This window comes from Pseudarthrobacter sp. RHLT3-21 (genome assembly GCF_059383495.1).
This window is the reverse complement of sequence record NZ_JBWZCI010000014.1, coordinates 56,455-102,085: the sequence shown is the minus strand read 5'-3', so window position 1 is coordinate 102,085 and position 45,631 is coordinate 56,455. Positions and strand designations below refer to the sequence as shown.

The 45,631-nt window shown below is 65.6% G+C and carries 43 protein-coding genes (1 of these 43 cut by a window edge); 12 read left to right on the top strand and 31 right to left on the bottom strand.

Features of this window, described 5'->3' with window-relative positions; all coding sequences use genetic code 11:
* Window positions 1-243 precede the first annotated feature (243 nt).
* The 3 genes from AC50YA_RS15270 (at window position 244) to AC50YA_RS15260 (ending at window position 6,695) form a co-directional block, all read left to right on the top strand.
* Complete coding sequence (locus AC50YA_RS15270; protein ID WP_494983098.1) at window positions 244-1,206, top strand: quinone oxidoreductase family protein; 963 nt, start codon at window positions 244-246, stop codon at window positions 1,204-1,206.
* 182 nt (window positions 1,207-1,388) lie between these two features.
* Complete coding sequence (locus tag AC50YA_RS15265; RefSeq protein WP_494983106.1) at window positions 1,389-5,264, top strand: Pls/PosA family non-ribosomal peptide synthetase; 3,876 nt, start codon at window positions 1,389-1,391, stop codon at window positions 5,262-5,264.
* 51 nt (window positions 5,265-5,315) lie between these two features.
* Entirely contained in the window at window positions 5,316-6,695 is a 1,380-nt protein-coding gene (locus AC50YA_RS15260; protein WP_494983097.1) for a M1 family metallopeptidase, read from the top strand.
* Window positions 6,696-6,743: 48 nt separating this feature from the next.
* Here the strand turns inward: AC50YA_RS15260 and AC50YA_RS15255 are convergent, their stop codons facing one another.
* The 3 genes from AC50YA_RS15255 to pheS form a co-directional block, all read right to left on the bottom strand.
* Window positions 6,744-7,358 carry a 4'-phosphopantetheinyl transferase family protein gene (locus AC50YA_RS15255; RefSeq protein WP_494983096.1) on the bottom strand — a complete coding sequence of 205 codons (615 nt, stop codon included), beginning with the start codon at window positions 7,356-7,358 and terminating at the stop codon, window positions 6,744-6,746.
* A 105-nt stretch (window positions 7,359-7,463) separates the two neighbouring features.
* A complete protein-coding gene (gene pheT, locus AC50YA_RS15250; RefSeq protein ID WP_494983095.1) occupies window positions 7,464-10,007 on the bottom strand; it encodes a phenylalanine--tRNA ligase subunit beta in 2,544 nt (847 codons plus the stop codon).
* Window positions 10,008-10,009: 2 nt separating this feature from the next.
* The gene (pheS, locus tag AC50YA_RS15245; RefSeq protein ID WP_494983094.1) at window positions 10,010-11,071 is read right to left on the bottom strand and encodes a phenylalanine--tRNA ligase subunit alpha; all 1,062 of its coding nucleotides are present in this window, start codon (window positions 11,069-11,071) and stop codon (window positions 10,010-10,012) included.
* 266 nt (window positions 11,072-11,337) lie between these two features.
* On the opposite strand from pheS, the gene AC50YA_RS15240 reads away from it, so the two are divergent.
* The 3 genes from AC50YA_RS15240 to AC50YA_RS15230 all read left to right on the top strand — a co-directional run bounded on the left by AC50YA_RS15240 (window position 11,338) and on the right by AC50YA_RS15230 (window position 13,663).
* Complete coding sequence (locus AC50YA_RS15240; RefSeq protein WP_494983093.1) at window positions 11,338-11,784, top strand: hypothetical protein; 447 nt, start codon at window positions 11,338-11,340, stop codon at window positions 11,782-11,784.
* Between the two features lie 2 nt (window positions 11,785-11,786).
* Window positions 11,787-12,443, top strand: a complete 657-nt coding sequence (locus AC50YA_RS15235; protein ID WP_494983092.1) for an SIMPL domain-containing protein — start codon at window positions 11,787-11,789, stop codon at window positions 12,441-12,443.
* A 92-nt stretch (window positions 12,444-12,535) separates the two neighbouring features.
* Window positions 12,536-13,663 carry an Rv2578c family radical SAM protein gene (locus AC50YA_RS15230; protein ID WP_494983091.1) on the top strand — a complete coding sequence of 376 codons (1,128 nt, stop codon included), beginning with the start codon at window positions 12,536-12,538 and terminating at the stop codon, window positions 13,661-13,663.
* Between the two features lie 10 nt (window positions 13,664-13,673).
* Here AC50YA_RS15230 and AC50YA_RS15225 read toward each other — a convergent pair whose 3' ends face one another.
* The 3 genes from AC50YA_RS15225 to AC50YA_RS15215 form a co-directional block, all read right to left on the bottom strand.
* The gene (locus tag AC50YA_RS15225) at window positions 13,674-14,477 is read right to left on the bottom strand and encodes a MetQ/NlpA family ABC transporter substrate-binding protein (RefSeq protein WP_494983090.1); all 804 of its coding nucleotides are present in this window, start codon (window positions 14,475-14,477) and stop codon (window positions 13,674-13,676) included.
* A gap of 86 nt (window positions 14,478-14,563) precedes the next feature.
* Complete coding sequence (locus AC50YA_RS15220; protein ID WP_494983089.1) at window positions 14,564-16,189, bottom strand: ATP-binding cassette domain-containing protein; 1,626 nt, start codon at window positions 16,187-16,189, stop codon at window positions 14,564-14,566.
* Between the two features lie 211 nt (window positions 16,190-16,400).
* Window positions 16,401-16,853 carry a (deoxy)nucleoside triphosphate pyrophosphohydrolase gene (locus AC50YA_RS15215; RefSeq protein WP_494983088.1) on the bottom strand — a complete coding sequence of 151 codons (453 nt, stop codon included), beginning with the start codon at window positions 16,851-16,853 and terminating at the stop codon, window positions 16,401-16,403.
* Window positions 16,854-16,920: 67 nt separating this feature from the next.
* Here AC50YA_RS15215 and AC50YA_RS15210 point away from each other — a divergent pair, with 67 nt between their 5' ends.
* Entirely contained in the window at window positions 16,921-18,129 is a 1,209-nt protein-coding gene (locus AC50YA_RS15210) for an MFS transporter (protein ID WP_494983087.1), read from the top strand.
* A gap of 60 nt (window positions 18,130-18,189) precedes the next feature.
* Here AC50YA_RS15210 and AC50YA_RS15205 read toward each other — a convergent pair whose 3' ends face one another.
* On the bottom strand, window positions 18,190-19,194 hold the full coding sequence (locus AC50YA_RS15205) for a cation diffusion facilitator family transporter (protein WP_494983086.1): 1,005 nt from the start codon (window positions 19,192-19,194) through the stop codon (window positions 18,190-18,192).
* Window positions 19,195-19,397: 203 nt separating this feature from the next.
* Between AC50YA_RS15205 and AC50YA_RS15200 the strand changes: the two genes are divergently transcribed.
* Window positions 19,398-19,673, top strand: coding sequence for a GlsB/YeaQ/YmgE family stress response membrane protein (locus tag AC50YA_RS15200; protein ID WP_494983085.1), 276 nt, complete (start codon window positions 19,398-19,400; stop codon window positions 19,671-19,673).
* A 135-nt stretch (window positions 19,674-19,808) separates the two neighbouring features.
* On the opposite strand, the gene AC50YA_RS15195 is transcribed toward AC50YA_RS15200, so the two are convergent.
* From AC50YA_RS15195 to infC, 4 genes are all read right to left on the bottom strand, one after another.
* Window positions 19,809-20,702, bottom strand: coding sequence for a TrmH family RNA methyltransferase (locus AC50YA_RS15195; RefSeq protein ID WP_494983084.1), 894 nt, complete (start codon window positions 20,700-20,702; stop codon window positions 19,809-19,811).
* Between the two features lie 49 nt (window positions 20,703-20,751).
* Window positions 20,752-21,207, bottom strand: coding sequence for a 50S ribosomal protein L20 (gene rplT, locus AC50YA_RS15190; protein ID WP_494983083.1), 456 nt, complete (start codon window positions 21,205-21,207; stop codon window positions 20,752-20,754).
* 119 nt (window positions 21,208-21,326) lie between these two features.
* Entirely contained in the window at window positions 21,327-21,521 is a 195-nt protein-coding gene (rpmI, locus tag AC50YA_RS15185) for a 50S ribosomal protein L35 (protein WP_009358635.1), read from the bottom strand.
* 116 nt (window positions 21,522-21,637) lie between these two features.
* Window positions 21,638-22,714 carry a translation initiation factor IF-3 gene (gene infC, locus AC50YA_RS15180; protein ID WP_494983082.1) on the bottom strand — a complete coding sequence of 359 codons (1,077 nt, stop codon included), beginning with the start codon at window positions 22,712-22,714 and terminating at the stop codon, window positions 21,638-21,640.
* A 388-nt stretch (window positions 22,715-23,102) separates the two neighbouring features.
* On the opposite strand from infC, the gene AC50YA_RS15175 reads away from it, so the two are divergent.
* Entirely contained in the window at window positions 23,103-23,489 is a 387-nt protein-coding gene (locus tag AC50YA_RS15175) for a DUF1844 domain-containing protein (RefSeq protein WP_131685122.1), read from the top strand.
* A 155-nt stretch (window positions 23,490-23,644) separates the two neighbouring features.
* Here AC50YA_RS15175 and AC50YA_RS15170 read toward each other — a convergent pair whose 3' ends face one another.
* The 8 genes from AC50YA_RS15170 to AC50YA_RS15135 form a co-directional block, all read right to left on the bottom strand.
* The gene (locus tag AC50YA_RS15170) at window positions 23,645-24,949 is read right to left on the bottom strand and encodes an MFS transporter (protein WP_494983081.1); all 1,305 of its coding nucleotides are present in this window, start codon (window positions 24,947-24,949) and stop codon (window positions 23,645-23,647) included.
* A 55-nt stretch (window positions 24,950-25,004) separates the two neighbouring features.
* Window positions 25,005-25,901 carry an SseB family protein gene (locus AC50YA_RS15165; RefSeq protein WP_494983080.1) on the bottom strand — a complete coding sequence of 299 codons (897 nt, stop codon included), beginning with the start codon at window positions 25,899-25,901 and terminating at the stop codon, window positions 25,005-25,007.
* A 9-nt stretch (window positions 25,902-25,910) separates the two neighbouring features.
* Window positions 25,911-26,657, bottom strand: coding sequence for a bifunctional 1-(5-phosphoribosyl)-5-((5-phosphoribosylamino)methylideneamino)imidazole-4-carboxamide isomerase/phosphoribosylanthranilate isomerase PriA (gene priA, locus AC50YA_RS15160; protein WP_494983079.1), 747 nt, complete (start codon window positions 26,655-26,657; stop codon window positions 25,911-25,913).
* Between the two features lie 58 nt (window positions 26,658-26,715).
* Window positions 26,716-26,874 (bottom strand): CG2302 family histidine operon protein, encoded by a 159-nt coding sequence (locus AC50YA_RS15155; RefSeq protein ID WP_201762377.1) that lies wholly within the window; start codon window positions 26,872-26,874, stop codon window positions 26,716-26,718.
* Complete coding sequence (hisH, locus tag AC50YA_RS15150; RefSeq protein WP_494983078.1) at window positions 26,875-27,606, bottom strand: imidazole glycerol phosphate synthase subunit HisH; 732 nt, start codon at window positions 27,604-27,606, stop codon at window positions 26,875-26,877.
* On the bottom strand, window positions 27,603-28,229 hold the full coding sequence (gene hisB / locus AC50YA_RS15145) for an imidazoleglycerol-phosphate dehydratase HisB (protein WP_463917492.1): 627 nt from the start codon (window positions 28,227-28,229) through the stop codon (window positions 27,603-27,605). Before hisB ends, hisH begins: the two co-directional genes overlap by 4 nt.
* A gap of 81 nt (window positions 28,230-28,310) precedes the next feature.
* Window positions 28,311-29,429: a histidinol-phosphate transaminase gene (locus AC50YA_RS15140; protein ID WP_494983077.1), complete on the bottom strand. Its 1,119-nt coding sequence runs from the start codon at window positions 29,427-29,429 to the stop codon at window positions 28,311-28,313.
* Window positions 29,430-29,506: 77 nt separating this feature from the next.
* Complete coding sequence (locus AC50YA_RS15135; protein ID WP_494983076.1) at window positions 29,507-29,947, bottom strand: LysM peptidoglycan-binding domain-containing protein; 441 nt, start codon at window positions 29,945-29,947, stop codon at window positions 29,507-29,509.
* Window positions 29,948-30,296: 349 nt separating this feature from the next.
* On the opposite strand from AC50YA_RS15135, the gene lexA reads away from it, so the two are divergent.
* On the top strand, window positions 30,297-31,043 hold the full coding sequence (lexA, locus tag AC50YA_RS15130) for a transcriptional repressor LexA (RefSeq protein ID WP_494983075.1): 747 nt from the start codon (window positions 30,297-30,299) through the stop codon (window positions 31,041-31,043).
* Window positions 31,044-31,137: 94 nt separating this feature from the next.
* On the opposite strand, the gene AC50YA_RS15125 is transcribed toward lexA, so the two are convergent.
* Together AC50YA_RS15125 and hflX are read right to left on the bottom strand one after the other, a co-directional pair.
* Complete coding sequence (locus tag AC50YA_RS15125; protein WP_494983074.1) at window positions 31,138-33,195, bottom strand: ATP-dependent DNA helicase; 2,058 nt, start codon at window positions 33,193-33,195, stop codon at window positions 31,138-31,140.
* Window positions 33,188-34,753: a GTPase HflX gene (hflX, locus tag AC50YA_RS15120; RefSeq protein ID WP_494983073.1), complete on the bottom strand. Its 1,566-nt coding sequence runs from the start codon at window positions 34,751-34,753 to the stop codon at window positions 33,188-33,190. The genes AC50YA_RS15125 and hflX overlap by 8 nt, the downstream gene beginning before the upstream one ends.
* 444 nt (window positions 34,754-35,197) lie before the next feature.
* Between hflX and AC50YA_RS15115 the strand changes: the two genes are divergently transcribed.
* Window positions 35,198-35,812 carry a class I SAM-dependent methyltransferase gene (locus AC50YA_RS15115; protein WP_494983072.1) on the top strand — a complete coding sequence of 205 codons (615 nt, stop codon included), beginning with the start codon at window positions 35,198-35,200 and terminating at the stop codon, window positions 35,810-35,812.
* On the opposite strand, the gene dapF is transcribed toward AC50YA_RS15115, so the two are convergent.
* The 6 genes from dapF to AC50YA_RS15085 form a co-directional block, all read right to left on the bottom strand.
* Window positions 35,793-36,737 carry a diaminopimelate epimerase gene (gene dapF, locus AC50YA_RS15110; RefSeq protein ID WP_494983071.1) on the bottom strand — a complete coding sequence of 315 codons (945 nt, stop codon included), beginning with the start codon at window positions 36,735-36,737 and terminating at the stop codon, window positions 35,793-35,795. The two genes, AC50YA_RS15115 and dapF, sit on opposite strands and share 20 nt — an antisense overlap.
* A 9-nt stretch (window positions 36,738-36,746) precedes the next feature.
* Window positions 36,747-37,643 (bottom strand): tRNA (adenosine(37)-N6)-dimethylallyltransferase MiaA, encoded by an 897-nt coding sequence (gene miaA, locus AC50YA_RS15105; RefSeq protein ID WP_494983070.1) that lies wholly within the window; start codon window positions 37,641-37,643, stop codon window positions 36,747-36,749.
* A gap of 3 nt (window positions 37,644-37,646) precedes the next feature.
* Window positions 37,647-39,197, bottom strand: a complete 1,551-nt coding sequence (miaB, locus tag AC50YA_RS15100; protein WP_494983069.1) for a tRNA (N6-isopentenyl adenosine(37)-C2)-methylthiotransferase MiaB — start codon at window positions 39,195-39,197, stop codon at window positions 37,647-37,649.
* A gap of 77 nt (window positions 39,198-39,274) precedes the next feature.
* Window positions 39,275-39,778, bottom strand: coding sequence for a regulatory protein RecX (locus AC50YA_RS15095; RefSeq protein WP_494983105.1), 504 nt, complete (start codon window positions 39,776-39,778; stop codon window positions 39,275-39,277).
* 172 nt (window positions 39,779-39,950) lie between these two features.
* Window positions 39,951-41,009 (bottom strand): recombinase RecA, encoded by a 1,059-nt coding sequence (gene recA / locus AC50YA_RS15090; RefSeq protein WP_494983068.1) that lies wholly within the window; start codon window positions 41,007-41,009, stop codon window positions 39,951-39,953.
* A 234-nt stretch (window positions 41,010-41,243) separates the two neighbouring features.
* A complete protein-coding gene (locus AC50YA_RS15085) occupies window positions 41,244-41,468 on the bottom strand; it encodes a DUF3046 domain-containing protein (RefSeq protein ID WP_494983067.1) in 225 nt (74 codons plus the stop codon).
* Window positions 41,469-41,509: 41 nt separating this feature from the next.
* On the opposite strand from AC50YA_RS15085, the gene AC50YA_RS15080 reads away from it, so the two are divergent.
* Window positions 41,510-42,079 (top strand): MarR family winged helix-turn-helix transcriptional regulator, encoded by a 570-nt coding sequence (locus AC50YA_RS15080; RefSeq protein WP_494983066.1) that lies wholly within the window; start codon window positions 41,510-41,512, stop codon window positions 42,077-42,079.
* Window positions 42,080-42,154: 75 nt separating this feature from the next.
* On the opposite strand, the gene AC50YA_RS15075 is transcribed toward AC50YA_RS15080, so the two are convergent.
* The 4 genes from AC50YA_RS15075 to AC50YA_RS15060 all read right to left on the bottom strand — a co-directional run.
* Complete coding sequence (locus AC50YA_RS15075) at window positions 42,155-42,607, bottom strand: helix-turn-helix domain-containing protein (protein ID WP_494983065.1); 453 nt, start codon at window positions 42,605-42,607, stop codon at window positions 42,155-42,157.
* A 152-nt stretch (window positions 42,608-42,759) separates the two neighbouring features.
* Complete coding sequence (locus AC50YA_RS15070; protein WP_494983064.1) at window positions 42,760-43,239, bottom strand: CinA family protein; 480 nt, start codon at window positions 43,237-43,239, stop codon at window positions 42,760-42,762.
* 9 nt (window positions 43,240-43,248) lie between these two features.
* On the bottom strand, window positions 43,249-43,884 hold the full coding sequence (pgsA, locus tag AC50YA_RS15065) for a CDP-diacylglycerol--glycerol-3-phosphate 3-phosphatidyltransferase (protein ID WP_494983063.1): 636 nt from the start codon (window positions 43,882-43,884) through the stop codon (window positions 43,249-43,251).
* 9 nt (window positions 43,885-43,893) lie between these two features.
* Window positions 43,894-45,631: the 3' portion of an FtsK/SpoIIIE family DNA translocase gene (locus AC50YA_RS15060; protein WP_494983062.1), read on the bottom strand. The gene runs 1,181 nt beyond the window's last position; the window shows 1,738 of its 2,919 coding nt (coding positions 1,182-2,919); the start codon falls outside the window, past its right edge; its stop codon occupies window positions 43,894-43,896.

Genomic DNA, 45,631 nt, shown 5'->3' with positions numbered 1-45,631 from the left:
GCTGGCGGACACGCACGGTCAGCCGCTGGTTCCTGCCCGAAATCGGGCCTCCACTAATTCGAGAGAAAAATCGCCCCACCGCTTGACGAAGAACATAGGGACACCCCCCCGCATGGCTCTTCCCCCCGTATGACCCGAAGCGACGGCCGGCTACCGGCCGTCGCTTCGTCGTCGGTGGCGGTATCCCTAGGATGGTCAGAGACACCGGTCGCGGGAATTCCCCGCCCGGAGAGGAGACCCTTTATGCATGCCATCGTTGCCCGCCAGTCCGGAGGCCCGGAAGTCCTCGAGCTCGCCGAGGTGGACCGACCGACGCCGGGCCCTGGCCAGTTGCTCATCAAAGTGGCGGCCACGGGCGTGAATTTCATTGACACCTACCAGCGCGGCGGCATGTACAAGGTTGCCTATCCCTTCACACCGGGTGCGGAAGCAGCGGGCGTTGTCGAGGAAATCGGCGAGGGCGTGGACGGCTTTTCCGTGGGCAGCCGGGTTGCAACTGCCGAAGGCACCCGCTGTTATGCGGGCTACATCGTGCTTGACGCGGCTAAGGCGCTCCCTGTACCGGACGGCGTAGACCTTCTGACGGCGGCAGCGCTGCCCCTCCAGGGTATGACCGCCCACTACCTGATCAACACATCCTTCAAGGTGGAGCCCGGCCAAACCGTCCTGGTCCACGCCGGTGCCGGCGGTGTGGGTCTGCTGATTACGCAGCTCCTGAAGGCCCGCGGAGCCCGGGTTATCACCACGGTGTCCACGGACGAGAAGGAAACGCTGGCCAAGGGAGCCGGCGCGGACGTTGTGCTCCGCTATGAGGGATTCGCCGAGGCAGTCCGGGACCTCACCGACGGCGCCGGCGTCCAGGTGGTGTACGACGGCGTGGGGAAGGATACGTTCGACGGCTCGCTTGCCAGCCTGCGCACCCGCGGCTTCCTCGTCCTGTTCGGGGCCGCCTCCGGGGCGGTGCCGCCGGTGGATCCGCAGCGGCTCAACGCGGGCGGTTCGCTGTCGCTGACGCGACCGACACTGGCGCATTTCCTGCTCAATGAACAGGAGCGGCGCTGGCGCTCTGGCGAGATCTTCGCCGCCGTAGCCAACGGAAGCCTGAAGGTCAGGATCGGTGCCACGTACCCCTTGGCCGAGGCGCGACGTGCCCATGAGGACCTCGAGGGCCGGCGCACCACGGGCAAGGTCCTGCTGGTTCCCTAATGGCGCTCGCTTACGGATGAACGGAATATGAACCTTCAACCAATCAAGGACACCTTCCGTTCACTTTCCTCAGGCAGAATCCGTCCGTGAGTGAGCATGAGTCAAACGTCGTGGCCCTGCCGGAAGATCAATACCGCCCCCAGCTGGCCGGTTTGCCCCTGGCCCCGCCCGAGCGGACGCTCATGGCCATCCTGGAGGAATCGGCCACCCGCTTCCCGGAGGCATCGGCGCTCGACGACGGCCGGCGGTCCCTGAGCTACGCCGACCTGATAACCGCGGTCCGGGCCAAAGGGCGGGAACTCCAGGCCGCCGGACTGGGCGCCGGCGACAGGATCGGCGTGCGGATTCCGTCCGGGACCAATGAGCTCTACATCTCGATTCTCGCGATCCTGCACATCGGCGCCGCCTACGTGCCTGTGGACGCCGACGACCCCGAGGAACGTGCACGGCTCGTCTTCGGCGAGGCACGCGTGGCCACAGTCCTCACCGGTGGGGCCGCGGTCTCCGTACCTGGCCCCGGGGAACCCACAGAACGCCGTGGTGTTGAGCACCCTTCTGCCGAGCACCATTCAGCCAGGCCCGGCGATGACGCCTGGGTGATCTTCACCTCCGGGTCCACCGGCACGCCCAAGGGCGTCGCCGTCCAGCACCGCTCCGCCGCTGCCTTTGTTGACGCCGAAGCCCGGATCTTCCTGCAGGAGGAACACCTCGGCCCGCAGGACAGGGTGCTGGCAGGGCTTTCTGTCGCCTTTGATGCCTCGTGTGAGGAAATGTGGCTTGCCTGGCGTCATGGCGCCTGCCTGGTGCCCGCGCCCCGTGCCCTGGTCAGGACAGGAACAGACCTCGGTCCGTGGCTCATCAGCCACGGCATCACCGCCGTCTCCACGGTCCCTACCTTGGCTGCACTCTGGCCGTCCGAGTCCCTGGAGAGCGTCCGCCTGCTGATTTTCGGCGGCGAAGCCTGCCCGCCCGAGCTCGCGGAGCGGCTTGCCGTCCCGGGCCGTGAAGTCTGGAACACCTACGGCCCCACGGAAGCCACGGTAGTGGCCTGCGCTGCTCCCCTGGGTGGTCCCGGTCCGGTCCGGATCGGGCTGCCGCTGGACGGATGGGACCTGGCCGTAGTGGACGCTGAAGGACTGCCTGTCAGCGAAGGGGAAATCGGCGAACTGATCATCGGCGGCGTCGGACTGGCCCGTTACCTTGACCCGGACAAGGACCGGGAGAAGTACGCGCCCATGCCGTCCTTCGGCTGGGACCGCGCTTACCGTTCCGGCGACCTGGTCCGCTACGAAGCCGCCGGACTGATCTTTATGGGCCGCGCCGACGAACAGGTCAAGCTCGGTGGACGCCGGATCGAACTGGGCGAAATTGACGCCGCACTGCAGGCCCTCCCCCACGTCGCCGGAGCGGCGGCGGCCGTCCAGACAACCGCTGCGGGCAACCAGATCCTGGTGGGATACCTGGCTGCTGCTGATGCGGACCTGGATCTGGTGGCAGCCCGCGGCCTCCTGGCGGCGAGCCTCCCCGCACCGCTCATTCCGCTGCTGACCGTCGTCGACTCCCTGCCTACGAAAACCAGCGGCAAAGTGGACCGTCATGCCCTGCCCTGGCCACTGGCCGGGACGGGTGCGGCGGAGGCTGACGCTGCCCCGTTGAACCTGCCGGAAGATGCCGCCTGGGTGGCCGAACAGTGGACTGCCGTCCTTGGCAGCCCCGTATCAAGCCTCGACGCCGACTTCTTCGCCTACGGCGGCGGCTCGCTGTCGGCTGCCCAGCTGGTCTCCGCCCTCAGGGGCCGGTACCCGACCATCACGGTCGCCGACATCTATGCCACGCCCAGGATCGGGGCCCTGATTGATGCGGCCCGCCAGACACTTCCCGACGGAGTGCCCGCCGGACCGGCGCCGTCCAGGACTGTGCGCCCCACCGCGTTCAAGTCCCAGGTCTTCCAGACGCTGATGGGCATTCCCTTGCACATCCTGGTGGGGATGCGCTGGCTGACCTACCTGATGGCGGCAAACAACGTGCTGGCCGCCTTGGCAGGGTTCAGCGCCGCCCCCACAGTTTCCTGGTGGTGGGTAGCCGCGTCCTGGCTCGTCTTCGTCTCCCCGGCCGGCCGGATGCTGATTTCCGTGGCCGCGGCCCGGATCCTGCTCCGGAAGGTGGGGCCGGGGACGTACCCGCGCTCCGGGCGGGTACACCTGCGCCTCTGGCTGGCCGAACAGATCCAGGACCTCGCCGGCGCCATCAGCCTCGCCAGCGCACCGTGGGTGCCGTACTACGCCCGGGCGCTGGGCGCCAAGATCGGCAACAACGTCCAGCTGCACTCGCTTCCCCCGGTTACCGGGCTGCTTTCCCTCGGCAGTGGCTCCAACGTTGAGCCTGAGGTGGATCTTTCCGGTTGGTGGATCGACGGGGACATCGTCCACATCGGGGCGGTCCACATCGGGGCAGGAGCCAGCGTCGGGGCGCGCAGCACGCTGATGCCCGGCGCTTCCATCGGCGCCGGCGCCCAGGTGGAGCCGGGCTCGGCGGTCCTCGGCAAGGTGAAGGCCGGCCACCACGTTGCCGGGTCCCCGGCCGAGCGTCGGGGCAAGGCCAAGCACTCGCTGCCGGACACTCCCGCAGAACATCGGCTGATTGGCCGGCTCTGGTTCGCCGGATTCGCCGTGGCGTCAGCCGTGCTGGCCCTGATCCCCTACGTCTCCGCCGCCGCCGCGGCACTGGTGGGCTTTAGCTTCATCCAGGGCAGTGAATCGCTCTCCGCCGCCGTCCCGCAGCTCCTGCTCGCCCTTGCACCCGCGGCCCTCGTGTGGTTCGTCGTCAACCTGCTGCTCATTTTGATCACTACCCGGTTGCTCGGCATCGGCTTGGCGGAGGGCTACTACCGCGTCCGCAGCCGGATCGGCTGGCAGGTCTGGGCCACGGAACGTGTGCTGGACCTGGCCCGCGACCTGCTCTTCCCGATTTACGCGAGCCTCTTCACACCGGTCTGGCTGCGCCTCCTCGGTGCCAAGATCGGCAAAAATGTCGAGGCCTCCACTGTGCTGCTCATACCCAAGATGACCACCGTGGGAGAGGGCGCCTTCCTGGCCGACGACACCATGGTGGCCTCCTACGAGCTCGACGGCGGGTGGCTGCGGATTGCGCCCGCGAAGATCGGCAAGCGCTCCTTCCTCGGCAACTCCGGCATGACGGCTGCCGGCCGGAACGTCCCCAAGAACTCACTCGTCGCCGTCCTGTCGGCCACACCGGCCAAGGCCAAGTCCGGGACGTCGTGGCTGGGCAGTCCGCCCGTGCGGCTCCGGCGCACCGCCATCGCCTCGGATGACACGCGTACCTTCCAGCCGCCGCTGCGGCTCAAGTTTGCCCGCTGCCTCTGGGAACTGGGCCGTTTCATCCCCGTCATGACTACGGTCTCAATCGCGGCCGCCGTGATGCTTGCTTTTGACTGGCTGGCCGCCGCCTACAACTACGGGATTGCCGCAGCCCTGGGCGGCGTCGTTATGCTGCTGGCGGGCGCGGTGGCCGCGGGCAGCGCCGTCGTCGCCAAATGGGTCCTGGTGGGACGGATCCGTGCCGGTGAGCACCCGCTGTGGAGTTCATTCATCTGGCGCAACGAGGTGGTGGATACGTTTATCGAAATGGTCAGCGCCCCCTGGTTCGCGCGGGCAGCCACCGGGACACCGGCCCTGGTCTGGTGGCTCCGGTCGCTTGGCGCGCGGATCGGCCGCGGCACGTGGTGCGAAAGCTATTGGCTTCCGGAGGCGGACTTGGTCACCCTCGGGCGGAACTCCACCGTCAACCGTGGTTGTGTGGTCCAGACGCACCTGTTCCACGACCGTGTCATGAGCCTGGACACTGTTACCCTCGAAGACGGAGCGACCATGGGGCCACATGGTGTCATCCTGCCGCAGGCGAGCATCGGAGCCGGTGGAACCGTTGGACCGGCGTCGCTGGTGATGCGGGGCGAATCGGTTCCAGCCGCGACCTATTGGATGGGTAACCCGGTGAGCCCCTGGAGCGGTCCCGCAGGGTCCGCTCCAAAACCACGGTAGCCCGCAGTACCAGCTGTCCCGCCGCCCTACGCTGATCGGAAAGACCGTCTTATGAGTTCCCCCGCACCGAGCCCGACGGCCGCGAGTACCGGCCCTGCCCGCACGTCGGAGCAGGATGCTTCAGCACCTGATCCCTACATGCCGGGCCATGGCACGAACGCGTACAAAGTCAGCCGCTACGAACTGGACCTTGACTACAAGCTCAGCAGCAACCGCCTGAGCGGGCGCGCGGTCCTGAATGCCGTCACCCAGTATGCGACGGCGGCCGTGGTGCTGGACCTGATCGGGCTCCGGGCCACGAAGATCCAGCTCAGCGGGCGCCGGGTAAGAAAGTTCAGCCAGCGCGCCGGGCAGTTGGTTATTGTGCCCGAGGCCGCACTGCCGGCGGGCGAGGAATTTACCCTGGACATCCGCTACGAAGGCAACCCTGGTCCCCGGCGCGGGTTCTGGGGCGAGGTGGGCTGGGAGGAACTCACCGACGGCGTCCTCGTGGCTGGCCAGCCGAACGGCGCCGCCTCCTGGTTCCCCTGCAACGACCACCCCGGCGACAAGGCCAGCTACAAAATCAGCGTGACCACCGACGCCAATTACCGGGCCGTGTGCAACGGCACGCTGATCTCTCACACCAGCAGGTCCAGCCGCGAGACCTGGGTCTACGAGCAGGCCGAACCCATGGCCACGTACCTTGCCACGGTCCAGATCGGCCGGTATGAGTTCCTCACGCTGACTCCCTTCCCCGTGGACGGCCAGGTTCCGCAGTTCGCCGCCGTCCCGGCGATGTTGGTCGACGCGGCCCGTGACGGCCTGGCGAGGCAGCCGGAAATGATGCGCACCTTTGCCAGCTGCTTCGGGCCCTACCCGTTCCCGGAATATTCCGTGGTGGTGACCGAAGACGAGCTGGAAATACCGCTTGAGGCGCAGACGCTTTCCATTCTGGGCCGGAACCACCTGACGCAGGAGTGGGAGTCCCAGCGGCTTATCGCCCACGAGCTCGCGCACCAGTGGTTCGGGAACTCCCTCACTGCCGCATCCTGGGCGGACATCTGGCTCCACGAGGGCTTTGCCTGCTACGCGGAGTGGATCTGGTCCGAGGAAGCGGGCGTCCTGCCTGTCGCGGACCGGGCCGCCGCGGCCTGGCGGAAGCTGGCCGCCGGCAGCCAGGACATCATCGTGGGCGATCCCGGGCCGGAGCTGATGTTTGATGACCGCGTCTACAAGCGCGGAGCCCTGGCCCTGCATGCCCTGCGGATCCGCTGCGGCGACCTGGCATTTTTTGCGCTGTTGCACGACTGGACGGATGCCCACCGCCACGGTTCGGTGTCCACGGCGACCTTTATCCTCGCCGCGGACCGGGCCACCGGCCTGGACACTGAGGCATTGCTGCACCCGTGGCTGCTCGAGGCGGCCCTTCCGCCCCTGCCTGTGCGCTGACAGGCACGGAGCGCTGACAGGCAGCAGCTCTCCTACCCGGCCGGCGCGCTACCTGACGGTTCGTGAAACCGCGACGGCGGCGCGGAAGTTGAGCGGGAGGCCCGCCTCGCCGGCGGCCAGGTCCCGGATTTCCGGGCGGGACAGAACGTCGAGGGTGTCCGGGGCGGTAACGAGGCCGTCGCCCGTCATCTTGAGCCAGGCTTCCTTGCGCGCCCAGAGCCGTGCCCGCTCCTGCAGCAGCTGAGGCCCGGCCAGCCCGGCGAGGGCCGCGCGCTCGGCGGCGGTGAGGGCCACGCCGTCGAACCCTTCAAAGGCCATGCCGGACGGGTCCGCCAGGTCCACGCCCATGGTGACTCCGGCCGGTGGCTCCATCACGGCGCCCAGCAGGATCCAGCCGGAACTCCGGGACAGGCTCAGCGCGAGTGGCACCGGCTCGCCCTTGAGCGTGTAACTGGGCCTGCCGTGCGATAGCTCGGGGCCGGCGCCGCACCGGGGGCAGCTGAAGTGCGTGGTGAGGTCCGACGCCGGGACGTCCAGCAGTTCTGCTGCGAACGTTCGCAGGGCACGCCGGCCAGCCACAAAAACGGCCCGTGGGCCTGGCGCCAAGGCGGCGGCGCGGGCCAGTTCGGCAGGCCCCAGCACTACTGGCTGGCCACCCGCCATCGGGTCCTGCCCTCCCGGTAATCCGGGAGGGCAGGAACGCAGGACTGGCGCTGGCACCACCGGCCCCAGCATCTCTGGTGCCGGCCCTGCCATCCGGATCTGCGCTTACCGCTGGACAGCGCCGAAGCGCTCTGCAGCCAGGGCAACCGCGCTTTCGCGCGCAGCCGAAGCCTCATCAGCCGTCAGAGTCCGGTCCGTTGCCCGGAAACGCAAGCCGAAGGCCAACGATTTCTTGCCTTCTTCAATACCCTTGCCGGCGTAGACGTCGAACAGCGCTACGTCTTCCAATAGCTCGCCGGCGCCTTCGCGGAGCGCCTCGAGGACCTGGTCCGCGGGAATGTCCTGCGGTACAACCAGGGCAACGTCCTGGGTGGCCACCGGGAACGTGGAGATGTGGCGGGCCACAATCACATCCGCGGCTGCCTCGAACAGGGCATCGGCGTTGAACTCCAGCGCCACCGAGCGGGCGGGCATGTCGTGCGCGGCCAGGAGCTTCGGGTGCAGCTCGCCGGCGTAACCCACCACTTCACCGGTCCGCAGCGAGAGCTGGGCGGCACGGCCCGGGTGGAACGCCTGGTGCGCACCCTGGCTGACCACTACCTCCACGCCCAGGACGTCCCCGGCGAGCCGGGCGATGTCCAGCGCGTCAGACCAGTCCCACAAGCGCGGCGTGTGGCTGGCGGCCGCCGGTGAATCGTGGCCCGTAAGGACAGCGGCGACGTACAGCGGCTGGTCCGGGACGCCGTCGTACAGTGCATCCAGCACCTCGTCGGAAGGCTTGACGCCCAGCGGCGGGATGGACGGTGTTCCCACGGTCCCGCCGGGCAGGAAAACGAGGCCCGACTCGAAGAGCGCCAGGTCGCGGAACCCGCGGGAGTAGTTCCGCTTGGCCACCTCGATGAGCCCGGGGAGGATGGACGTGCGCAGGAAGCCGTGTTCCTCGCTGATCGGGTTCGCCAGCTTGACCGCGCTCCGGGCAGCACCCTGCTCGGCGACGCCGAACGTCGCGTTGGCGGCCTTGGAGACGAACGGGTAGGCCAGGACTTCGGTCAGCCCGGCGTCAGCCAGGGCCTGGATGAGCCGACGGCGCTGCTGCTGCACGCGGGTCAGGCCACGTCCCGGAGGTGCCACCGGAAGGGTGGCGGGGATGTTGTCGTAGCCCACCAGCCGCGCGATTTCCTCGGAGAGGTCTTCCTTGGTTTCCAGGTCGTTGCGCCAGCTGGGGGCGGTAACGGTCCAGCCGCCGTCGGCCTTTTCCACTACGGCACCGAGGTCCACCAGCGAGGTGGTGATCTGTTCTTCCGTGAAGTCGATGCCGATCCGCTGGGCGGCGAAGGCTGCCGGCAGCGCGATGGTTACGGCGTCCGGCGCGGTCCCGACGTCGGTCCCCGCCTGGTCAGCAACCCCACCGGCGAGCTCCACCAGGAGGTCAACAACACGCTGGGCAGCGATGTCCGCCACGTGCCAGTCAACGCCGCGTTCGAAGCGCTTGGACGCCTCGGACGGCAGCTTGTGCCGGCGTCGGGAACGGCCAATGGACACCTCATCGAAGTGCGCCGCCTCAACCAGGACGTTCGACGTCGAATCACTCACCTCCGTGGCTGCACCGCCCATCACGCCGGCAATGCCAATCGCGCCGGAACCGTCGGTGATGAGGAGGTCCTCGACGTCGAGCGTGCGCTCCTTGTCGTCCAGGGTGGTGATCTTCTCCCCCGCGACGGCGCGCCGGACCACGATGTCGCCGGACAGTTTGTCCAGGTCATAGCAGTGCGTGGGCTGGCCAAGCTCGAGCATCACGTAGTTGGAGATGTCCACCGGCAGGGAGATGGAACGGATCCCGGCAAGCCGCAGCCGCGAGGTCATCCACGGGGGCGTCGGCTTGGTGGCGTCGACGCCGCGGACGGTGCGGGCCACAAAACGGTCGCAGCCGGGCTTGCCGTAGACGGGCGCGTCGTCGTTGAGCTTCACGCCATAGCCGCCGGAAAGGTCTGCCGGGGCCTGGACCTTGGTGGCGGGGTCCGTGAAGGAGGTGCCGGTGGCGTGGGCGTATTCACGGGCCACACCACGGATGGAGAAGGCATAACCGCGGTCCGGGGTCACGTTGATCTCGGCTGCCTGGTCATAGAGGCCCAGCAGTTCCATGGCGTCCGTGCCGATTTCCGGATCCAGCCCGATGCGGGACAGGACCAGGATGCCGTCGTGGTCCTCGCCGATGCCAAGCTCGCGCACGGAGGCGATCATGCCGGCGGAAAGGTGGCCGTACGTCTTCCGGGCGGAGATCCGGAAGTCGCCGGGCAGGACCGCTCCGGGCAGGGTGACCACCACTTTGTCGCCCGCAACGAAGTTGTGGGCGCCGCAGATGATCCCCTGCACGCCGGACGGGTCGATGCCGTCGCCGGTGAGGGTCTGTTCCTGGCCTTCAGGGACAACCCGGACCTGGCACCAGTTGATGGTCTTGCCGTTGGTCTGGGGTTCCTTGACGATGCTCAGGACCTGGCCCACCACTATCGGACCCTGCAGAGTGTCCGTGGGGCGGTGGACGTCCTCTTCTTCAAAACCGACCTTAACCAGTTCGGCCATCAGGTCTTCGGCCGTTGCTCCGGCCGGTACTGCTGCGAATTCACGCAGCCAGGAAAGTGGGATACGCACTGTTAGATCTCCATCCCGAAGTGCTCGCTGAAACGTACGTCGCCTTCAATCATGTCGCGCATGTCGCCCACCTCGTTGCGGAACATAAGGGTGCGCTCGATGCCCATGCCAAAAGCAAAGCCTGAATAGATGTCCGGGTCGATGCCCGCGGCCCGGAGGACATTGGGGTTGACCATGCCGCAGCCGCCCCACTCGATCCAGCGCGGGCCGCCCTTGGCGCCCGGGTGCCAGATGTCCAGCTCGGCGGACGGCTCGGTGAACGGGAAGTAGTTCGGGCGCAGCCGGATCTGGGCTTCGTCGCCGAACATCTGCCGGGCGAAGCGCTCCAGCGTTCCGCGGAGGTCCGCCATGCTCAGGTGCTTGTCGATGGCCAGGCCCTCGAACTGGTGGAACACCGGGGTGTGGGTGGCGTCCAGCTCATCAGTGCGGAACACCTTGCCGGGGCACAGCACATAGATGGGTACTTCGCGTTCCAGCATGGAGCGGACCTGCACCGGGGAGGTATGCGTGCGCATCAGCAGGTGCGCCTCGGGCGGCTCGATAAAGAACGTGTCCTGCATTTCGCGGGCCGGGTGGTCCGGCTTGAAGTTCAAAGCGTCGAAGTTGAACCACTCCGATTCCACTTCGGGGCCCTCGGCGATTTCCCAGCCCATACCAACAAAGATGTCCGCCACGCGGTCCTGCAGCGTGGAGAGCGGGTGACGGGCTCCTGCCCGACGACGGCGGGGCGCGGCAGTGACGTCCACTGTCTCTTCCAGCAGGATCCGGGCGTCGTTTTGGGCTTCCAGCTCGGCGGTACGGTCCGCGAGCGCCTTGTTGACCCGGCCCCGGGAGGAACCCATGAGCTTGCCGGCTACGGCCTTCTGGTCTTTCGGCAGTCCGCCGATTTCCCGGTTGGCCAGGCTGAGCGGCGATTTCTCGCCGGTATGGGCCAGCCTCACCGCCTTGAGTTCGTCAAGGGAGCCGGCGCCGGCAATGGCGGCGATGGACTGGTCTACAGCGGCAGTGATGGCGGCTTCATCCGTAGGGTTCGGGATGGCGGCGCCCGGCAAAGTTTCAGTCATCTACTGTTCTTAGCTACGAGTCGGGGCTGCCGGTGAGGGGTGCAGCCGCACACGGTTTCCCGGCAGCGCATCCGTCACTGGCAGGTCATTCCGTGAATCCATGCTTGATGAATGCACTCGATGACCAGGTCAGGGCACACCGATCGAGACTGGCGGCCACTATCCTCCAGTCTAAGTGAAGGCTCCGGCTACCATGGCCTCATGACACAAGGGCAGGGCCGGGCAGCCGCGCAGCTGTTGACGCCTGGGCAGTTGAGGGCTGGCAGTTGACGGCAGGGCAGCGGGTACGGCAGCTGGCCAACCTGGCCAACGGCACCACCCTGCTGGGTCTGGCCGTTGCTGCGGCTGCGGGAACCGCCGTCAGTCAGGGCCCCCGAGGACTGGTCATAGCGTCCGGCTACCGGTGGCGCATTCCGTATGCGGGGGCCTTCACCATAGGCAACGTGGTTATCTGCCGGATCCGGACTGAAGGCCTGACCTCCAATCCGGCGCTCCTGGGGCATGAGGAAAAGCACTGCAGCCAATACGCCTGCTGCCTGGGACTGCCCTTCCTTCCGCTGTATTTCCTGGCTGCAGGCTGGTCGCTGCTCCGGACGGGCGATCCGGCGGCGGCAAATTTCTTCGAGCGGCACGCCGGCCTGGCAGCCGGGGGTTATGTTGACATCAGCGCATCAAGGCGGGCTCCCCGGGGCGCCGGCAGAATCGAGGTCTGACAATGACGGGCGAACCCAACACGAGGGCCAATTACAGGACCATCACCGTGACCGGAACGGGGACGGCCGAGGCGCCACCTGACCTGCTGACCATTTCCGTGGGCATCGAATGCAGGCGGGACAGCGTGGGCACCGCGTATGCGGATGCGGGATCATCGTCCGGCGCTGTATCCGGTGCGCTCCGCCAGCATGGCGTGGCCGACGCGGACATCCGGACGTCCGGTCTGAACGTCCGGCCGGAGTTCGTCTGGCGTGACGGCGGGGGCCAGCAGGTGACCGGGTATGTGGCCTCCAGTGTGCTTACCGTACGCCTGCGCCAAGTGACTGCGGCGTCCGGCGTTATTGCCGCCGTCGTGGATGCCGCCGGCGATGACGTGCGCCTGAACGGACTGGAGCTTGGTTTCTCGGATGAGTCAGCCGTTGCCGCCCTTGCCCGGGAAGCTGCGTGGCAGGATGCCGTTGCCCGGGCCGAACAGTTTGCATCCCTGGCGCCCGCGCGGCTTGGCGCGGTGATCTCCATTGCCGAGCACCCCGATGCGCCCGGGCCGGTTCCGGTGGCCCGGGTCCAGCGCGCGGCCGCCAGCGAAGCCATCAGTGTGGAAGCGGGCCACGCGGGCATTAACGCCTGCGTCACCGTGGTGTGGGAGCTGCAGGCCTGACGGTTCCCGCCGGGCGGGGGTGAGCCCGGCGCGCGGACTTCCGCAGTGTCCGGTCCTTGACTTAAGTTCGAACATATATTCGAATAGAGGACATGAGATGGGATGCACAAGCACTGATGCCCCGGCCCGCCGATGACCTCGGAAGTGGCCCATCACCAGCCATGCTCCCCCTTGCCGGGTTGGTCCGTTCGGTCACCACCCCCGAATTCGCCGGCATCACCTTCCATGAGGTCACCGCCAAATCGGTGCTCAACAAGGTGGTGGCCGGGTCGCGGATGCCGTTTGAGTGGACCGTCAACCCGTACCGCGGCTGCAGCCACGCCTGTGTTTATTGTTTTGCGCGCAAGAGCCACACGTACCTGGACTTTGACGCCGGGCTGGACTTCGACAGCCAGGTGGTGGTCAAGGTCAATGCCGCCGAGGTCCTCCGGAAGGAGCTGGCCAAGCCCTCCTGGGGCCGCCACCAGGTGGCCCTTGGCACCAACACGGATCCCTATCAGCGGGCCGAGGGCCGCTACCAGCTGATGCCGGGAATCATCACGGCGTTGGCTGACTCAGGAACGCCGTTGTCCATCCTCACCAAAGGGACGTTGCTGGCCCGGGACATTCCGCTCCTGAAGCGGGCTGCCGCCCAGGTGCCGGTAGGAGTTGGCATTTCCCTGGCCATGACGGACGAGGCACTCTCCGAAGCCGTAGAACCAGGCACGCCAGGGCCGCGTGCACGGCTGAAGCTGGTCTCCCGCTTACGCGATGCCGGGCTCCCCTGCGGCGTTATGGCAATGCCCATCCTGCCGTGGCTCTCTGACAGCGACGAAGCGCTCGATGCACTCTTCGGCTCCCTGGCCGCCGCAGGAGCCACCGGTGTGACGGCCGGCGCCCTATACCTGAAGCCGGGTACCCGGGAATGGTTTATGCAGTGGATTGCCGGGAACCACCCGGAACTGGCAGGCCGCTACCGGAGGCTCTACGGCACAGGCTCCTATGCCTCCAAGGAATACCGCACGTGGCTGGCCGCGAAAGTCCGCTACTTCAAGCAGCGGCACGGGTTCACCAGCGGCCACGGTTTCAGCCACCGTGACCTCGAGGACGATCCCCGCGGCGAGGAAGCCCAGTATCCAGCCGGGAGTATCCCGTCCATCCCCGGCGGCACACAGGAACGGCCGGCTGGGGAATCCCAACCGGCCGCCGCCGGGCCGCGTCAGCAGCCCACCCTGTTCTAGGGGCAGTTTCCTAGCTGGCCGGAATGACCAGGCCCTTGTACTTCTCCTGCAGGAAGTCCTTCATGTCCTGGGAGGTCAGGATCTTGTAGAGCTTCTGGACACGCGGATCGTCCTTCATCTCGGCCTTGACAGCCAGCACGTTGTAATAGGCGCTGTCCTTGCCTTCCACCAGCAGCTGCTTGTCTGCGCTCAGGCCGGCCGGCAGCGCGAACGCCAGTGTCACAATGGCGGCGTCCTTGTCGTTGAGGGCCTGCGGGAGGCTGGCGTTCTCAATCTCCGTGAACTGGATGTTCTTCGGGTTGGCCGTGATGTCCTTGAGCGTGATGGGGTTCTCGGTCACCTCGATCAGGCCCTTGGACGCCAGCAGCTTCAGGGCGCGGGATTCGTTGGTGGGATCGTTGGGGATGGCCACGCTGGCGCCGTCGGGCAGGTCCTGCAGTTCCGCGATTTCATTCGAGTAGAGCGCCATCGGCGGCAGGTAGACCTTGCCGACGCTGACCAGGTTCTTACCGGACGCCTTGTTGTACGTCTCCAGGAAGGTGGTGTTCTGGAAGAGATTGGCATCAATGTCACCGTCGCTGACGGCGGGGTTCGGCGTGTTGTAGTCGCTAAACTCCTTGTACTCGACCGTCAGGCCCTCGGCCTCAGCAAGCTCGCGCTGGACGTGTTTGATCATGTCCCCGGCGGGGACGGCCAGGGCCCCCACTTTGATGGTGCTGGACGCATCGGAAGAGGTGCCGGAACCGCAGGCGGACAGGGCCAGGACGGCTGCGATACCGGCGGCTGCGGCTTTGAGGACATGTGTTCGGATCATGGGGATCTCTTTCAGGATGGTGCGGGGTGATTTGGGGATGCGTGCGCCCTGGGGATGCCGGCGCCTTGGACTGCGGGGCGCTGTGGTCAGTGGTGGGAAAGCCTGCGGGCGGCGAAGTTCCCCAGCGACTGGAAGATCTGGACGAGCAGGATGAGCAGGATCACGACGCCGAACATGTATTCGGGGCTGTAGCGCTGGTAGCCGTAACGGAAGGCAACGTCTCCCAGGCCGCCGCCGCCCACCGCACCGACCATTGCGGAGTAACCGATCAGTCCGACCACCGTAGTGGAGAGCCCGAGCGCCAAGGCAGGCACTGCCTCGGCAATCATGACCTTGGTCAGGATGGTCCAGCGGGTGGCGCCCAGTGACTGGCGGCCTCCACGAGTCCAACAGGAACCTCGCGGATGCCTATTTCCACCAGTCTGGCAAAGAACGGGATGCCGGCAATCGTCAAGGGGACGATCGCTGCTGTGGGGCCAATGAAGGAGCCGGCGATGAGCCGCGTGAACGGAATCAGCAGGATCATCAGGATGATGAAAGGAATGGAGCGTCCAATGTTCACAGCAGGTCCAGGACCCGATTGACCACGAGGCCCAGCGCCCGGCTGCCGAGCGGCCGCGAGAGGAGTCCGCGGATTCCGTGGTCACCAGCAACACACCGGCGGCGAGCCCGAACAGGACGGTGAACAGCAGGCTGACGCCCACCGTGTAGAAAGTTTCCCCGCTGCCCTTGAGGATCGTCTCGAACCAGTCTGCCCAGAAGTACGGATCATTGCGGTCAATCACTTGATTACCTCCACAAAAAGTCCCTGCGACCGAAGGTCGGCTATGGCGGCGTCCACGGCGTGCCTCTCCCCCGGAAGTTCCAGCCTGGTCCGCCCGGTCTGGTGCCCGTGGATGGTTTCGAGTGCGGCGCCGAGGATCCCGACGTCGATGCCGTGTGTGCGCGCCAACTGGGCGATGACAGGGCGGTCCGCGGTCACGCCTGTAAAAGGTGATCTCCACGATGGTGTTCGCGGTCTCAGGAATCTCACCGAGGGGAAAAAGCACATGGCCAAGAAGGGACTTTCCCGTGGTCAACAACTCTTCGACCGATCCCTGCTCCAGGATTCTTCCCTGGCTCATCACGGCGGCGGAGTCACAGATCCGTTTCACGACGTCCATTTCGTGGGTGATCGGGAGCACGGTCAATCCCAGGTCGTTGCTGAGCTGCCGGATCAGGTCCAGGATCTGCTGCGTTGTTTCAGGGTCCAGCACCGAGGTTGCCTCATCGCTGAGGAGGACGGACGGACTGGACGCCAGGGCGCGGGCGATGCCCACCCGCTGCTTCTGGCCGCCGGACAGCTGGGCGGGATATGCCGAGGCCTTTCCATGAAGGCCGACAAGCTCCAGGATTTCCAGGGCGCGCGTACGGCGCTGCCCGCGGCTGGCCCCGGTGATTTCCAGTGACAGCTCCACGTTCGCCTGGACAGTGCGGCTGCTGAGCAGGTTGAAGTGCTGGAAGATCATGCCGATGTTGTGCCGTGCCGCGCGCAGTTCCGCCCCTTCCAGGGTGGTCATGTCACGGCCGTCAACGGTGGCGCTGCCGGAATCGGGACGCTCCAGTGAATTGATGGCCCGGATCAGGGTGCTCTTGCCGGCACCGCCCTGACCCACCACGCCGAAGATCTCACCTTGGCGGACGGTCAGGGAGACATCGTCCAACGCCCGCACCCGGGCTGTCCCCGAGCCGTAGTTCTTGGTGACCGGCTTACCGAAATCATGGCGCTCCTCAGAAGTTCTGTGCTGTGGTGAATCCGGAATGGCCTCCGGGGGAAACGGCGCGCGTCCGGCGCGGCCATCCTAAAGATTCTGCCAAGTCACAAAACCGGGATCCAAATCCGAAACATACGCCGCGTTTAGGGGCGTATGGCCGCCCTAAAATTCAGTGGGGAGCAGTTGAAGCAACAGGCGTGCCCAAAGATTCAAGAAGTGCCCGGACAATCGGGAAGTCGGCCGGGATCCACGGAAGACTGAGAGCTTCATCACGGTTCGTGGTGCTGATCCATTTCAGCTGGTCGTGGTCTTCGAGCGGCTGGGGATCACCGTTGGAAATCTCCGCCAACCACACCCGCATGCTGGCCCGCTCGTTCAGCCGCCAGCCAGCCGCCGTCCCGGCGAGGAGTTCCGGCCCCAGGCGGACCTCTACGCCCAGTTCCTCCCTGAGTTCCCGGTGCAGCGCAGCCTCGCATTGCTCCCCCGCCTCCACCTTGCCGCCGGGGAATTCCCAGAGTCCGGCGAACTGTTCAGGAGCAGTCCGCCTGGCTACCAGCATGCGCGTCGGCTCCATCAACGAGTCCACCAGTGCTCCGCCAACTACCTGTATCAGTCCACTCACCGCACCAGTCTATGAGGGAGAATGGTCTTCGGGCGTTCCCCCACCATCCCCTTTGAAAAGCAGGCACATGAGCAGCGTCGTCGAGACACCCACCGAGTCCAAGGCGAAGACTCCGCACGTTGGCGCAGCGATTTTCGCGCTGGCCATGGGCGGCGTCGGAATAGGCGTCACGGAGTTCACCATGATGGGCCTGCTCAAAGAGGTGGAACAAGGACTGAGCATCAGCACCCCGGAGGCGGGGCACCTCATCTCCGCCTATGCCCTCGGAGTGGTAGTGGGCGCGCCGCTGCTCGCCGCAGTCGGAGCCAAACTTCCGCGTAAACATCTCGCGCTCGGCCTTATGCTGTTCTTCACCCTGGCCAACCTGACGTCCTATCTTGCTCCCGATTACGGCAGCATGCTGGTTTCCCGGTTTGCGGCCGGACTGCCGCACGGCGCATTCTTCGGAGTCGCGGCCGTGATCGCCGCCTCACTGGTTTCCCCCACCCGCCGCGGTTGGGCCATCTCCATGGTGATGGCAGGCCTGTCCGTTGCAAACGTGATCGGCGTCCCCGCGGCTACCTGGGTGGGCCAGACCTTCGGCTGGCGGCTGCTGTTCCTCCTCGTGGGAGGTATTGGCCTGCTGACGCTGGTACTGCTGTGGCGCTATGTCCCGTACCAGGCACCTCATCCTGACGCGAGCATCCGCCGCGAACTCGGTGCGCTCAAGCGGCTTCAGGTGTGGCTGGCCATCCTGATCGGCATCGTGGGCTTTGGTGGCTTTTTCGCCACCTACACCTATATCGCCCACACCATGACCCTGGTGGCCGGGATTCCGGCGTCGCTGCTGCCCATTGTGGTCGCCCTCTACGGACTGGGCATGGTGGCGGGAACTGTCGTCGGCGGCAGGTTTGCCGACAAGTCAGTGATGGGCACGCTGTACTGGGTCCTGCCCGGCATCGCCGTCGCCCTGGTGGTTTACGCAGTCGCTGTGCACTGGCCCTGGTCAGCCCTCGTGATGGTCTTTGTGGTGGGGGCGTCCGGCTCCATGCTGATCCCGGCCCTGCAGACCCGCTTGTTGGATGCCTCGCCGGACGCCCCCTCCCTCGCTTCTTCGCTCAACCACGCTGCGCTCAACGTTGCCAATGCCTTGGGCGCCTTCCTGGGCGGCGTAGTGATCGCCTGGGGCTGGGGCTTCGTGGCGCCCGCGCTCGTGGGGGCCGTGTTGGCCGTCCTGGGCTTTGGCATCGCCGTGATGAGCGGCCTCCTGGAACGCAAGAAGCCGCTGGCCGCCTGATCCTGGGGAACGGGCGGGCAACGGCTTCACCGACGGATTCGGTGCGCTGAGAAAGGAAGGTCAGGCCTGCGGGTCCTGAGCCCCGGCCTCGGCGGAAACGTGGCCCGCGCCTGAAATCTGTCCTGCACCTGAGATCTCGTCCGTGCGACCGGCTTCGCGGTGCAGATCCGGTTCGAGGTAGATCACCCGGGCAATCGGAACGGCCGTGCGGATTCGGGACTCGGCACCATCAATCGCGGCGGCGATGTCCCGGCCGGTTTCGGCGGCACCCACGGAGATCTTGGCGGCCACCAGCAGCTCCTCCGGTCCGAGGTGAAGGGTCTTGAGGTGGATGATGCGGTTGTGTCCCCCGGCCTCGATGGCATTGCTGATGCGGGCCACGTCATCCCGGGTGGCAGACTCGCCCAGCAGCAGGGACTTGGTTTCGATAGCCAGGACCACCGCGATGGCCACGAGCAGCAGGCCGATCATGCCGGTGCCCGCGGCGTCCCAGATACCGTTGCCGGTGACGAGGGTCATGCTCACACCGACGAGCGCGAACACAAGGCCGAGAAGCGCCCCGAGGTCTTCCAGCAGGATGACCGGCAGCTCCGGCTGTTTGGCCGTGCGCACAAAACTTACCCAGCCCTGTTTGCCGCGGACGTGGTTGGACTCGATGATGGCCGTCCGGAACGAGAAGGACTCAGCCACGATGGCGCCGATCAGCACAGCCAGGGGAACCCACCAGAAGTCCCCTTCGATGGCGTGCGGGTGTTGCAGTTTCTCCAACGCTTCGAAAAGTGCAAAGAGCCCGCCCACGCTGAAGAGCACAATCGAGACGATGAAGGCGTAAATGTAGCGCTCACGGCCATACCCGAACGGGTGCTCCGGGCTGGCTGCCTTCCTGGCGCGCTTGCCGCCGATCAGCAGCAGAAGTTGATTGCCCGAGTCGGCCACCGAGTGGATGGCTTCGGCCAGCATTGACGAGGATGCCGTCAGGAAAAAGGCCACGAATTTCAGGACGGCGATGGTCAGGTTTGCGGCTAGGGCCGCGACGATCGCCTTGGTACCGCCATTTGCAGCCACTGAGGCTTCTCCTCTTCACAGGTTTCTAAAACAAGCAGGGATATTCGCGGCGCCGCAGTCGGCGCCGCCCACGAACACCGTACCTTTTCGGGCGCAGAAGACGCACCTCTGACATGCACTAAGCCTGCTGACATTCGAGGGGCCATATGTTAGCTTGAACACTAATCGGGACGTTTAATCCCGACGAATATGAAGGAGGAGACATGGGTTTTCTTGCTTGGATTATTCTCGGCCTCATCGTTGGGGCCATCGTTAAAGCCGTTATGCCGGGAAGAGTCGGCGGCGGCTGGGTCACCAGCCTTGTGCTGGGAGTCGTCGGCGCAGTAGTCGGCGGGTGGATCGGCAACCTTTTGTTCGCCAAGGGCGACATGGGGTTCTTCGATATCGGTACCTGGATCCTGGCTATCGTAGGCGGCCTCGTCGTTGCCGGTGTCTACGGCGCCATCACGGGACGCAGCAAGAGCACACGGGCGCCCTGATTACCCCTACCTCATCTGATTCATACAGCAAGGGCCCCGGAGAACTTCCGGGGCCCTGCCTTGTAAGTCAAGTGTCCAGTTAAGTCAGGTGTCCAGGGTGAGTCCGGCTTTCCGTGACCCGCGCCTCGAGGTCAGTCAGGCCTTCTGGGACCGGGCACTGGCGTAGAGACACACCGTTGCCGCCGTGCCCAGGTTCAGGCTTTCCGCGGCGCCGTATACGGGCACGGCCACCCGATGATCGGCCAAGGCCAGTTCGTCTTCGGAGAGCCCCTGCGCTTCGTTTCCGAACAGCCATGCTGTGGGACCCTCCAGGGCGAACAGCGATTCGACGCCAGGGCCCGCGATCCGGCGGGCGGCGTTTTCGTCCTGGAGCGTATCCAGGTTAACGTCACCGTCGCCGTCTGCGGCCAGCACCCCAATCCCCCGCGCGCGGCAGGCGGCTGCCACTTCCGCAATATCGGCGCCCAGGACCACGGGCAGATGGAACAGTGAACCGGCGGTGGACCGGACCGCCTTGGGATTATAGATGTCAACGCTGGACGCGGTCAGGATGACGGCGTCCGCCCCGGCCGCGTCGGCTGCCCGGAGCACGGTGCCTGCGTTGCCGGGGTCCCGGACCTGACACAGCACGGCAAGCAGCCGCGGGCCGTCGTCGAGGACCTGCTCAAGGCTCACGTCCAGGAATCCACAGACCGCGAGAATGCCCTGCGGGGTTACCGTGTCCGCCATCGCAGCCAGCACTTCATCGGTAGTGAGGTATGCGTCGATGCCCTCCGCGAGCGTCTCCAGGTCCGGGTGCCGGTCGAGGCATGCCTCGCTCGCGTAGACCTCGTAGACGACGCCCGGCTCCCCCGCAGCAACCCTTTTCTGGTGCAGGGTCAGGGCCTCGCGGACAGCCTGCGGACCTTCCGCCAGGAACTCACTGCGCTTTAAACGGGCCGGGCGCCCGGCAAGTTGTGCCACCTTCCTCACCCGATCAGCTCGGGGATTGGAGAGTGGAAAGTCTTGCGGGCGCCCGGTTTCGTTCATATAAGAACCTTAGTGGCTTCGGCCACCAGTCCTCGAACTGGCGTGGGTGCTACTTGGCAGCCACGTCAGCGGCAGGCTTTGCAGCCTTGGCCTTGGGTGCCTTGGCCGCCTTGGGGGCTGCAGCCTCGCCGGCCGGAGCGGACGTGTCAGCAGGCAGGGAATCCTTGGCGATCTTCACCAGCGCGGCGAATGCGTTCGCATCCGAAACGGCCAGCTCAGCAAGCATACGGCGGTCAACCTCGACCTCAGCGGCCTTCAGGCCCTGGATCAGACGGTTGTAGGTCAGGCCGTTGGCGCGGGATGCAGCATTGATGCGCTGGATCCACAGGCGGCGGAAGTCGCCCTTCTTCTTCTTGCGGTCGCCGTAGCTGTACACAAACGAGTGCAGCAGCTGCTCTTTGGCCTTGCGGTACAGGCGTGAACGCTGTCCACGGTAGCCCTTTGCGCGCTCAAGGATAACCCGGCGCTTCTTGTGGGCGTTGACCGCCCTCTTCACACGTGCCACGTGCGTACTCCTTCGAAAATTCTGATCCCAAGCATCTACTGCCGGAACAACCGGCTGGCCTGAGAAGCCTTTTTGGTAGTTGACTGCTGCCAGGTGGCATCAGTCAGAGAACTTGGAACTTAGATGCCGAGCATCTTCCGGATGACCTTTGCGTCACCCTTGAAGACAATCTTGTCGCCGGCGAGGCGACGAGTCAGCCTGGAGGACTTGTGCTCAAGGTAGTGGCGGCGGTTGGCCTGCTGGCGGCGCAGCTTGCCGCTGCCGGTCAGCTTGAAGCGCTTCTTAGCACCACTGTGGGTCTTCATCTTCGGCATGGGAACCGATCTCCTTACGTGTCCACAGACATTGTCTGCAGTTCTTTCGAGCAGCCACCCCTGCAGGCGGCATGCTGGTTGCGTACTGCAGGAGGATAACCTCCAGCAGATTTGAACTAGGTAGTCTTCTTGCCAGCCGGCTTCGGAGCTGCCTTGGGGGCAGGTCTTGCAGCAGGCTTGGGCGCAGCCGGCCGGGCAATCGGCTTGGGCATCGGCACCGGCGGCCGAGGAGCAGCCGGGGCGGCCGGAGCCGGAGCAGCTGCTTCGGCGGGCTTGGCAGCGGCAGGAGCCTTGACCGGCGCCGGAGCTAGCTTGGGAGCCTCACGCTTGGGAGCAGCGGCCTTCGGGGCAGCCTGCTTGGGCGCCTCCTGGGCGGCGGCTTCCTTGCCGGGAGCTGCCTTCGCTGCGGTTTCCTTTGCAGGAGCTTCCTTCGCGGCAGCTTCCCTTACGGGAGCCTCCTTTGCAGGAGCTTCCTTCGCGGCAGCTTCGGTTTCCGGAGCGGCTTCAACAGGCGCCTCAGGTGCTTCAGGCTGTGCCGGAGCTTCAGTTTCCGGCTCCGTGGTGATGGCGAATCCTTCCGGAAGAAGGTCAGCCAGCGACTGCGTCAGCGGTGCCTGGTCGTCGCCCGAGACGTCGATGCGGCCGCCGCCCGTAGCTTTCGCTTCGTTCTGCGCCTTTGCCTCTGCACGCTGCGATGCGCGGCGTGCCTCAGCCTTGGCTTCGGCCTTGTTCTTCAGCGGGCCCACAACCATCACCATGTTGCGGCCATCGATACGCGGGCTGGACTCAACAACGCCCACTTCGGCGACATCGTCAGCAAAGCGCTGAAGCAGGCGGATGCCCATTTCCGGACGCTGCTGCTCACGGCCGCGGAACTGGATCATGGCCTTGACCTTGTCACCGGCGCCGAGGAAACGCAGTGCATGGCCGCGCTTGGTCTCGTAGTCATGGGTGTCAATCTTCAGGCGGAAGCGGATTTCCTTCAGAACAGTGTTGGTCTGGTTCTTCCGTGCTTCACGTGCCTTGACGGCGGCCTCGTACTTGTACTTGCCGAAGTCCATCAGCTTGCACACCGGAGGCTTGGCCTGAGGTGCAACTTCAACGAGATCAAGATCGGACTCGGCAGCCAAACGCAGGGCATCGTCAATACGGACGATTCCTACTTGTTCACCTGCAGGGCCGACCAGCCGCACCTCGGGGACGCGGATACGCTCATTGATTCTTGGCTCGCTAATGTTAAAGCTCCTGTGATTGATGTGGTATTCCACCGGTAAATAGAGAAGGCCCCCAATTGCCGGAGCAATCGAAGGCCTCGATGATCGGATGCACGGTTCTCCGTAGAGGCTGTGCGCACTTCCCTTGGCTCAACGCCTCAAGGAACTGTCCGACCGATACCCGGCAACCTTGGTTCCTGGCGGAATTGCTTCCGGCGGGAAAACGGCTGACGCGGGTGGGAGAGAACTCCGCTTGCAAACTGCATGTCATTCTACAGAAGAAATCCCGCACAACCCAGCTAGGCGTTGGTGGGACCTTCCACACCGAAATAACGACATCCAGTTGGTCTGTGACAAGCTTACCAGTATGAGCACCCCAGACAGTAATTCACACGTTTTCGAGGCCACGGACGCCAAGGCTGACGTGACCCAGCAAATCCGCGACATTTCGGAGGTGCCGGCCATCGAGGTCATCACCACGGCCGCAGTGCACCTGATGAGCGCAGCCGCGGTCAAGCTGGGCCTCGCCGCCGAGGACAATGCCGAGGAACTCAAGGACCTGGACGAGGCCCGTAAGCTCATCACCGCCCTTGCCGGACTGGTGACCTCAGCGGCCCCGGAAATTGGATCCCAGCACGCCGGCCCGTTGCGTGATGGCCTGCGTTCCCTGCAGCTCGCGTTCCGCGAGGAGTCCATCATTCCGGATGCTCCGGGCAAGGGCCCCGGCGAGAAGTACACCGGCGCCGTTAACTAAACACCCAGCAACTACCGCCTTAGCTAATGCAAGGCAGCCAGCTACCACGTTCATGAAGTACGACGACGGCGGCGGGCCGCGCGTGTCATCGATTGCTCCGTAGCCGCCGTTTTGGGGGCCCAAAAGGGCCGTGTCGGAGCAATCGAGGGGCCCTGTCAGGTGGCCGCACGTCGGCGTCGGAAGGCCTGAAGCAGGAGTCCCACAACGCAGAGCAGAACGCCGGCCACGCCCACGGAGACAAACCCGCCGGATGGCCCCATCCCGTCGATGAAAATCCCGGCAAGTGGTGCCCCGAGCGCGACGCCGGCAGTCAGCGCAGAGCCGTACCAGCCCATTGCCTCGCCGCGGCGGTCCTCCGCCACCAGGTCTGCCACCTGTTCGGAGGCGGCAGACAGGACGGGTGCGCACAAAAGGCCCGGAAGGATGGAGACAAAGGCCAACGTCCAGGTGTCCTGGGCGAAGCCCATCGGGATGGTCAGGGCCGCCATGCCCAGCAGCAGGAGGATCGGCGAAACGGGACGGTGCATGGCCCCGTACACCAGCCCGCCGACCACCGATGCGGCGCACCAAAAGAGGAACACAATGCCGATTTCGGCTTGATGGCCGCCAGTTTCCAAAGCAGCAACAATGCCCACGTCGGTGCCGCTGAGCACCATGCCGGTTCCAGCCGCCACGGCGAAGACAGCCGCGACAGTGGCCGTGAACCAGGCGAAGTTATGGGCCACCTTGCCGCGCAACCCCGCCGGCCGGCTTCCGACGCGTTCCGCCCCGGCCGGGACGAGGTCTGCCGCCGCTTCCTGGAGGTGGGCCGGTGCGGCGGAAACCACAGCCACTTCCGCCGCATGGCGCTGGTCCGCCTCGCTTTCCTCAGTCTGCGTGGCACTTCGAGTGGGCGGGTTAAACCAGATGAGGAACAACCCGGCCAGTGACGTTGAAACTCCCACCACCGTGAGTCCCAGAACGGTGAAGCCGCTGGTTGCCACAACGGCTCCGGCGGCAGGCCCGATCATAAACACCATCTCCGTGGCGATCGAGTCCAGCGCAAAGGCGGTCCGCCGCTGGTCGCCGTCCGCGAGGACGCCCAGGGACTGCCGCACGACGCTGAAGACGGGCAGCGTCAGCAGGCCGCCGACGAACACCAGCGGAAGCAGCCACTGGTAGGAGACGTGCGGCACCACGGACCAGATGAGGGCCTCGGACACCACAGAGGGAATCAGAGCCCGGCGCAGGCCAACGGTGTCCACGCGCCGGCCGCGCCATGGTGCGCCAACTGCAATGCCGATGGTCATAACAGCCGCCGCGGCACCGGCGGCGGCGTAGCCCTGGTCCAGGGTCAGGACGATGTGCAGGGTCAGCAGCATGCCTGCCGCCGAGTGGGGGATGCGGGCAATCATGCCGACCAGCAGCAACCGCCGGATGGGCCGGACGGCCAGCAGCTCCCGGTATAGAGCGAAGTTCACGGAAAATCCTTTGGGTCTGCCCACGGCAGCCCGGGATCTCCGCGCCGACCGTCAGCTAATGTGCTGCGCGCCGCAACTTGATTTCGATCGAGTCAACACGCTCTCCAAACAATACATTCCGGGACCATGCCTGTTGGAGGCCAGACACCAGGTCCTGGACTGCCGGGGCGTCCAGGCCATCCTCAAGGTGGAGCAGCACCTGCAGTTCCGGTCCGGCACCGCCCCCTGGGAGCGTGGCACCCGTGCCGGTGCGGGCGGTGACGCCGGAACCCGGGAGGAGGGCAAACTGGCGTACCGCCGGGAATGCGGCCGTTGCCTCAGCCATCTCGGCTGCCAACGCTGCATCAGTGTAGGAAGGGATCCAGTCCTGTTGCTGGGCCAGTGCCCAGACGGCGGGCCGCCGGACCACAAACGTGACCTCCGAGCCCGGATCGAGCACCAGCAGTTCGGCCCCCTCGGCCACGGCTGAGAGGGCAGCCCGGGCGGCGTAAACCGCCACCGGCCGGGCTTCGGGGTGCCAGGCGGCCAAGGCATCCGCCGAGGTGAAGGCCGGCATGGCCGTCCGGCCGTCGGCGGCCTTCAGCGTGACCAGCGCCATGTCCGCCTGTTTGTCCGCCGTCAGGCCATCGACGCCTGCCGCTTCCTCGCCAAGCTGCGCGATGATCGGGATAAAGACGCGGACAGTGGCCAGCGAGGCGACCACAGCCGCTTCGTCGCCGGTGCCTTCGGCCAGGGCCGCGACGGCGGCGAGGTAGCCGGCGTCGGCCGTGCCGTCGTCGTCCTCGAAGTTGTGGATCCTGCCGTCGTCCCCGGCGAGGCTCCGGCCTTCCCACGGCCGGCCCGCGGAGTCAGTACGGCCACCCGCGCCCGCCAGTGCCGCGGCAATGTGTCCGGGCAGCTGGCGCCGCGGCGGGGATTCCGCCGCCGTGTCGGCGTTGTGCGTGCTGTCCACGGAAACTGCTTAGCGGCGTCCGGCGACGTCGAGGGCTTCGGGGAGCGTGAAGGCACCGGCGTACAGCGCCTTGCCCACGATCGCGCCTTCCACGCCCAGCGGCACCAGGGAGCGCAGCACTTTCAGGTCGTCCAGGCTGGAGATGCCACCGGAGGCGACCACCGGCTTGCCGGTCTTCTCCACCATCTGGCGCAGGAGTTCAACGTTGGGACCCTGCAGCGTGCCGTCTTTCGTGACGTCAGTGACAACATACCGGGAGCACCCGGCTTCTTCGAGCCGGCCCAGGACCTCCCAGAGGTCGCCGCCTTCTTTGGTCCAGCCGCGGCCGGCCAGCGTGGTTCCGCGGACGTCGAGGCCGACGGCGATCCTGTCGCCGAAGCGGGCGATGGCACTGCGGGTCCACTCGGGGTTTTCCAGCGCGGCCGTGCCGAGGTTGACGCGGGCCACGCCGAGGGCCAGCGCCGCCTCGAGGGATTCGTCGTCCCGGAGTCCGCCGGATAGCTCCACCTTGATGTCCAGCCGGCCCACCACTTCACGGAGCAGCCCGGCGTTCGAGCCACGGCCGAACGCGGCGTCGAGGTCCACCAGGTGCACCCATTCGGCGCCCTGCTCCTGCCAGTTCAGGGCTGCCTCCAGCGGCGTGCCGTAGCTCGTCTCGCTGCCGGCCTCTCCCTGGACCAGCCGCACGGCCTGTCCGTTTACGACGTCGACGGCGGGCAGCAGTTCAAGAACCGGCAGATCGGTTGCGGTGGTCATCTCAAATCCCCTTGGGTGTTGGGTTGCTCATGGAAGCGGAACTGGTGAATGTGTGGGGCTAGGTTCCGGGAAGTGTCAGCAGGTAGGCGGCCAGCAGTGCCATACCGGCCAGGACGTAGAAGCCCACCTGGGTCCAAAGCGGTTTGTGCTGCTGCCTGAAGGACAGGGCGCCGCCCACCAGGACACCGGCCAGGCCCATCAGGACAATCGACCACATCTAGGCGGCGTCCGTGGCAGCTGGCTTGCGAAGGCCGTCTACCCAGTTGCGCAGCAGCCGTGCACCGGCGTCGCCGGATTTTTCGGGGTGGAACTGGGTAGCGCAGAGCGGTCCGTTCTCCACAGCGGCGATGAAGCGGGCGCCGTGCTCTGACCAGGTCACCAGTGGTGCGGTCATCCGCGGCTGGATCACGTCGAAGTTCCACTCCTGGACACCATAGGAGTGAACGAAGTAGAAGCGCTGGTCCGCGACGCCGGCGAAGAGCTTGGATCCTTCCGGTACATCCACGGTGTTCCAGCCCATGTGCGGCACCACGTCTGCGGGAAGCAGCTCCACCTTGCCTGGCCACTCCCCCATGCCTTCGGCTTCCGTCCCGTGCTCTACCCCGGCCTCGAACAGGACCTGCAGGCCCACGCAGATTGCCAGGACCGGCCTGCCCCCGGCCACGCGCCTGCCGATCAGACGGATGCCGTCCACGGCCTTGAGCTCGCGCATAACAGTCTCAAACGCGCCGACGCCGGGTACTACCAGTCCGTCGGCGTTAAGCACATCCTCAGGCTTGGAGCTGAGGATGACCTCAGCCCCTGCCCGTTCCAGGGCGCGCACGGCGGACCGGACGTTTCCGGAACCGTAATCCAGGACAGTGACCGTGGGCTTGCCTTCGGGCGATACGGGCTTCATACCGGCGGCCGGATCGACAACGGCGCCGTCCCGGAGGATTTGGCCGCTCACAGGGCACCCTTGGTGGAGGGGATTCCCTCCACGCGGGGATCGGGTTCGACTGCAGCGCGCAGGGCGCGGGCGAAGGCCTTGAACTGCGCTTCCACGATGTGGTGCGGGTCGCGGCCCGCTATGACGTTCATGTGGAGGCAGATGCCTGCGTGAAGCGTGATGGCCTCAAAGACGTGGCGGGTCAGCGACCCCGTGAAGTGGCCACCGATGAGGTGGTACTCCTGCCCGGCAGGCTCGCCGCCGTGCACCAGGTAGGGGCGGCCGGAGACATCGACGACGGCGTGCGCCAGGGCTTCATCGAGGGGCACGGTGGCCTCGCCGAACCTGCGGATCCCTGCTTTGTTGCCCAAGGCAGTGCGCAGCACCTCGCCGAACGTGATGGCAACGTCCTCCACCGTGTGGTGGACGTCAATGTGGATGTCACCGGTGGCTTTGACCGTCATGTCAATGAGCGAGTGCTTGCACAGCGCCGTCAGCATGTGGTCGTAGAACGGGACAGACGTGTCGATGTCCGACACTCCCGTGCCGTCGAGGTTGATCTCCACGAGCACTGACGATTCACTGGTGGCACGCTCCATGCGTGCGGTCCGGGGCGCGGCAGCGTTCGATCCGGTGGAACTCATGGTCATACGTCCTTTATGCGAAGTCAGTGATGCGTAAGCGAAGGAGATGTGCTGGCGCGCGGCGGCGCCGATACTTCAAGTTTAGACGGGCAGCTTGGCCTGGCTGGCCAGGATGCGTTCCAGCGACGTCAGGAACGCTGTGGTCTCCGCCTCAGTTCCTGCAGTGACGCGCAGGTGGCCGGGGATGCCGACGTCGCGGATCAGCACGCCGTCGTCCAGCAACTGCTGCCAGACGTCATGCGGGCTGTCGAGGCCGCCGAAGAAGACATAGTTCGAATCGGAGGCGGCGGGCTTGAGACCCATGCGGGTCAGCTCCGAGACGATGCGGTCGCGCTGCTCCTTGATGTCCTCGACGTCGGCCATCAGGGCCGTGCGGTGCTGGAGGGCGGCGAGGGCTGTTGCCTGGGTAATGGCCGAAAGGTGGTACGGCAGCCGGACCAGGCGGAGTGCGTCCGTGACTTCAGGAGCGGCGGCCATGTAGCCCAGGCGGGCACCCGCGAGGGCGAACGCCTTGCTCATGGTGCGGGACACAATGAGGCGCTCCCGGCCGGGCAGCAACGTCAGGGCGCTCGGCGTTCCGTCGTGGGCGAACTCGTGGTAGGCCTCGTCAACGATCACGATGGTCTGGCTGTCCTCGCCGGCCGCGTACACGGCCTCCACAACGTCCAGGCCCAGGCCAGTGCCGGTGGGGTTGTTCGGTGAGCACAGGAAAACGATGTTGGGCTGAAGCTCTTTGACCTGCAACGCGGCCGATTCGGCACTGAGCCCGTAGTCATCGGCGCGCTGTCCCACGATGTACCCGGTGTCCGTGCCGCTGGCCAGGAGCGGGTACATGGAATACGTGGGCGGGAATCCCAGGGCTGTGCGCCCGGGTCCGCCGAAGGCCTGGAGAATCTGCTGGAGGACCTCGTTGGACCCGTTGGCCGCCCAGATGTTGGTGGCATCAAGACCGTGGCCGAGATATTCGGCAAGCGCTTCCCGGAGTTCGGTGAACTCACGGTCCGGGTAGCGGTTGAGGCCTGCCGCGGCTTCCGTCACGGCCACGCTGATCGCGGCCCGTACGTCCGCCGGGACGCCATGCGTGTTTTCGTTGACGTTCAGCAAGATAGGTACATCCAGCTGCGGGGCACCGTACGGGGTCAGTCCGCGGAGGTTGGTCCGGAGGGGAAGTCTGTTCAGACGCTCTAGCTGGTCATTCACCTGAACAGTTTAGGTCCGAAGCAGACGGCCTGAAAATGTCACGGCCTTCGGCGGCTGGCTCCCGACCCTGAAGGCACCTACTTGGTGGGGACGAAGAGTTGCTGTCCGGGGACAACGCCGCCGGCGGACAGGTTGTTCAACTGAGCAATATCCGCGATGACATCACGGGGATCACGCTCGGGCGCTACGGTACCGGCGATGGTCCAGAGGGACTGTCCGGCCTGCACTGTGACCGAGACTGTTGGCGTCACCGACAGGTCGGCGGCAGAGTCGGCCGCCTTTGCCGGGGCGTTGAGGAAACCTGCCAGTGAAAGCAGGATTGCGGCGAGGATCACCAGCGGGATGCCAATGAGGACAACCCGGCCCCTGCGGGTCAGGCGCAGCGGCGGCAAGGATTCCCTGCGCTGCCTGGGCGCCGAACCCGACGTCGACACGGGTGCGGACCACTGCCGCGAGGTGAGGTCCTGCACGGAAATGAGCTGCGGACGCGAGTCCTGCGAAGCAGATATAGCTGACATGAAATGAGCCCTCCTGGACCATACTGTGCTGCCCGGCGCGCCCTCCGCGTCCACTTGCCGGTGCCGGCCTGGGCCGTCCATAAATTCGAATATTCGAATCCGCAAGCAACGAGTAGAACACATGTTCGAACTTTGCTTCTTCATTTTTAGCACTTATCAACGAATATTGTCGAGACTCGCTAGAACAAATGTTTGAAAAAGCCCTGTGGCTGGCCTACGTTTGGATCAAAGAACAACCACCCCTGTAGTTGATCAGCAGGGTCTGACAATCAACTCCAACACCAGCCCCGGGGCGTTCCAGGCACCAGCTGCCGGAGCGTATCCAGGCAACCGAAAGGCATTGGCGAACATGGCAGCACCAGCCGCCGAGGGCAAGGCGACACCGCAGCGCCGCCAGCCCCAACGGACCCCCAAAGGGCTCACCGCCCGCCAAAAGAAGATCCTCGAAACCATCCAGCGCTCGGTGAATGACAACGGCTATCCGCCGTCGATGCGTGAAATCGGCGACACCGTGGGCCTGGCGAGTTTGTCCAGCGTGACCCACCAGCTGTCGCAGCTGGAGAAGCTGGGATACCTGCGCCGGGACCCCAAGCGTCCGCGCGCCATGGAGGTCCTGATGCCGTTGACGCTGGACGGCGGGTCGGCCAAAACCAACGGGGCAACCAAGCCCACAGTCCTGCACGGGATCGGCGGAACGGTCACCGAACTTCCCTCTGCCATGGACACCGCCATGGTGCCGTTGGTGGGCCGGATCGCGGCCGGCGGGCCCATCTTTGCTGATCAGGTGGTGGAAGACGTGATGCCCCTGCCGCGGCAGCTCGTGGGCCAGGGTGAGCTCTTTATGTTGCGCGTGGCCGGCGACTCCATGGTGGACGCTGCCATCTGCGACGGCGACTGGGTAGTGGTCCGCCGGCAGGCCGACGCCGCCAACGGCGATATCGTCGCGGCCCTGCTGGACGACGAAGCCACCGTGAAGACGTTCCGCCAGCGCGATGGCCACACGTGGCTGTTGCCGCAGAACACGCAGTACGAGCCCATCCTGGGCGATCACGCCACGATTATGGGCAAGGTCGTCTCGGTCCTGCGGTCGCTCTAGGACGCGAGCGGGCCCTACACGGCCTGGCTATGGGACGCGAGCCCGCTGCGGGACAGGGCCTGGCTTGTGGGACCCATGCAGGGTCCGCGCTCAGTCAGGCGCCCTTCCCGGCCAGCCTTTCCAGGGCAGCAAACGCTGTCTTGCGGTCCGTGGTGGGCCAGAACGGCGGCAGCGCGGCGCGGAGGAATCCGGCGTAGCGTTCGGTGGCAAGCCGGGAATCGAGGACGGCCACTACGCCTTTGTCTCCGGTGGAGCGGATCAGCCTGCCCGCGCCCTGGGCCAGGCGGATGGCCGCGTGGGTCGCCGATACCGCCATAAAGCCGTTTCCGCCCGCCTGCGCAACGGCGCGGGACCGTGCGGTCATCAGCGGATCATCCGGCCGCGGGAACGGGATGCGGTCGATCACCACGAGCCGGCATGATCCGCCCGGAACATCAACACCCTGCCACAGGGACATCGTTCCGAAGAGGCAGGTATCGGGCTCGTCCGCGAACTGCTTCACGAGGGCCGTCATGGTGGAGTCGCCCTGGCAGAGAATGCTGGGGCCGAGCCGGGGACGCATTGCCTCCGCGGCCTCCTCGGCCGCACGGCGCGACGAAAAGAGACACAAGGCGCCGCCGCCGGACGCCCGGATCAGTGCCTCAAGTTCATCGAGTGCCTCCGGAGACGCCCCGCGGCCTGGCTTGGGGAGGTGCCCTGCGACGTAGAGGATCCCCTGCTTGGGATAATCAAAGGGCGATCCGACGTCGATCCCGGTCCAGCTCGGTGCGCCCTCCCCCACCAGCCCCAGGCCGCCGGCGGCCGGTTCAAAGGCTGAGCCGATGGCAAGCGTGGCCGAGGTCAGCACCACGGTGTGGCCGGCGAAAAGCCCTTCGCGGAGCTTTCCGGCAACGCTGAGCGGCGCGATGTTGACCAGGGCAGGCGCAGACTCGTCGGGCTGCGCATAGCCCTGTTGCGGGTCGAAGGAACTTGCGCGGGAAAACCACACCACTTCGCGGTTTTCACGGGCAACGATGAGCCGTTCGCACAGTTCGAGGATCAGCATCAGGCGTGAGCGCGCGAGCTGCCGCCCGCCGTCGGCCGATTGGCTGCCGTCACCCTTGGAATCGGACAGGGCAGCGCGGCAGGCCTCACGCAACTGGTCCACGCAGTCCAGCAACTCGTCGTTGAGGCCGTTGGGGAGCAGGCCGTTGGGCACGCCGGCCAGGGCGAGTTCCAGGTTGGCGGCCGCTGCGTTGAGGGCATCCACCGTGATGGCCGTATGCTTCCGCGCGCCCGACGCCGCAGCGTGGACCATTGCCACCGAGAGTTGCCCCGACACCGCACCGGTGACCCGGTCCTGTAGTTCGTGGGCCTCGTCCACCACCACAACGTCGTATTCGGGGAGCACTGCGAGGCCTTCAAAGGCGCTGACGGCGAGCATGGCATGGTTGGTGACCACAACGTCGGCCTCGGCGGCGTCGTGGCGCGCCAGTTCGCTGAAGCATTCGGCCGCCATGGGGCATTTTTGGGCGCCCAGGCATTCCATTGACGTCACTGAAACCTGCCGCCAGGCCCGGTCGGTAACACCGGGCAGCAGCTCATCGCGGTCGCCTGTGGTTGTCTTTTCCGCCCACTCGCGCAGGCGCACCACTTCCTTCCCCAGCTGGGACGACGGCCCGCCCAGGGCGGCGGCAAAATGCGGGACGCTGGTGTCTTCGCCGAGGGAGAACAGCTGGCCCTCGGCGGGTTCCTCAGAAGGGAACCCGCCTTCGAGCTTGTGCTGGCACACATAGTTGGAGCGGCCCTTGACCAGTGCCACCTTGACCGGGCGGTCCAGGGCAGGGGTGATGGTCTTCAGCAGCCGGGGAAGGTCGCGCCCCACAATCTGGGTCTGCAGCGCAAGGGTGGCTGTGGACACCAGGGTGGGCTTGTTGCTCACGAGCGAGTGCGCAATGAGAGGAATCAGGTAGGCCAGCGACTTTCCGGTCCCCGTTCCGGCCTGAACCAGGAGGTGGTCGCCGGTTTCGATGGCCCTGGCCACTTGCCTGGCCATCTCGTGCTGCCCGCTGCGGCTTTGACCGCCCATGCCGGCCACGGCACGGTCGAGCAATTCGATCACGAACTGCTCGCCGGCCGTACTTTTGACTTCCCCCGCCGCAACCTCAGTCATGGTTGATGAAGGATTCCAGTTCAGCCGCAAGGCCCTCACGCACCATCACCAAAGCGCGGGTACCGTGCTCGCCGTGATCCAGGCTCAGGATCTCGGCATCGGTCTCGTGCAGTTTGCTGATCAGGTCACCGCGGTCGTAGGGAATAAGGAGCTCCAGCTTCACGCCGGGCCGCGGAATCCCGTCACTGATGGCCTGCAGCAGTTCGGCGATCCCCTGACCTGTGCGGGCCGAGACCACCACGTGGCGCGGCTCGCGCTGCTTGAGGCGCTCCACCACAAACGGATCAGCGGCATCGGCCTTGTTCAGGACAATGATCTCGGGCACCTTACGGGCATCCACTTCGCTGAAGACCTTGCGGACTGCAGCAATCTGGCCCTCGGGATCCGGATGGGACACGTCCACCACGTGCAGGATCAGATCCGCGTCAGCCACTTCCTCCAACGTGGAGCGGAAGGCCTCCACCAACTGGGTGGGCAGTGAACGGACAAAACCCACGGTGTCCGCCAGGGTGTACCCGAGGCCATCGGAGGTCTCGGCCTTTCGCACGGTGGGATCCAGGGTGGCGAACAGTGCGTTCTCCACCAGCACGCCGGCGTCGGTCAGCCTGTTCAGCAGCGATGACTTCCCGGCGTTCGTGTACCCGGCAATCGCAACGGAAGGCACTGAATTACGACGGCGGTTGGCCCGTTTGGTTTCCCGTGCCGGCTTCATCGCCGCGATCTCCCGCCGCAGCTTGGCCATCCGGGTCCGGATCCGGCGGCGGTCCAGTTCAATTTTCGTTTCACCGGGTCCGCGCGAACCCATGCCGGCGCCCGCGCCGCCCACCTGGCCACCAGCCTGGCGGGACATCGATTCACCCCAGCCACGCAGGCGTGGCAGGAGGTATTCGAGCTGCGCCAGCTCCACTTGGGCTTTGCCTTCACGGCTCTTGGCGTGCTGGGCGAAGATGTCCAGGATCAGGGCCGTGCGGTCAATGACTTTGACCTTCACAATGTCCTCAAGGCTACGGCGCTGGGACGGTGCCAGCTCGGCATCCACCACAACGGTGTCAGCCCCGGTGGCCATCACGATTTCCTTGAGCTCAAGGGCCTTTCCGGAACCGAGGAACGTGCCCGGGTCCGGTTTGGCACGGCGCTGCACCATCCCGTCCAGGACTTCCGAGCCTGCTGTTTCGGCAAGAGCTGCGAGCTCACGCAGGGAATTCTCCGCGTCCGCCAACGTGCCTTCGGACCACAGCCCGGCCAGGACCACACGTTCGAGCCGCAGCTGCCGGTATTCAACTTCGGTGACATCTTCGAGTTCGGTGGACAGGCCGGCCACGCGCCGCAGTGCCCGGCGTTGCTCCCGGTCCTGCTGGTCGCCGTCGTAGCTGTTGTGTTCGTCGTCCAAGCGGGAAATCGCCTGAGCCCTGCCGAACACGGCCTTGTCACCATCTGCGGCGGTGACGTTCCTGGCCGGTACGTCCTTGGCGAGAATCCGGTCGATGACAGCTTGGATCTCCTCGGGACTCATGTCCTGGGCTGCTGGATCGGAACCGGTGTTGGGCTGGCTGGTCATGTTCTCCTTTGAAGATTCGGCATTTTCAGAATAGTGCCGATCGTTGGTCAGTGGTGAAGTATTCGCGCTGGGCTGACGGCTTGCAGTCATCCGGGCCTCCTGGTCTGCTGCGCGCGCCGGTCAGGGACCGTGGCGCGCAGGGAGTCTTCGCATCCGGCAGATGCGTGGAGTGGTGGAAAGCGCGGGCAAAACAGCAAGGAACCGGCAGCGGCAGATCACTCGAGTATTGCCCGGCGGCATAACAGGTCACAAAGACTTCTCATGTGGCGCACTCGCGGAAGGTTAATACCTGCATCGCTGCGGGGCACGGCTTCGGGACAGGCGGCGTCGGGAGGGACACCGGCCGTGCCGGCTACTCGAAGATCAAGAACATGGGTTCAAGATTAGCAGAAGCGGAGGCCGCGGTTTCGCATTGTCCACCCCGGCCAACTAATCTGGCCAGTTATGGAGTCCGCACACTATTTCAGCGCATCGCCCGCCGGGCCGTTCACCCGCAAACCGCTCGCAGTGGAACTGGCCGGCGAGACGCGCACGCTGCAGACGTCCGGCGGCATCTTCAGCCCCGATGGTATTGACAAGGGGACGGCGGTGCTCCTGGCTGAGGTCCCGGCCCCGGACCCCACAGGCAACCTCCTTGACATCGGCTGCGGCTGGGGGCCCATTGCCCTGGCCCTCGCATTGCGCGCGCCGCATGCCAAGGTGTACGCCGTGGATGTCAATGAACGCTGCATCACGCTGACCAATGAGAATGCGGCCCTGCTGGGCCTGGGCAACGTGCTGGCCAGCACTCCGGACGCCGTGGACCCCGGACTGCGCTTCGACACGATCTGGTCCAATCCGCCCATCCGGATCGGCAAGGATGAACTCCACGGCCTCCTGAAGATGTGGCTGCCGCGGCTGGCGCCGGGCGGCTCCGCGTGGCTGGTGGTTCAGAAGAACCTGGGCTCGGATTCGCTTCAGCGCTGGCTCTCGACGGAGCTGGATGCATCGTTCACCGTCAGCCGGGAGTCCACGTCCAAGTCCTTCCGGATCCTTCGGGTCAGGAAAGCGTCCCAGTAGCCACAATTACGGCGGGCCCGCTGAGCTCGACGTGCTCGTGCCCGCCCGCCCCGGCGAAGAACTTGACCCCAACGACGCCGCCCGGCACCTTGACCTGCCAGGAGTCCGGAGCTTCCGCCCCTGCCCAGTGCCGGATGGCCACTGCGGCGGCGCACGCGCCAGTTCCGCAGGACTGGGTTTCGCCCACGCCCCGCTCATGGACGCGCATGGTGACGGTGCCGATGCCGTGGTGGACCAGCGGTTCCGACGGCACGACAAATTCAACGTTGGTTCCATGGGCAGGCACCGGATCGACCTGCGGAGCCGTGTAGAGCCTGGTGGCTTCCAATTCGGACAGTTCCGCCAGTGCCACGACGGTGTGCGGGTTGCCCATGCTGACTGACAGGGCCGGACGGGGCACTTCCAAGCCGTCCGCGGTTACCAGCGAATCCATGGCTTTGGCGGTCGCGTCGCCGGGGAAAATGAATTCCCACGGCCCCATGTCCACCGCGTAGCTATCCCCTGTCCGGACCACGGTCTTGACGCCGCCGCGCGTCCCGATGGTGAGCGCGCCGCCGTCGGGCAGGTCAACCAGGCCCTCGGCACGCAGGAAGTGCACAAAAACACGGACCCCGTTGCCGCACATTTCCGACAGGGACCCGTCGCCGTTGCGGTAGTCCATGAACCACTCCGCTTCGGGGCTGCTAAGCAGCAGCTCGCGGCCTTCGGAGAGGTACCGGCAGGGGACGGCTCGGATCAGGCCGTCGCCACCGATCCCGCGGTGACGGTCGCAGAGGGCGGCTACCTGGTCGGCGTCGATGGTGTGGACGCCGTCGGGGTCAGCGATCAGCACAAAGTCGTTGCCTGTGCCGTGTCCCTTGGAGAAGCGGAGTCCGCCCAAGGTGCGGAAGGCGGGCTCTGTGGTCTCTGCGGGAGTTGCGTCCATGGTCCTAGATTACCGGCTGAGAGCCACGGCCTGGGCCGCAAGGTCCGGCGCTTGCCAGTCCAGCCAGGTGATGCGCGGATCGGCACGGAACCACGTGAGCTGGCGCCTGGCGAACTGCCGGGTGGCCACAATGGTGTCCTCGGCAGCCTCGGCAACTGTTGAGCCGCCGTCGAGCACTTTCAGGAACTGGGCATAGCCCAGGGCCCGCGGCGCAGTTTTGCCGCCGCGGAGACCGGCCGCCTCCAGCCGGCGCACTTCCGCCAGCAGCCCGTTGTCCACCATGTTGTGGACGCGCAGAGCCAACCGTTCACGGAGGACGTCGCGGTCCACCGCCAGCCCGATCTGGATAGCAGGCTGGAAATAGTCCCGCTGGGGCATAAAGGAGCTGAAGGGCCGGCCGGTGAGCTGGTGAACTTCGAGCGCCCTGATGATCCGGCGCGAATCGGAGACACGACCCGCGGACACCGGATCCACCTCCCGGAGCCGCGCCAGGAGGGCGTCCTGGCCGACTTCATCGAGCTCAGCCTCAAGCTGCCCCCGGAGGACAGGATCCGTGCCGGGGAATTCGAGGACATCGAGGGCAGCCCGCACGTAGAGACCCGAACCGCCCGCCAGAATGGCGCGCTTGCCGCGGGCATGGATGTCGCAGATGATGCTCCGGGCCTGCTGCTGGAAGTCTGAAACGCCGGCTTCCTCCGTGACGTCGAGGATGTCCAGAAGGTGATGGGGAACTCCCTTGCGTTCTGCCGGCGTGATCTTGGCGGTGCCTATGTCCATCCCGCGATAGAACTGCATGGCGTCGGCGTTGATGACCTCGCCGTCCAGTTCAAGCGCAAGGTTCACGGCCAGATCGGACTTGCCCGACCCCGTGGGACCAACAACGGCAATAACCGGAGGCGGGGCCACCGGTCAGCGGCTCCGGACCGGCAGCGTGGGCATACCCAGCGAGACTCCGGTCCGGCCGGCGCCACTGCTTGCGGCAGCCGGCACGGGAGCGCCGCACGAATCTGCCTGGGACCTGTCCCAGGCATCCCCCGCGCGGGAGCGTCGCAGGCTGTAGTCCTGCACCGACGGGTCGGCCACAAGGTGGAAGGCTGCGGCTTCGGTGATGGTCACGGTGACCAGGTCACCTGGCCGCGGAGCCTCTGCCCCGTCGGGAACCGAGAAGTGCACCAGACGCTGATCCTGGGACCGGCCGGACAGCCTGTGGGTTTCTTCGGACTTGCGCCCTGAATGCGCAGTGACCATCACCTCTATCCGGCGGCCAAGCTGCGTGGCGTTTTCCTCGGCGGCAATCCTGTCCTGCAGTGCGGTCAGGCGTTCAAAACGCTCCTGGACCACGGCCTTGGGAAGCTGGTCGGGCAGGTCCGCGGCCGGAGTACCCGGACGCTTCGAATACTGGAAGGTGAACGCGGTGGCGAAGCGTGACTTCGCCACAACGTCGAGGGTGGCCTGGAAGTCTTCCTCGGTTTCGCCGGGGAAGCCGACAATGATGTCGGTGGAGATGGCGGCGTGCGGGATCTTCTCGCGGACCTTGTCCAGGATGCCGAGGAATTTGGTGGACCGGTAGGAGCGTTTCATGTCCTTCAGGACTTTGTCGGACCCGGACTGCAGCGGCATGTGCAGCTGGGGCATCACGTTGGGGGTTTCGGCCATGGCGTCAATGACGTCGTCGGTGAAGGCGGCAGGGTGGGGGCTGGTGAACCGGACCCGCTCCAGGCCCTCGATCGCCCCGCACGCGCGCAGGAGTTTGGAGAACGCCTGCCGGTCGCCGAACTCCACACCGTAGGAGTTCACGTTCTGGCCCAGCAGGGTGACTTCGATGGCGCCGTCATCCACCAGGGCCTGGATTTCCGCCAGGATGTCGCCCGGGCGGCGGTCTTTTTCCTTCCCGCGCAGCGCCGGGACGATGCAGAAGGTGCAGGTGTTGTTGCAACCGACCGAGATGGACACCCAGCCGGAATACACCGAGTCACGCTTGGTGGGCAGGGTGGAGGGGAAGACGTCCAGGGATTCGAGGATCTCCAGCTGCGCTTCGTTGTTGTGCCGGGCCCGGTCCAACAGTGCCGGGAGCGCCCCGACGTTGTGGGTGCCGAAGACAGCGTCCACCCAGGGAGCCTTTTTGAGGATGGCCTCGCGGTCCTTCTGGGCCAGGCAGCCTCCCACAGCGATCTGCATCCCGGGGTTGGCCGCCTTGACGGGCGCCAGCATGCCCAGGTTGCCGTAGAGCTTGTTGTCCGCGTTTTCCCGGACGGCGCAGGTGTTGAACACCACGACGTCGGCCTGCTCACCATTGGCCGGTACGTAGCCCGCATCCTCGAGCATGCCGGCCATCCGCTCCGAATCATGCACGTTCATCTGGCAGCCGAACGTGCGCACCTGATAGGTACGGGGCTGCTGGAGGGCAGGGTCGGCTGACGGGGCGGTACCGGATGCGGGGGAAGGAATGGTCAAACTCACCTGTTAAGGGTACCGGGTCGCTACGGCTACGGGATCGCTCAGGTTGCCGGGTCGGTGCAGGCGCCGCTTCGGCGGGCCTACGGATCCAGCAGGCTGTCCGCTGGCTCTGCCTGGCTCTCCGCACGTGCGTCCAGCACCTCGCCGACGATCCGGAACGCTTGCGACGGCTGATAGCCCTTGCGGGCCAGCATGGACGCCAACCGCCGGGTGATCTTGTCCCGCTCGGCTCGGTCCGATAAATCCGTGCCTGCCCGGAGCTTGCGTTCCACCAGGAGCCGGGCAGCCACTTCCTCGTCCGCGTCGGAAAGCTGTTCCAGCGCGGCGGCGGCGGTGTCCGCGTCTATCCCCTTGTCCGCGAGCTCGCGCCGGAGGGCCCCTTTGGCGAGCTTCCGAGACTGCGACCGGCTGCGCACCCACATGTCGGCGAACTCGGCGTCGTCAATGAGGCGGACCTCCTGGAAGCGGTCCAGGACGGCTTCCGCCACATCCTCCGGAATGTTCCGCTCGGCCAGTTTCCGCGCCAGCTGCAGCCGGCTCTTGGCCGAACTGGTCAACTGCCGGAGCACGATGGCCCGCGCCACGGACGCGGGATCCGGTTCGGCGTCTGCGGCGATGGCGGCATCCGGATCGGGTCCGTCCGGCCCGAAGCCGGGGCGTCCGCCGCCCCGCCTCCGCTGCCGTCGTCCCGCTCCGGCGCCCTGTCCGGCCACGCGCCATCCGGCGCTCTGCCCGGCGGCCAGGTCAGGGGCGTCCCTAGAAGCCGTCAACAGCCTTCAGCTTCGGTGTGTCTTTGTCATCGGATTCGGCGGGCTTGACTACCCCGACACCAAGCTTCTCCTTGATCAGACGCTCCAGTTCGGTTGCCAGTTCGGGGTTGTCGCGCAGGAACCGGCGGGAGTTCTCCATACCCTGGCCCAGCTGGTCACCGTCGTAGGTGAACCACGAACCGGACTTTTTGATGATGCCGTGCTCAACGCCCATGTCGATGATGCCGCCCTCACGGGAGATGCCCTGGCCATAGATGATGTCGAATTCGGCGATCTTGAAGGGCGGGGCCATCTTGTTCTTGACGATCTTGGCCTTGGTGCGGTTACCGACGGAGTCGGCACCTTCCTTGAGCGTCTGGATCCGACGGACGTCGATGCGGATGGACGCGTAGAACTTCAGGGCTTTACCGCCGGTGGTGGTCTCCGGGGAGCCGAAGAACACGCCGATCTTTTCACGGAGCTGGTTGATGAAGATGGCGGTGGTTTTGGTCTGGCTCAGGCGGCCGGTGATCTTACGCAGCGCCTGGCTCATAAGGCGGGCCTGCAGACCCACATGGCTGTCGCCCATGTCGCCCTCGATTTCCGCACGCGGCACAAGGGCAGCAACGGAGTCGATGACGATGACGTCCAGCGAGCCGGAGCCAATCAGCATGTCCATGATTTCCAGGGCCTGCTCGCCTGTATCCGGCTGCGAGACCAGGAGGGCGTCGGTATCCACGCCCAGCCTGGCGGCGTATTCAGGGTCCAGGGCGTGCTCGGCATCGATGAAGGCGGCAATGCCGCCCAGGCGCTGCGCGCTGGCAACGGCGTGCAGGGCCACGGTGGTCTTACCCGAAGATTCCGGACCGTAGATCTCCACTACGCGGCCGCGGGGCAGGCCGCCAATTCCCAAAGCCACATCCAACGCGATGGATCCGGTGGGGATGACCTCGATGGGGGCACGGACTTCATCACCGAGCCGCATAACCGAGCCCTTGCCGAACTGCTTGTCAATCTGTGCCAGCGCTGCGTCGAGCGCCTTTTGACGATCCGGGGCTGCCGCCATGGTTCACACCTCTAATGCTTTCTCGCTTTGGAGTGGCCTCAGCGGCCATTTCTTGGTCATCTCTGACGCTAATGGCACCCGCTGACATTCTGGCCGGATGACATCGCCTATGTGGATAACCCACTACGAAAAGCATAGCTTTACCCGAACAGATATTCGAACAGATCCGGCGGCGTGTCAGCGCAGAAAGGGGCGCACATGAGCCTGGAGAACGCGGACGCGTTGGTGGCGACGTCAGTCGCGCAGGGGTTTGACGTCGCGGCCCAGGCGCCGCTCCGGCGGCACATCCTGGACGTCGCAGACGGCCAACCACACCTGTCGGGGGCTCGCTCCGGCCGCGAGGGCCTGGTCGGCGGTGCGCCCACCGGCCCCGGCCAGGACCAGGGTGCTGCTCAAGACCCGGGAGTAGCCGGCCCCGAATTCGTCGTCCATAAGCCGCCAATAGTCACTGATCCGCACCAATAGAGTCTCTCACGGTCCCGGACCCTAGAATTGTTGCCATGAGCAACCCTGCCGACGGCCCTCCTGCGACAGGTCTTCCTGAGACAGGCCTTCCCGCGACGTCCCCTGTGGAGACAGGTACCGACAAGGACACCGTCGATGAAGCCTTGAACACCGTGGAGCACCAAATCAGTCTCTTTTGGCGGCGTGCCCGTTCGGTGTCCCATCAGCTCTCGCGGCAGGTGCACCCGGACATGGAGCCGGCGGCCTACGGCCTGCTTGCGGTCATCCGGCGCGAGGGACCCATCCGGTTGACAGACCTCGCCCTGAACATCGGCGTGGGAAAGCCTTCCGTCAGCCGCCAGATCGCCTTCCTGGAAAGCATCGGGCTGGTGTTCAAGGAAGCTGATCCCCTGGACGGAAGGGCGCAATCGATCCGCCTCACCGAAAAGGGCGAGGAAAAGATGCACCAGGTCCAGGATGCGCGCCGCCAGGACTTCCGTGAGCGACTGGGTGAGTGGCCGGTCGGGGAACTGCAGACCCTCGCCGAATACATGGCAAAACTCAACTCCATCTTTGAACTCGACGGCTTCGCAAAAGACCCGTCCGCCGGCGACACTGCAAAATAGCCAGCACACACAACAAAGCCTCCGGCCCATGGCCGGAGGCTTTGTTGTACTTCCTGTCTGGCTCCTGCGGACGGCTTACCGTGCGCCGGAAAGCAGGCCCTTGGACAGTTCGTTGTTGAGTTCAGCGCTCAAATCGCGATCAAGGTCGCGGCCGTAGCGCTGTGAGAATTCCTGGGGAACGGTGTCCGGAACTGCAACGCCCTCGGCGACGGCGACACGTTCGCTGACTTCCCGGAGCATGCTGGACAGCGGCACGTCCAGGGCTGAGCAGATTGACGAGAGGAGCTCTGATGAAGCTTCCTTCTGGCCGCGCTCTACTTCGCTGAGGTAGCCCAGCGAAACACGGGCACTGTGCGAAACTTCGCGGAGCGTGCGTCCCTGGCGCTGGCGTACATCGCGCAGGACATCACCGATTTCGTGACGAAGTACAACCATCTTGCGCTCCTTCTGTTCGCTCTTGGCCTGATCGGCGAGGCCCACATCCTTCCAGCGGACAACGCCGTTTATGGATACGGGCTGCTTTACCATCTGTATCGCCTTGCTCCCTCATAAGTTCGGTCCGCCGTGGAGCGAACCGTGGTGGTTTATTCATCCTAGGCGCCTCCGCTCTCCGGAAGCGACACAATGTAATAACTAATGGACACCGGGATTTGTTCCCGGCAGCTTTACGCCCGGTAGCTTCAGGAAGATAGGGCCGCGATCAGACTTTCCAGCGCAGCGCCACAAGCCTGTCCGCGGATCTCCGCCCGGTTACCGGTGAAGCCGTACTCGAGGTAGGACGCACCGTCCGCTGTGGCAACCCCGATGAACACCGTCCCCACCGCGTTGCCGTCATGTTCCTCCGGGCCGGCGACCCCCGTGGTGGCGACGCCGATGTCAGCACGCAGCGCAGTCCTGGCCCCGGCCGCCATGGCCGCTGCGACGGCGCCGTCAACGGATCCGGCGGCGGCCAGCAGCTCTGCCGGAACGCCCAGGACGTCGACTTTGACGGAGTTCTGGTAGGCCACCACGCCGCCTTGGAGCATGCCTGAGGCTCCGGCTGTGTCAGCGAGAACGGCACTGACCATTCCCGCCGTGAGCGACTCCGCGGTCGCTACCGTGCGGCCCGTTTCCAGGGCCTTTTTGACTGCCTGTTCCGCCAGGTGGTGAAGGTTGGTCACGTCGGCTCCCTAGTTGCCAGCTGTAGTTTTTCCGGCCTGTTTGCCCTGTGACCGAATTCGCAGGGCTTCAAGGACGTATTCGACGCCGGTCCATACCGTGATCAGGACAGCCACCATCATGACGGCGAAGGCCACCCACACAAGCCATGGTGCCAACGCGCCGAGTGGCAGGAGGTACAGGAAGATCGCGGCTGTCTGAACGACGGTCTTGAGCTTGCCTCCGCGCGAAGCCGGGATCACACCGTACCGGATAACAAAGAAACGAAGGGCGGTGATGCCCCATTCCCTGACGAGGATAACGATAGTGACCCACCACGGCAGTTCATTCAGGATGGAAAGCATCACCAGCGCTGAGCCAATGAGGAGCTTGTCGGCGATGGGGTCTGCAATTTTGCCGAAATTGGTGACGAGGCCGCGGCTCCTGGCGATGTCGCCGTCGAGCTTGTCTGTGTAGATGGCGACGGCGAACGCCACCACCGCGGCCCAGCGCCAGGGCCCTGACTCGCTGCTCAGCCCGGGAGCATCGGCGAAGAGGAACCAGACGAAGAACGGCACCAGGGCGATGCGCAGCATGGTCAGGATGTTGGGAAGATTCCAGATTCCTGGGCTGCTGGAGCCGGCGGCAGTTGCTTCGGTGCTAGTCACACTCCTAGGCTACCGTCCGGTGAGTGACCACGCGTCTTCGGAACCGTTCTCGTCGTCGCCCGAGGTGCCGTCCGCGCCGTCGAAGTACTCAACCTTCTGGCTGCGCTGGTCAAGGTCCGCCTGCACGAGGTCTTCCGCATAACCGCCCTGGGCGATGTTCGCGTTGGCGTTGTCGCTGAGCGCCGCCGTCTGCGAGTCAGCAACCGCCGGCGCGTCCTGGCCCTTCATGGCGGCCAGCACCGAAGCGAGGTCGTCCGGCTTGACCAGGACGTCGCGTGCCTTGGACCCTTCGGAGGGGCCAACCACTCCCCTGGACTCGAGCAGGTCCATAAGCCGTCCGGCCTTGGCGAAGCCCACCCGGAGCTTGCGCTGGAGCATCGACGTCGAACCGAACTGAGTGGTGACCACCAGCTCGGTGGCCTGCAGCAGCACTTCGAGGTCGTCCCCGATGTCGTCGTCGATCTGCTTCTTGGGCGCCTCGGGCGCGACATCGTGGCGGTAGTCGACTTTGAGCTGGCCCTTGACGTGTTCCACGACCTTGTGGATTTCGGACTCCGTGACCCAGGCGCCCTGGACACGCATGGCCTTGGAGGCACCCATCGGCAGGAACAGCGCATCGCCCTGGCCGATCAGCTTCTCGGCACCGGGCTGGTCAAGGACCACGCGGGAGTCCGTGACGGAGGACGTGGCGAAAGCCATCCGGGACGGCACGTTGGCCTTGATCAGGCCGGTGACGACGTCCACGGAGGGCCGCTGGGTGGCCAGGACCAGGTGGATGCCGGCGGCACGGGCCAGCTGGGTGATGCGGACGATTGAGTCTTCGACGTCGCGCGGGGCCACCATCATCAGGTCGGCGAGCTCGTCAACGATCACCAGCAGGTACGGGTAGGGCCGGATGACGCGCTTGGAGTCCACGGGCGGCTGGACCTTGCCGGCGCGGACTGCCTTGTTGAAGTCATCGATGTGCTTGAACCCGTAGTTGGCGAGGTCGTCGTAACGGGCGTCCATCTCGCGGACCACCCATTGCAGGGCCTCGGCAGCCTTCTTCGGATTGGTAATGATGGGCGTGATCAGGTGCGGGACGCCTTCGTAGGCGGTCAGTTCCACACGCTTGGGGTCCACCATGACCATGCGGACCTCATCCGGGGTTGCCCGCATGAGGATCGAGGTGATCATGGAGTTCACGAACGAGGACTTACCGGCGCCCGTGGCACCTGCGACGAGCAGGTGGGGCATCTTGGCGAGGTTCGCCACGACGTAGCCGCCTTCGACGTCCTTGCCAACACCCATCACCATAGGGTGGTCGGTCCGGCGCGCGTTCTGGCTGCGGAGGACGTCACCGAGGGAAACGGTCTCGCGGTCCGTGTTGGGGATCTCGATACCGATGGCGGACTTGCCCGGGATGGGGCTGAGTATCCGGACGTCGCTCGAAGCCACGGCGTAGGAGATGTTCTTGGACAGGGCGGTGACGCGCTCCACCTTGGTGCCCGGGGACAGTTCGATCTCGTACCGCGTGACGGTGGGCCCGCGGCTGAAGCCGGTGACCTGTGCCTCCACGTTGAACTGGTTGAGGGTCTCGGTCAGCGAAGCCACAATGGCGTCGTTCGCTTCGGTGCGCTCCTTGGGGATGGAGCCCGGGGTCAGAACGTCCGACGGCGGCAGCGTGTAGGTGACGTCGCCCGCCAGTGAGAGTTGCTCGGTCCGCTGCGGAATGGGCGCGGGCAGGGGCATGGGTGTGACGGGCTTG

What these genes read in the sequence shown, in the direction of transcription:
- AC50YA_RS15270 (WP_494983098.1), top strand. Translation starts at nt 244, where the DNA reads ATGCATGCCATCGTTGCCCGCCAGTCCGGAGGCCCGGAAGTCCTCGAG.
- AC50YA_RS15265 (WP_494983106.1), top strand. Translation starts at nt 1,389, where the DNA reads ATGGCCATCCTGGAGGAATCGGCCACCCGCTTCCCGGAGGCATCGGCG.
- AC50YA_RS15260 (WP_494983097.1), top strand. Translation starts at nt 5,316, where the DNA reads ATGAGTTCCCCCGCACCGAGCCCGACGGCCGCGAGTACCGGCCCTGCC.
- AC50YA_RS15255 (WP_494983096.1), bottom strand. Translation starts at nt 7,358, where the DNA reads ATGGCGGGTGGCCAGCCAGTAGTGCTGGGGCCTGCCGAACTGGCCCGC.
- pheS (WP_494983094.1), bottom strand. Translation starts at nt 11,071, where the DNA reads ATGACTGAAACTTTGCCGGGCGCCGCCATCCCGAACCCTACGGATGAA.
- AC50YA_RS15235 (WP_494983092.1), top strand. Translation starts at nt 11,787, where the DNA reads ATGACGGGCGAACCCAACACGAGGGCCAATTACAGGACCATCACCGTG.
- AC50YA_RS15230 (WP_494983091.1), top strand. Translation starts at nt 12,536, where the DNA reads ATGAGATGGGATGCACAAGCACTGATGCCCCGGCCCGCCGATGACCTC.
- AC50YA_RS15225 (WP_494983090.1), bottom strand. Translation starts at nt 14,477, where the DNA reads ATGATCCGAACACATGTCCTCAAAGCCGCAGCCGCCGGTATCGCAGCC.
- AC50YA_RS15210 (WP_494983087.1), top strand. Translation starts at nt 16,921, where the DNA reads ATGAGCAGCGTCGTCGAGACACCCACCGAGTCCAAGGCGAAGACTCCG.
- AC50YA_RS15200 (WP_494983085.1), top strand. Translation starts at nt 19,398, where the DNA reads ATGGGTTTTCTTGCTTGGATTATTCTCGGCCTCATCGTTGGGGCCATC.
- AC50YA_RS15195 (WP_494983084.1), bottom strand. Translation starts at nt 20,702, where the DNA reads ATGAACGAAACCGGGCGCCCGCAAGACTTTCCACTCTCCAATCCCCGA.
- rpmI (WP_009358635.1), bottom strand. Translation starts at nt 21,521, where the DNA reads ATGCCGAAGATGAAGACCCACAGTGGTGCTAAGAAGCGCTTCAAGCTG.
- AC50YA_RS15175 (WP_131685122.1), top strand. Translation starts at nt 23,103, where the DNA reads ATGAGCACCCCAGACAGTAATTCACACGTTTTCGAGGCCACGGACGCC.
- priA (WP_494983079.1), bottom strand. Translation starts at nt 26,657, where the DNA reads ATGACCACCGCAACCGATCTGCCGGTTCTTGAACTGCTGCCCGCCGTC.
- AC50YA_RS15155 (WP_201762377.1), bottom strand. Translation starts at nt 26,874, where the DNA reads ATGTGGTCGATTGTCCTGATGGGCCTGGCCGGTGTCCTGGTGGGCGGC.
- hisB (WP_463917492.1), bottom strand. Translation starts at nt 28,229, where the DNA reads ATGAGTTCCACCGGATCGAACGCTGCCGCGCCCCGGACCGCACGCATG.
- AC50YA_RS15135 (WP_494983076.1), bottom strand. Translation starts at nt 29,947, where the DNA reads ATGTCAGCTATATCTGCTTCGCAGGACTCGCGTCCGCAGCTCATTTCC.
- lexA (WP_494983075.1), top strand. Translation starts at nt 30,297, where the DNA reads ATGGCAGCACCAGCCGCCGAGGGCAAGGCGACACCGCAGCGCCGCCAG.
- AC50YA_RS15125 (WP_494983074.1), bottom strand. Translation starts at nt 33,195, where the DNA reads ATGACTGAGGTTGCGGCGGGGGAAGTCAAAAGTACGGCCGGCGAGCAG.
- hflX (WP_494983073.1), bottom strand. Translation starts at nt 34,753, where the DNA reads ATGACCAGCCAGCCCAACACCGGTTCCGATCCAGCAGCCCAGGACATG.
- AC50YA_RS15115 (WP_494983072.1), top strand. Translation starts at nt 35,198, where the DNA reads ATGGAGTCCGCACACTATTTCAGCGCATCGCCCGCCGGGCCGTTCACC.
- dapF (WP_494983071.1), bottom strand. Translation starts at nt 36,737, where the DNA reads ATGGACGCAACTCCCGCAGAGACCACAGAGCCCGCCTTCCGCACCTTG.
- recA (WP_494983068.1), bottom strand. Translation starts at nt 41,009, where the DNA reads ATGGCGGCAGCCCCGGATCGTCAAAAGGCGCTCGACGCAGCGCTGGCA.
- AC50YA_RS15080 (WP_494983066.1), top strand. Translation starts at nt 41,510, where the DNA reads ATGAGCAACCCTGCCGACGGCCCTCCTGCGACAGGTCTTCCTGAGACA.
- AC50YA_RS15075 (WP_494983065.1), bottom strand. Translation starts at nt 42,607, where the DNA reads ATGGTAAAGCAGCCCGTATCCATAAACGGCGTTGTCCGCTGGAAGGAT.